Source organism: Trichormus variabilis 0441 (genome assembly GCF_009856605.1).
Classification (GTDB): domain Bacteria; phylum Cyanobacteriota; class Cyanobacteriia; order Cyanobacteriales; family Nostocaceae; genus Trichormus; species Trichormus variabilis.
This window is the reverse complement of record NZ_CP047243.1, coordinates 230685-288355: the sequence shown is the minus strand read 5'-3', so window position 1 is coordinate 288355 and position 57671 is coordinate 230685. Positions and strand designations below refer to the sequence as shown.

51 protein-coding genes and 4 pseudogenes (2 of these 55 cut by a window edge) are annotated in these 57671 nt (G+C 42.1%); 35 read left to right on the top strand and 20 right to left on the bottom strand.

What is annotated here, in order from left to right; all coding sequences use genetic code 11:
- Positions 1-946, bottom strand: the 5' portion of a protein-coding gene (locus tag GSQ19_RS27710; protein ID WP_011316419.1) for an IS66-like element ISAva2 family transposase. The gene continues 527 nt to the left of window position 1, outside the view; 946 of the gene's 1473 nt are visible here — the first part of the coding sequence; the start codon lies at positions 944-946; the stop codon falls past the left edge of the window.
- Between the two features lie 78 nt (positions 947-1024).
- On the opposite strand from GSQ19_RS27710, the gene GSQ19_RS27705 reads away from it, so the two are divergent.
- On the top strand, positions 1025-1186 hold the full coding sequence (locus GSQ19_RS27705) for a hypothetical protein (protein ID WP_185479169.1): 162 nt from the start codon (positions 1025-1027) through the stop codon (positions 1184-1186).
- Positions 1187-1361: 175 nt separating this feature from the next.
- Here GSQ19_RS27705 and GSQ19_RS30360 read toward each other — a convergent pair whose 3' ends face one another.
- Positions 1362-1493, bottom strand: coding sequence for a hypothetical protein (locus tag GSQ19_RS30360; RefSeq protein ID WP_255449097.1), 132 nt, complete (start codon positions 1491-1493; stop codon positions 1362-1364).
- Between the two features lie 162 nt (positions 1494-1655).
- On the opposite strand from GSQ19_RS30360, the gene GSQ19_RS29870 reads away from it, so the two are divergent.
- The 7 genes from GSQ19_RS29870 (at position 1656) to GSQ19_RS27675 (ending at position 5488) form a co-directional block, all read left to right on the top strand.
- Positions 1656-1811, top strand: a complete 156-nt coding sequence (locus GSQ19_RS29870) for a hypothetical protein (RefSeq protein WP_011316542.1) — start codon at positions 1656-1658, stop codon at positions 1809-1811.
- 9 nt (positions 1812-1820) lie between these two features.
- Positions 1821-2231: a hypothetical protein gene (locus GSQ19_RS27700; protein WP_011316541.1), complete on the top strand. Its 411-nt coding sequence runs from the start codon at positions 1821-1823 to the stop codon at positions 2229-2231.
- 3 nt (positions 2232-2234) lie between these two features.
- Positions 2235-2939: a hypothetical protein gene (locus GSQ19_RS27695; RefSeq protein WP_011316540.1), complete on the top strand. Its 705-nt coding sequence runs from the start codon at positions 2235-2237 to the stop codon at positions 2937-2939.
- 12 nt (positions 2940-2951) lie between these two features.
- Complete coding sequence (locus GSQ19_RS27690) at positions 2952-4730, top strand: hypothetical protein (protein ID WP_011316539.1); 1779 nt, start codon at positions 2952-2954, stop codon at positions 4728-4730.
- A 96-nt stretch (positions 4731-4826) separates the two neighbouring features.
- Positions 4827-5015: a hypothetical protein gene (locus GSQ19_RS27685; protein WP_041457319.1), complete on the top strand. Its 189-nt coding sequence runs from the start codon at positions 4827-4829 to the stop codon at positions 5013-5015.
- A 45-nt stretch (positions 5016-5060) separates the two neighbouring features.
- Positions 5061-5231, top strand: a complete 171-nt coding sequence (locus GSQ19_RS27680) for a hypothetical protein (RefSeq protein WP_153228480.1) — start codon at positions 5061-5063, stop codon at positions 5229-5231.
- 23 nt (positions 5232-5254) lie between these two features.
- Positions 5255-5488, top strand: coding sequence for a hypothetical protein (locus GSQ19_RS27675; RefSeq protein WP_011316538.1), 234 nt, complete (start codon positions 5255-5257; stop codon positions 5486-5488).
- A 134-nt stretch (positions 5489-5622) separates the two neighbouring features.
- On the opposite strand, the gene GSQ19_RS27670 is transcribed toward GSQ19_RS27675, so the two are convergent.
- On the bottom strand, positions 5623-5880 hold the full coding sequence (locus tag GSQ19_RS27670; RefSeq protein WP_153228479.1) for a hypothetical protein: 258 nt from the start codon (positions 5878-5880) through the stop codon (positions 5623-5625).
- Positions 5847-8096: an SF1B family DNA helicase RecD2 gene (gene recD2 / locus GSQ19_RS27665; protein WP_011316536.1), complete on the bottom strand. Its 2250-nt coding sequence runs from the start codon at positions 8094-8096 to the stop codon at positions 5847-5849. Before recD2 ends, GSQ19_RS27670 begins: the two co-directional genes overlap by 34 nt.
- A gap of 220 nt (positions 8097-8316) precedes the next feature.
- Between recD2 and GSQ19_RS27660 the strand changes: the two genes are divergently transcribed.
- A protein-coding gene (locus tag GSQ19_RS27660) for an IS630 family transposase (protein ID WP_224312000.1) occupies positions 8317-9371 on the top strand; the annotation gives its coding sequence in 2 pieces (ribosomal slippage) (positions 8317-8709 and positions 8712-9371; 1053 coding nt in all).
- A gap of 104 nt (positions 9372-9475) precedes the next feature.
- Here the strand turns inward: GSQ19_RS27660 and GSQ19_RS27655 are convergent.
- Together GSQ19_RS27655 and GSQ19_RS27650 are read right to left on the bottom strand one after the other, a co-directional pair.
- Positions 9476-9802 carry a hypothetical protein gene (locus GSQ19_RS27655; protein ID WP_011316533.1) on the bottom strand — a complete coding sequence of 109 codons (327 nt, stop codon included), beginning with the start codon at positions 9800-9802 and terminating at the stop codon, positions 9476-9478.
- A 1270-nt stretch (positions 9803-11072) separates the two neighbouring features.
- Complete coding sequence (locus tag GSQ19_RS27650) at positions 11073-12764, bottom strand: iron uptake porin (RefSeq protein ID WP_011316532.1); 1692 nt, start codon at positions 12762-12764, stop codon at positions 11073-11075.
- A gap of 108 nt (positions 12765-12872) precedes the next feature.
- Between GSQ19_RS27650 and GSQ19_RS27645 the strand changes: the two genes are divergently transcribed.
- From GSQ19_RS27645 to GSQ19_RS27630, 4 genes are all read left to right on the top strand, one after another.
- Positions 12873-16049 carry a type 2 lanthipeptide synthetase LanM family protein gene (locus tag GSQ19_RS27645; RefSeq protein WP_011316531.1) on the top strand — a complete coding sequence of 1059 codons (3177 nt, stop codon included), beginning with the start codon at positions 12873-12875 and terminating at the stop codon, positions 16047-16049.
- 75 nt (positions 16050-16124) lie between these two features.
- Positions 16125-18269, top strand: coding sequence for a peptidase domain-containing ABC transporter (locus GSQ19_RS27640; RefSeq protein ID WP_041457357.1), 2145 nt, complete (start codon positions 16125-16127; stop codon positions 18267-18269).
- Positions 18270-18430: 161 nt separating this feature from the next.
- Entirely contained in the window at positions 18431-18655 is a 225-nt protein-coding gene (locus GSQ19_RS27635; protein ID WP_011316529.1) for a mersacidin/lichenicidin family type 2 lantibiotic, read from the top strand.
- A gap of 59 nt (positions 18656-18714) precedes the next feature.
- Positions 18715-20217: a beta-barrel domain-containing protein gene (locus tag GSQ19_RS27630; RefSeq protein WP_011316528.1), complete on the top strand. Its 1503-nt coding sequence runs from the start codon at positions 18715-18717 to the stop codon at positions 20215-20217.
- A gap of 14 nt (positions 20218-20231) precedes the next feature.
- On the opposite strand, the pseudogene GSQ19_RS27625 reads toward GSQ19_RS27630, so the two are convergent.
- The 11 genes and pseudogenes from GSQ19_RS27625 to thrS all read right to left on the bottom strand — a co-directional run.
- Positions 20232-20384: pseudogene (locus tag GSQ19_RS27625) on the bottom strand (transposase); the annotation flags it as partial.
- A 116-nt stretch (positions 20385-20500) separates the two neighbouring features.
- Positions 20501-20695, bottom strand: coding sequence for a hypothetical protein (locus GSQ19_RS27620; protein ID WP_104010084.1), 195 nt, complete (start codon positions 20693-20695; stop codon positions 20501-20503).
- A 100-nt stretch (positions 20696-20795) separates the two neighbouring features.
- Positions 20796-21557, bottom strand: a complete 762-nt coding sequence (locus GSQ19_RS27615; RefSeq protein ID WP_011316527.1) for a metallo-dependent phosphatase — start codon at positions 21555-21557, stop codon at positions 20796-20798.
- 46 nt (positions 21558-21603) lie between these two features.
- Positions 21604-22413, bottom strand: a complete 810-nt coding sequence (locus GSQ19_RS27610) for a metallophosphoesterase family protein (RefSeq protein WP_041457313.1) — start codon at positions 22411-22413, stop codon at positions 21604-21606.
- Positions 22410-23183 carry a CobW C-terminal domain-containing protein gene (locus tag GSQ19_RS27605; RefSeq protein WP_041457312.1) on the bottom strand — a complete coding sequence of 258 codons (774 nt, stop codon included), beginning with the start codon at positions 23181-23183 and terminating at the stop codon, positions 22410-22412. Before GSQ19_RS27605 ends, GSQ19_RS27610 begins: the two co-directional genes overlap by 4 nt.
- Positions 23184-23398: 215 nt before the next feature.
- Positions 23399-23704 (bottom strand): hypothetical protein, encoded by a 306-nt coding sequence (locus GSQ19_RS29865; RefSeq protein WP_041457311.1) that lies wholly within the window; start codon positions 23702-23704, stop codon positions 23399-23401.
- A gap of 36 nt (positions 23705-23740) precedes the next feature.
- Positions 23741-24091 carry a phosphoribosyl-AMP cyclohydrolase gene (gene hisI, locus GSQ19_RS27595; RefSeq protein WP_011316524.1) on the bottom strand — a complete coding sequence of 117 codons (351 nt, stop codon included), beginning with the start codon at positions 24089-24091 and terminating at the stop codon, positions 23741-23743.
- 35 nt (positions 24092-24126) lie between these two features.
- On the bottom strand, positions 24127-24837 hold the full coding sequence (locus GSQ19_RS27590; protein ID WP_011316523.1) for a class I SAM-dependent methyltransferase: 711 nt from the start codon (positions 24835-24837) through the stop codon (positions 24127-24129).
- Positions 24838-24948: 111 nt separating this feature from the next.
- Positions 24949-26010 carry a CobW family GTP-binding protein gene (locus tag GSQ19_RS27585; RefSeq protein WP_011316522.1) on the bottom strand — a complete coding sequence of 354 codons (1062 nt, stop codon included), beginning with the start codon at positions 26008-26010 and terminating at the stop codon, positions 24949-24951.
- A gap of 82 nt (positions 26011-26092) precedes the next feature.
- A complete protein-coding gene (locus tag GSQ19_RS27580; protein WP_011316521.1) occupies positions 26093-26482 on the bottom strand; it encodes a DUF1636 family protein in 390 nt (129 codons plus the stop codon).
- 52 nt (positions 26483-26534) lie between these two features.
- The gene (thrS, locus tag GSQ19_RS27575; RefSeq protein WP_011316520.1) at positions 26535-28379 is read right to left on the bottom strand and encodes a threonine--tRNA ligase; all 1845 of its coding nucleotides are present in this window, start codon (positions 28377-28379) and stop codon (positions 26535-26537) included.
- Positions 28380-28779: 400 nt separating this feature from the next.
- Between thrS and hemB the strand changes: the two genes are divergently transcribed.
- The 4 genes and pseudogenes from hemB to GSQ19_RS27555 form a co-directional block, all read left to right on the top strand.
- Entirely contained in the window at positions 28780-29850 is a 1071-nt protein-coding gene (gene hemB / locus GSQ19_RS27570; protein ID WP_011316519.1) for a porphobilinogen synthase, read from the top strand.
- A gap of 105 nt (positions 29851-29955) precedes the next feature.
- The gene (locus tag GSQ19_RS27565; RefSeq protein WP_011316518.1) at positions 29956-31062 is read left to right on the top strand and encodes a metal ABC transporter solute-binding protein, Zn/Mn family; all 1107 of its coding nucleotides are present in this window, start codon (positions 29956-29958) and stop codon (positions 31060-31062) included.
- 9 nt (positions 31063-31071) lie between these two features.
- The gene (locus GSQ19_RS27560) at positions 31072-31836 is read left to right on the top strand and encodes a metal ABC transporter ATP-binding protein (protein WP_011316517.1); all 765 of its coding nucleotides are present in this window, start codon (positions 31072-31074) and stop codon (positions 31834-31836) included.
- Positions 31837-31856: 20 nt separating this feature from the next.
- Positions 31857-32282: pseudogene (locus tag GSQ19_RS27555) on the top strand (metal ABC transporter permease); the annotation flags it as partial.
- 32 nt (positions 32283-32314) lie between these two features.
- On the opposite strand, the gene GSQ19_RS27550 reads toward GSQ19_RS27555, so the two are convergent.
- The gene (locus GSQ19_RS27550) at positions 32315-33385 is read right to left on the bottom strand and encodes an IS630-like element ISAva6 family transposase (protein ID WP_011316335.1); all 1071 of its coding nucleotides are present in this window, start codon (positions 33383-33385) and stop codon (positions 32315-32317) included.
- Between the two features lie 53 nt (positions 33386-33438).
- On the opposite strand from GSQ19_RS27550, the pseudogene GSQ19_RS27545 reads away from it, so the two are divergent.
- The 11 genes and pseudogenes from GSQ19_RS27545 to GSQ19_RS27495 form a co-directional block, all read left to right on the top strand.
- A pseudogene (locus GSQ19_RS27545) lies at positions 33439-33861 on the top strand (metal ABC transporter permease); the annotation flags it as partial.
- A gap of 95 nt (positions 33862-33956) precedes the next feature.
- Entirely contained in the window at positions 33957-34154 is a 198-nt protein-coding gene (locus tag GSQ19_RS27540; RefSeq protein ID WP_011316514.1) for a DNA-binding protein, read from the top strand.
- Between the two features lie 673 nt (positions 34155-34827).
- Positions 34828-37407, top strand: a complete 2580-nt coding sequence (locus GSQ19_RS27535; RefSeq protein WP_011316513.1) for a TonB-dependent siderophore receptor — start codon at positions 34828-34830, stop codon at positions 37405-37407.
- Positions 37408-37472: 65 nt separating this feature from the next.
- Entirely contained in the window at positions 37473-40025 is a 2553-nt protein-coding gene (locus GSQ19_RS27530) for a TonB-dependent siderophore receptor (protein WP_011316512.1), read from the top strand.
- Positions 40026-40062: 37 nt separating this feature from the next.
- Positions 40063-41745 (top strand): ABC transporter substrate-binding protein, encoded by a 1683-nt coding sequence (locus tag GSQ19_RS27525; RefSeq protein ID WP_224311949.1) that lies wholly within the window; start codon positions 40063-40065, stop codon positions 41743-41745.
- 11 nt (positions 41746-41756) lie between these two features.
- Complete coding sequence (locus GSQ19_RS27520; protein ID WP_011316510.1) at positions 41757-42749, top strand: ABC transporter permease; 993 nt, start codon at positions 41757-41759, stop codon at positions 42747-42749.
- Entirely contained in the window at positions 42746-43621 is an 876-nt protein-coding gene (locus GSQ19_RS27515; protein ID WP_011316509.1) for an ABC transporter permease, read from the top strand. Before GSQ19_RS27520 ends, GSQ19_RS27515 begins: the two co-directional genes overlap by 4 nt.
- Before the next feature lie 17 nt (positions 43622-43638).
- Positions 43639-44568, top strand: a complete 930-nt coding sequence (locus tag GSQ19_RS27510) for an ABC transporter ATP-binding protein (protein WP_011316508.1) — start codon at positions 43639-43641, stop codon at positions 44566-44568.
- Complete coding sequence (locus GSQ19_RS27505) at positions 44555-45184, top strand: ABC transporter ATP-binding protein (protein WP_011316507.1); 630 nt, start codon at positions 44555-44557, stop codon at positions 45182-45184. Before GSQ19_RS27510 ends, GSQ19_RS27505 begins: the two co-directional genes overlap by 14 nt.
- Before the next feature lie 35 nt (positions 45185-45219).
- Positions 45220-45921: pseudogene (locus tag GSQ19_RS27500) on the top strand (transposase); the annotation flags it as partial.
- A 176-nt stretch (positions 45922-46097) separates the two neighbouring features.
- The gene (locus tag GSQ19_RS27495; RefSeq protein WP_011316505.1) at positions 46098-47030 is read left to right on the top strand and encodes a GIY-YIG nuclease family protein; all 933 of its coding nucleotides are present in this window, start codon (positions 46098-46100) and stop codon (positions 47028-47030) included.
- Positions 47031-48452: 1422 nt separating this feature from the next.
- On the opposite strand, the gene GSQ19_RS27490 is transcribed toward GSQ19_RS27495, so the two are convergent.
- Positions 48453-49124 carry a response regulator transcription factor gene (locus GSQ19_RS27490; protein ID WP_011316504.1) on the bottom strand — a complete coding sequence of 224 codons (672 nt, stop codon included), beginning with the start codon at positions 49122-49124 and terminating at the stop codon, positions 48453-48455.
- A gap of 1 nt (position 49125) precedes the next feature.
- Positions 49126-50226 carry a sensor histidine kinase gene (locus tag GSQ19_RS27485; protein ID WP_041457310.1) on the bottom strand — a complete coding sequence of 367 codons (1101 nt, stop codon included), beginning with the start codon at positions 50224-50226 and terminating at the stop codon, positions 49126-49128.
- A gap of 602 nt (positions 50227-50828) precedes the next feature.
- Here GSQ19_RS27485 and kdpA point away from each other — a divergent pair.
- The 7 genes from kdpA to GSQ19_RS27450 form a co-directional block, all read left to right on the top strand.
- Positions 50829-52574 (top strand): potassium-transporting ATPase subunit KdpA, encoded by a 1746-nt coding sequence (kdpA, locus tag GSQ19_RS27480; RefSeq protein WP_011316502.1) that lies wholly within the window; start codon positions 50829-50831, stop codon positions 52572-52574.
- Positions 52575-52660: 86 nt separating this feature from the next.
- Positions 52661-54808, top strand: a complete 2148-nt coding sequence (gene kdpB / locus GSQ19_RS27475) for a potassium-transporting ATPase subunit KdpB (RefSeq protein WP_011316501.1) — start codon at positions 52661-52663, stop codon at positions 54806-54808.
- A gap of 22 nt (positions 54809-54830) precedes the next feature.
- The gene (locus GSQ19_RS27470; protein ID WP_011316500.1) at positions 54831-55103 is read left to right on the top strand and encodes a potassium-transporting ATPase subunit F; all 273 of its coding nucleotides are present in this window, start codon (positions 54831-54833) and stop codon (positions 55101-55103) included.
- Positions 55103-55747, top strand: coding sequence for a K(+)-transporting ATPase subunit C (gene kdpC, locus GSQ19_RS27465; RefSeq protein ID WP_011316499.1), 645 nt, complete (start codon positions 55103-55105; stop codon positions 55745-55747). Before GSQ19_RS27470 ends, kdpC begins: the two co-directional genes overlap by 1 nt.
- A 16-nt stretch (positions 55748-55763) precedes the next feature.
- On the top strand, positions 55764-56012 hold the full coding sequence (locus GSQ19_RS27460) for a hypothetical protein (protein WP_011316498.1): 249 nt from the start codon (positions 55764-55766) through the stop codon (positions 56010-56012).
- A gap of 29 nt (positions 56013-56041) precedes the next feature.
- Positions 56042-57412 (top strand): serine/threonine-protein kinase, encoded by a 1371-nt coding sequence (locus tag GSQ19_RS27455; RefSeq protein WP_011316497.1) that lies wholly within the window; start codon positions 56042-56044, stop codon positions 57410-57412.
- Between the two features lie 62 nt (positions 57413-57474).
- Positions 57475-57671 carry the 5' portion of a hypothetical protein gene (locus GSQ19_RS27450; protein WP_011316496.1) on the top strand. It continues 136 nt past the right edge of the window, so the window shows 197 of its 333 coding nt (coding positions 1-197); it begins with the start codon at positions 57475-57477; the stop codon falls past the right edge of the window.

Below are 57671 nucleotides of genomic sequence, written 5' to 3'. Positions count from 1 at the left end.
TCTGTTGGGCAACAGCTTGATAGCCATTATAAACACTAAAATCATCGCTGCTGAGTACACCTGTATACTCAGTCCCTAAAATTGCTTCTAGTTCGGCTCTAGAACGAGTATCAGCCGCAGTAAACAGGCAGAATTCAGAATTAGCCACTACCCACAACCATTCTTTAACCCCTTTAACTGACCAAGGTGTTTCATCTACATGGATGTTAGGTTGTGTCTGTTTTACCCAATTACTTAACTCATGAATACTCGGTTCAATTGCTTGTTGTATTCGTTCATTGGTGGCGACTAAAGTTCCCAATCCAATTTCAATCTCACCAAGTTCCCAAAGCATTTCCTGCTGTTTTTCGTAGGGCATATGTGCATAGTTATTTGTCCACCCTAAAAATGCTTGTAACGACGTTCCTAAATCTTGTCCTGGAATAATTTCTTGGGGCCAGGCTGCTGTTTGTATATTTCCACAGCATTCACACACGCACGTATGGCGTTGATACTCAACTATTTCTATGGGACATTCTACTAGTTGCGCTACCGCGTGTTTTTCTACTTTTACTGCTAGGGGTGCAAATGCTTTTTGACCACAGTAAATGCAATCCGTTGGACGTAAAATTTCATAGCGATCTACTCTGCCAAAACCCTTTCGAGTTTTACCTTGATGTCCTGGTTGCCCACCTGGTTTCTTTTTCGGTGGGTTTGATTCCTCAAGGTGAGGCACTTTTTCTTTTTCGCTTTTTTTGTGAATGTCTTGTGATGGAGGTTTTGATGAATTAGAACTATCTAAATCTCTGCTGACTTTTAAACGCTCTATTTCTTGCTGTAGTTCTAATATTATCTTTTGTAGCTCACGTATTACCTTGCTCTGCTCAATGATGATGTCCACCAGTTCTTCTTTAGATAACTGGCTCAAACTTTCTCTGTCTAAATCTTGAGGCAAGTTTTGGTTCATATTTTTGATACTCCACCTCTACTGTCCCCTTTGTCAATACTCTGTTACCTGAATCCTTACAAGAATGAAGTTCAAACTTTGACCGAAACTTCTACACCTGAGTTTGACCCGTTGAAGTTTTTTGAGGAGGTAGGTTTACCAGTCGAAGCAAAAAAGTCAGTGCAACCCAAGACTATACAGGATTTGCGATCGCTAACCCAGCATTTATTCAAACGACAACCAAATCAAGCTACAGCATGAGTAAGTTTTGGGAGAAGTACAAATGGGCCATCTCAATAGTTTTCTTCATAAGTTGTGTTGCGTTGTCTGTAGGCATTCGTGTATTGCAAGCTTCAACACCAACTCAGGTGATAAATGAGCAAACGCAAGTATTCAACTGAGTATCTTACCTACATTCATTCCCCACGGTGGAAGATCAAATCCAAGCAGTGCCAACAATTAACGCTCTTTCATTGTGTACTTCTTCCCTGGCACAAATCCAATCACGCGCATCATTTGACTTACGACAATCTGAAGTACGAAATACCTGTGCGGGATATTGTGCCATTGTGTGAATCGGCTCATAAATTAGTTCACTTATGGTTGTTTTGGAATACTCCAGTGAGGTGTGTAGTAAACTGGTTGCTCAGACTTTTGATGGTATTTTCTCTGTTTTTTGGCGGGTGATTTGGGTAGTTAAACAACTTACAAAATTAACGAACTAATCAATATGGAAAGACAAATTCTAGATGCAATAGGTTTTGGAAATCCACAAATAGAACCAGACCCAAAACCTGTAGTTGAACAAGTTGTAGTTCAACATGAGCAAATCCCAAACACGATTGACAACTTTGGAAAAATTTTAGACCAGTACGAGCCAGCTTGATTTTGAGGCATGAAATACCAAAAACAAGCACTACTAGGATTATTGGGAATGGGTTTAATCGCTAGTCCTTGGTTATCTAAACTGCCAGCGCAATTCCACACTTACAACACCGCCACAACTATTCAACAATCCGAAGAAATAGAGCGGATTAAAGCCGAAGAAAGGGCAGCAACATCCCAAAGAATTAACGAGTTAGGAGTCAGCCCCAGCTTTAAAAAATTGCGGATGCAAAATTATTTAGATACTCATTCGCGTAATCCTAGACCCAATACTACAGGTTATTTAGAAGATGAACTAGTTTTTGTCTATGACTCGACAGGCAGGTGCATCGGGCGAATCGAAGAACGTCAATGGAAATGGAAATATCGATTCAGAGGGGCTTGCAATGATTCACCACTATATTCTGACGCTGGAAATTAAACCATGAGCAATCCCACACCCACTACTCCTAACCCACAACCAAAAGAGCAAAATAAACCTCAACGGGGGTTAGGTGAGTATTTAGAACTTTTAGCTCGATGGATTGTTGAGCTAATTTCACTACCAGTTGTGTTTGTCTCACACATCGTTGCTCAATTTGTCACCCCAGGTACACCAGGATATAGATTAGTCGGTGCAATTGGTTTTTGGATTGGCACACTCCTTTCTACTGATAGCGTTTGGCAGGTTTTATTCCAAGGAAAGCCCATTTGGCCTTGGTTTGAACAAGAATGGGTTGGCTGGATCGGTTGGTTACAACTACCATTTAATCCCTTATTCTGGATCAGTTTTGGCATCTCTGCATTGGTACAAGTTATGGAAGCACGAACCCTGCGTGGTAAAGACCCAATCCAGGCTAGAAGTGAGTTTGAAGAATCCAAGCAATATGCTTTAGGTAGCAAACCCACCGGGAATATCGATTTGACTGTGGCTTTGTGGGGTGATTATAAGAGGGCTGGTATGAAAGAACGTAATGCAGGGGGAGCGATCGCACTATTTTTCTGGGTACTGGATATCACCACAACGTTTGTTGGTCGGTGGCCCTTCCGTTACACTAACCCAGGCGCAATTTTAGGTTGTTTTGCGTATAACTGTGCTTCCATGATGGCTGGCGAGATTGGTTACAACATTTGGAAACTTACTAAGTAGAGGTCAGAGGCGATGGAACACCAAATACCAATGCTAGGAACAAAAGAAACCGCGCTTCTGCGTGGCGATTACCCCAGCATTGAGTATTTGGAAGCTGGGAACATCGCCTCTTGGTTGCAAGAACGTCAAGACCAACTACTCATCCGTGCTAAAGATGAACGTAATGGTATGAACCTTGCCAAGTTCATCACTTTGGCGACGGCGTCCACTGGAGCAGTTTGCTATGCAACATCTCCTTTAGCGGCGGTTGGGGCTGTGGTTGCTGGTGTTGGGTATCTCTGGTCTGTAGTACAAGACATCAACGACACTCACCAATTCGCTCCTATCCCCTTTATTCGCGGTAACTTTATTGAGTTTCTCTCAGCAATGGGTGATAGTGTTGCTAGAGACGAATATTTTGCTAACAAAAATGAACTGGCTGACTTGATGCTCCACTTAGAGCCTATGGAGAAATATGAGTTCGCCATGCTCAAGCAATCATCTCATGTAGTGTGTGAATACTTGAGCTTCGTTGAGCCTGGAAAAAGGTTTTACGCTTACCGTTGGTTGTTGGATTGGTTCATTCAGTTGCGTGGGCAGTTCCCCACCCGCGATCAATTGTCTGGGCATTTAGCGCAAGTGACAATTGACCCGCGTGTAAATTACCAACAGGTAACAGTTATTCAAGAAGCTATTAAACCCCAAAATCTTGGTATTCCGCCTGCAAGGTTTGTTGAGTTGCCTAGTATCAGAGCAGGGGAGGCAAGGGGGGAAATGTTAGTAAATTCTCCCCCTGCTTCTTCTACTTCGCCTACCCCAACTGCAATTGTTAACACGGAAATCTCCACCTACACCAAAACGCCTCAAGTGCAGTATGACCTCATCGGGCATATTGCTAAGAAAGTGACAAATATGCTGTGGGTTGGTGTTCCTGGTTCTGGCAAAGGCATCACCATTAGCAATGCCATTGATGCTATCAAGCGATCGCATAGAGACACACATATCTTTTACATTGACCCTAAAGGTGATGAGAAAGAAACTGGTTATTTCAAAGGTCGCGTTGACACTTTAAAACGTGCCAAAATTCTGGAAATGTCACCCATTGAGGCAGTCAAGTGGGTCAAAGACTGTTTTGCCGAGTTCCAACTTATCACCGGAGACAAGCTGATTATTCTGGATGAAGGTACGGCGGTTTGTTCCAAATTCAAGAACGCTAAGAATGAAATTGGTTGGCTCAAGGATAAAATCATCTCCTACTGTTCATGTGGTGATAGTTCTGGTTGGCACTTCTGGATAGTCGTACAAAATCCCCACACTGACGATTTGGGTATTTCTGGCGGACTGCGATCGCAACTAACATCTGTAGCTCTAGTTCACCCCGATAATGTGCCGGCTTACAATGCCATGATTTCCACTCAACTGATTCCGGGCGATCGCAAGATTACTTCGACGCAAGTGATGGAGATTGCTGCACAATCACCTGTGGGTCGAGCAGTATATTACGGTGGGGTGAACGAATGGTTTCCCATGCAGTTGCTACAAAATTTCTCTGGTTATGACCGGGACAATAAGAAATTTCTAGATACACCAAAGACTAATGATTCCTCTCAAGTAGCAGATTTAGATGCAACTGAAACATCCCAAAGTCAATCTCAACGGGTACTAGCACTTTTGGAACGTACTACTGCATCCTCACTCGATGAATTTATCTACAACGAGTTGAAATTAGACGGGACTCAAGCCGATTTAGTACGTGTGGGGATTGAGAAATTACTCAAAGACTCCCCTCTCAAATATAAGTTTGACGGGTGAGTTTCTTAAACATTTATTTATTTCAACTAAGAACAAAACTGGAAGAAAAATATGAAATATACTGATATTTTAAATTTAAAAGCTTAATCAATATATATGAACACATATTATTCATCCTCAAATAATACTCATCCTGGTGAAATATTTGCTCATATTGAAGCCCAGATACGGCGATTAGATTGGATGCAGGAGAATATCAAAAATTATCTGATGCAGACCTTCAATAAACGCGCACGAGTTTTTCTAACTGTGGATGAGGGAGAGAAGTTTTTAGATTATTTGTAGTCTCTCTAGTTAGCAAAATAAATATATTTAACGAATACAAACATTATGAACATAACAGATTTATCTACCAATATTTCCAGTGGACAGGCTTTGATAATTGATGAAGTAGCTTCTATCAAACAGCATCTACAAGGGCATCCTCAGCGTGAAGAAATTTTGCGGAATATCCGAGAGTACGAAGCTCAGATTTTGAGGCAGGAACAGGATAAGAAATAATTATTGTTAATGGTTTCAAAATAATGAAAGGAAAAATTTTAAGAGATATTGAGTGTGAGAATACAGGTAAGATACTATTTCGTGATGGTCAAACTGTTGAGTGTGGCTATCACACTGAGATGGGTAAAATCTCAGATAAAAAGACCGATTTTATCTGTGCAAGACAGTGGTTACTCGTATTGCAAGAACCACGCTGTATTACAGAGGTTGATTTTCTAACATCTGAAGACGTGATGATTCTTGATGAAGTTGTTTGAAGCAAGGTGAGAAATAAATTCAGTTCAGTGCAATCGCATGAGAGAAACCGAATTTTCTGTACCTGAATTAATTGTCTACTACTGGCAGCGACTATTTTTAATAAATGATTTGCACCTTAGAGTCAACGCCAGTATCAAAGACTTTCCTGAAGTGAAATACTGCCCTCAAAAGTACAAAGCTTTCGACATAGCGGTGGAACTGCATCGGAACAGTTCCAAGCCTTGGGTTGGCTGATGCAGGAGAGGGATGCTCGACAGAATGTCTGTCGAGCATCGTGAAAGGCTTTTGCTGTAACGGTTTTAGTCTTATATACTAACTGGAATTGAGCGATCGCTAACCGCAAGCGTGTAATTGCACCTACAAAGCCATCGGCTGCAACAACCTCTGCCACAACCGAGTGTAGCGCTGCTGATCATTCGTAGTTCTGACTGCCAAGGTGATCGCCTTCTTGGAACCAACCACAATCGCTAACTTCCTTGCCCTGGTCAGACCTGTATAAAACAAATTCCGCGAAAGCATGACATAATGTTGCATGAAAAGTGGAAATATTACAACTGGAAACTCTCCGCCCTGGCTTTTATGACATGAAATCGCAAATGCCAAAGTTATCTCATTGAGATCCGCATAATCATACACCACAGCCCGACCACCATACTCAACCGTAACCTCTTGCTCCTCCGTATCAATATTTAAAATAGTCCCCAAATCCCCGTTAAAGACCTCGCGGTCATAATCATTCATCTGTTGTATAACGCGATCGCCCTCGCGCAGAATCATCCCACCCCGGCTAATCTCGACTTTCCCCGATGCAGGCGGATTGATCAGCTGCTGCAAAACGGCATTCAAATTTCTAGTCCCGACTAACCCCCGCGACATTGGAGACAACACCTGTACATCCGTGCCTGGATTAAAACCCAGCCGTGGGATAAACTCGCCTACCAATTCACAGATTGCTTGGACTCCGTGTTCAGGGCTGTGGCCACCACCATGCCACAAGCAGTCCGACTGCGGATTATCGCTGATTGGTTCAATCTTTGGGTAATCCCCCTGGTTGATTTGGTGCGCTGCCGTCACAATTGCGCTTTGCTGGGCTTGGCGAAATACTTGCGTTAGCTTCACCACTGGTACTTGTAGTGAAGTGATTAGGTCTGCCAGCACTTTACCAGGGCCTACTGATGGTAATTGGTCAATATCACCCACTAATAATAGTTGCGCTCCATTAGCTACCGCTTTAAAGAGCGAATGTGCCAGAAATAGGTCTAACATCGAAGCCTCATCGGCAATAATGGCACTGAAGGGCAGGGGATTTTCGTTATCCCGTTTGAAACCCATTGTTTTCGGGTCAAATTCCAGCAAGCGGTGAATGGTCTTAGCTTCCAGCCCAGTCATCTCGGATAATCGCTGTGCGGCCCTTCCTGTTGGTGCAGCTAGGGCAATGTTTTTTCCCATCGCTTTCCACAATGAAACTATGGTGTGTGTCGTGAAGGTTTTCCCCACCCCTGGCCCACCAGTAAGAACCATTACCGGAGAGTAAGCTGCCTTCTCTACCGCTTGCTGCTGTTGGGGTGATAGCTGAATTTTGCGGCTGGACATGAATCGCTCTAGCCAAGCACGGACGCGGGGAATATCTTGTTTAACTTGTTGGCGTAACCGTCGAGATATCAACTGTGCTAAATTCTGCTCGGTGTGGAAGAAGCTCGGCTTATAGCACAGCAATAACTTTTCTCCGTAGCTGTCTCTAACATATTCCCGGATGAGTTCTTCCTTGGCTGACATATCTTTGATGATGTCCGCGATCGCTTCATTTGTTGGCTGATGGTCATCGGTTGTTAGTAGCTTGATAACTTTCTCGATGAGTTCCGGCTGGGGGAGATAACAATGACCATCTTCGGCTGCTTCACTCAATGCGTGGATAATGCCAGCGCTGTAACGAAATTCTGAGCTTGAGGGTACACCAAGATTTCGCGCAATCTTGTCGGCGGTCAAGAAGCCAATACCGTAGATGTCGGTCGCAAGCTGGTACGGGTTCGCAGTGACGGTGGCGATCGCTTTATCTTGGTATTGTTTATATATTTTTACGGCGTATGTTGTAGAAACGCCGTGGGTTTGCAAGAACACCATCACCTCTTTGATTGCCTTTTGCGTTTCCCAGGCGTTCTTGATGAGCTTGATGCGTTTCTTGGCGATACCTTGTACTTCAATTAGGCGGTCAATTTGGTTCTCAATGATGTCGAGTGTTTCTAACCCGAAATGTGCAACAATGCGCCTTGCTGTGACCGGCCCGACTCCTTTGATTAGTCCGCTACCCAGGTATTTCTCGATTCCGGTGAGGGTAGCGGGTTTGGTTTCGTGGTAGTTAGTGACATTGAATTGTGGCCCGTACTGCGGATGGTCTTTCCAGAAGCCTGTTAGCTGTAGCGTTTGCCCAGGCTGGATGTTAGCGAAGCTGCCGACGATGGTGGTGAGGTCGGTACTGCGGGAGCGGGTTAGACGTGCGACTGTATACCCGGATTCCTCTGAGTGGAACGTTAGGCGCTCGACTACTCCGGTGATGATTTCGTAGTGGGGTTGTGCTTCGGTTTGTTGTGCTGTTGGTAGAGTTGACATTGGGTGTCAAAAATGCCGCACACCATTATAAACTTGTGGGTGAATTTATTTTAGTACATTCATACTGATTACCATCAGTTACTATTATTTATTCTCTTATTCAAGACAAAAACTTCATAAAGTCGCTAATCATACAATAACTAAGTAGAATGAGGTGAAAAAACCAAACTATGTAAAGATAAGTAAATACGTACAATGTACATACAAAGGTAACAGCGATATGGGCAGCCGTTTAAGGGTATTTCTGACTAAAGAGCAAGATAGAATGCTTTTAAACCTGAGAACGGCAGACGTACCCCAGAAGGTAAAAGACAGAGCCGAAGTGATTAGATTGAGCGCACATGGTTGGTATGTAGAGAAGATAGCAGCGCACTTTAACTGGACTGCCCAAACAGTCAGAGAAGTATTGCATAGATGGGAGGATCTTGGCTTAGAGGGGCTTTGGGAGAAACCAGGGCGGGGAGGAAAATCAAGGTGGGCTGAAGCTGACATGGTGTTTTTAGAAGAATGTTTGGAGCTTGAGCCACGTACATATAATAGTGTTCAGTTAGCTCAAAAATTAGAACAAGAACGCTCTGTGAAATTAAGTCCTGACTGGTTAAGACAGGTACTTAAAAAAAGGGGATCATTTGGAAACGAACTCGAAAAAGCCATAAGAGAAAACAAGACCCGGTAGTACAGCAAATCAAACAGGCTGACTTAGAAATGCGGGAATTGTCTGCGGCTGTTGGCGAAATCGATTTAAAGTATGTGGATGAATCAGGGTTTTGTGCGTGGAGTGACCCCAGTTATAGCTATTACTTCAAAGGTAAACAAAAACGTTTAGAACAGAGTAACCGTCGGGGTCGAAGGTTAAGTATTATTGGCTTTCTACAACCGTTAATTAGTTTTGTATACGGTCTGGTGATTGGTGGTGTTTCACGCCAGTCTTATATTCAGATGATGGAATTTGAAGCACTTGAAGCTCAAAAAACTGGACGCATCAGAGTCATAGTGCAGGACAACGGCCCAATACATCGATGCCGCGAAGTTCAGCAATTATGGACAAAGTGGGAAGCAATGGGTTTGTACATTTTCTTTTTACCCAAATATTGTTCTGAGATGAACCCAATTGAATTGGAGTGGCAACACCTGAAAAAAGATGAACTTGCCTCGAAAACTTTTGAGGATGAGTTAGACCTTGCTTATGCCGTCATTGATGGAGTTCAAACAAGAGGAGATAAAGGAAATTACAGTACACATCGTGTAAGATTTAATTCTTCTTCTTCTGCTTAATTCTTTGTTACATACTTGTGAAATTTCACCACGACTTACTTATTGTATTTTTTCTTACATAAAATTTGATGTGTGCCTTAAATCAAGCAACTGTCATAATTAACTTAGGCACGACGGTCACGTTGGATCTGCCAAAGTGCTTTCTCTATACACCACTCAACGCTACGAGTCGGATTACGCTGTTGTTCAAATTCTATTAACCGTTGAGCAGTAGATACATCACCATGAACTAGGGCTAAAAGTTCTCGCCACTGCCCTGTTTTAGGGATATTGTACTGATGCTGTTGTCTGCGTTGGTGCTTATATACTGTCCTTTTGTGATTAATTATGTGACGACTTTGAGGCTTTTTCTGCGCCTGTATTACTAGAAAAACTAGACGTAGAGTAAACAGCATTAAAGATAGCCATAGCAGTAAAATTGTAACTTCCATTGCCAGTGTTTAGTAGATGTCCAATTCCACCATGCTGTAACTTTAATGCTGGTAACAACCGAAATATCTACATTTAATTTTGAGGAGTATGCAAAGTTAATCTATGGACAACATTTATAAATATTTAAAATTATTGGTCATTAATAATTAGTTATTAGTCAAGTCTCTAATGGCTCAAGTTATAGGATGATAAAAACCTGTTTCTTCATTAAATTCCCATCCCATACTCAAACTATCTTTCCTGTCCATTAAAGAATGAATGTCTTACTACGGAAGATGCCGAAAAGCTTATATATTAAAAAGATTAGGGTTTTTGCTACTTTTGTATTCTTTGAAAGCTTTTAAATAATTAAATGCCTTTTCTCTAAAAACTAACTCCTCAAGATTTAAACAATTAAATGCCTTTTCTTATGTTCCTCTCAGTAGACTACAGACTTTTGCTGTTATTCTCATAGAGCGATAGCCTACGGCGGGGCGTAAGTCCATCGCGCTCTTGGCGAAGCGGAGCATCGTTGCGCTAGTACAAGCAAGCACCCAAATTATGGTTAAGATGCTTGTTATGGAAACATTTCATGATTTAACTGAAAAATTCTGATAGATAATGAGCCTCGTCTTTATAAGTGAAGGGGACAGTAATTATTTAAAACTGGAATTTGAGGAGCTAGAGCATAACTCTAATTGCATAAGACGCAAAAAGCCGAGTGACTTGACGGTAATTGTTGAAAACTGACAAATAATTCTTTAAAGTACATTTTGGCACGGTGATGCCTTAAATGCCTATAGGTTTGTTTTACCTAGATGTTACCTAGACATAAAATTGAGTTAACTAACTTAGATTAAAAATATACAGCATTTTAGATTCAAGGTATATCTAGGTAAAATAGGCTTGAAGTTTTATTTAAAGACAAATTTATTTACCGCAAGTTCAAGGGTTTAAGACCCCTAAGTAGGTAGGCACGAATAAACTCAACTATGTAACAGAATGTAAATTACTCAAAACTCTTGCGATTGCTTCGTCGTACCTCCTCGCAATGACAAAAGTATAGTTATGTTTTTTAACGCCCACCTACTTACGTCTACACGTAGTATAAGTTGAGTTGGGGTTTAAATCCCCTACTCCAACTGTCTTTAATTTTGAATTGGAGCGTACCACTTCGTGGAAGCAAGCTACGCGCAGCGTCTCGTAGAGAAGCGACTTGACTAACTCATTAAACTCAGAGATAGGCTGTCTTGTCAAGAAAAAGCCTCTAAACTATTACTCTAAATTCTATCAAAACCTAAAAGTAGTGCGAATTGTACCTATAACTACATCAGGGTTATCACTGGTTTGGTTAGGAGCAATTAACCAAATTACTCCAGGTGTAATTGAGATATTATCGTTGAGTTGATATTTGTAGAAGGCTTCTAAATGTACTGGGGTAGCGCGATTAGGTATAGTGCTGATTACGTCAGTTGCACCACCTAAAAAGGGTCTATATAAGGGAACGACACCAGAACGAGTAGCATAGGGGGGAACACCGACGATAATACCTCCCAAGTTACCATCTTTACCCAAATCAGGAAAGGCTAGAGCGATCGCATAACTGTAAACATCTGCACTTTCATTATCTTCCCCGGCGGATTGGCCTTGTTGATTGGTATACATAAACCAACCATTAACAGCGAATTTGGGAGAAACTCGCCACAACCCCGCTACACCATAAGCATTGATTGTGCGTCGGGAATTATCAGAAATTAAACTTGGTGAATTTGCGGAAATTGTCCCCACATCATTGAGAAAAGTAGGTGTTCCTGCTGTATAAGCATTAACGTAAGTTAAACCGAAAGCTAAATTTCTGGTTGGTTGGATAGTTAATTGTGCTAAAGCTGAATAGCGACCATTAAATAAACCTCCAGCCGTTGTGCCATTACTGCTACTAGGAGTTAAATTTTCTGGACTACTAGCATTTGGGGCTAAGTATCCTAAAGTCAAGTTAATAGCAGGACTCAATTCATAATTCAACCCCACACCCGCACCTTGGGAAACAATGCGATAAATCGGGCTATATTGAGCAAAGGTGGAAAGTGAACCAGAACCCCCATCTTCATCACCAACTGCACTAAACACATTTGGTAAATAATCTACGTGTTCTCCCCGATTGGCAAATACAGCCGCGCGTAATTTATCACCCACCGGAAATTTATAACTAACAGTGCCTATTTCTACACTACCCGCTTGATCTGGAAACTCTTGGTTAAAGGTTTGACTACCTTCTGGTGTTGTTTGTAGACTTCCCAAGGAAGCCAGCACGGGATCTGCTCCATAGCGGAAACCTCCAGCCCTTTGGGGGTGGGGAGTGCTACCAGCTTGTAGTCTAATTTTTAGCTCGTCTTTCCCTGTAAAGCTACTAAGTAAATTGAGTCGAACTCTATTAGCTAAAATCGTACTATTACGAGGTAAGTCCACTCCAAAAGGATCACTATCTCCTGACAAAACATCAGTAATAGCAAAAATCACTTCGCCGGAAAGCTTGGTAGTTGTAGAGAACTGCTGTGTTTCTAAAGTTGCAGTTCTGGCTTCTATTGCATCCACCCGTCCCCGTAAAGTTGCTAGTTCGGCTGTAAATTCCTCTTGTAGCCTTTGTAAAGTCGCTAAATCTTCTTTTTGAACTGTTTCAGCCGTAGCCGTAGCTATTAGCTCATTTACCCTATCTAAGCAAGCATTTAATCCGGCGGCGAACTCATAACGAGTCATCGCACGATTTCCCCGGAACGTACCGTTGGGATAACCTGCAATACAGCCATAACGTTCTACTAAAGATTGCAAAGCTGCAAACGCCCAATCTGTGGGTTGGACATCGGATAACTGAGATACGGAAGTTACCTGTGCTAATGAGTCATCTGTATTTTCCGCCGCCCACACTTCCGCCGCAATTACCCATGTTGATACACCCAAAAGCCCACACCACAACGCTTTTAACATCACAACCTCAATAGTATATACACCTGTATTCCAGATACTTTACGTTGATATCCAGACAATGATAATAATTATCATAATCATACGACAGTGTAAACACTGTGATTTCCCATGAAAAAATTTAACTATGAGGATGCCACTTGGTATCGTGCAGTATCACTAACAGAAAGAATTGCAGCTATGTCGCTAACAGCACCATTAAATGCTGATTTGGGGCAGCGACGATTCCAGCGATGGCGGATGCAATCTCCTTTCATGAATGAGGCTTTGTTTGTCCAAAGATTAGCAATAGATGGTTTGAAGGTAGATGATTTTTGTTACCTATTAGGGCAAACAGCACCGCAAATTCCACAAGCTTGGTTAGGGAAATTGACGGCAGTTTTCAGTAATCCTGAGGATGAGGAGATTATAGAAATACAAGGTTTGCCCGATCCTCATCTGGGATTGCTAAATGCGATCGCTCCCTGCATTCGTCAAGGTATGATGCAACTGAGGGTAGGGGTTGATAATCTACAAAATATACCTATTGATATTAGTAATATTGACAGTATTTTTTTACAAGGCTTACCAGAACAACTATTATTCATGCTCCATCCCACCTTGGTACTAGAACTCAACGTGGCGAGGTTACAAGGATTATTAACAGGTGATACTGCCGAGGAGAGATTTTCTAGCTTTGTGCAACGGTTGCAAACGGGGGAAGCGAGGCTCATGCTTTGGCAAGAGTACCCTGTGTTAGCACGGCTAATTATAGAAGAAATTCAGCGATGGGTGACAACTAGCTTGGAGTTTCTGCAACGTCTTGGCGATGATTGGGAAGAAATATGTCACCACTTCCAGCCAAACAACCCCGGTAAACTGATCAAAATTCAACGGGGTGCAGGAGATAGTCATCATGGTGGTAGGTCTGTTTTTATACTGGAATTTGAGAGTGGTTGGCAGTTAGTTTATAAGCCTCGTTCCCTAGCTGTAGATGAGCATTTTCAAGAATTACTACTTTGGTTAAATCAACAAGGCACTCATCCCCCGTTTAAAACCCTAAAAATTCTCAATCGGGGTGATTATGGTTGGATGGAATTTGTCAAAGCGCAAAAATGTACTTCCTTGGAGGAAATTCAGCGTTTTTATCAGCGTCAAGGTGGTTACTTAGCCTTGTTATATGTTTTATCAGCTACAGACTTTCACTTTGAAAACTTAATTGCTGTCGGCGAACACCCCATACTGATTGATTTAGAATCTTTATTTCATCCCCGCAGCCATGAAGCCACAACCACAGCCGCCGCTACCTTAGATAGAGAAATGATTGCAGATTCCGTATTGCGGGTAGGTTTATTACCTCAGTTAGTCTGGGGAAATACCCAAGCAGCCGGCATTGATTTGAGTGGCTTGGGTGGTGCGGCTGGACAAGTGACACCAGAACGAGTCCCCCAGTTGGAGAAAATCGGTACTGATACCATGCGAATTGTCCGCCGACAGGTGGTATTAGCAGGTAGTCAAAATCGCCCCACACTCAACGAAAAGGAGGTGAATGTACAAGCCTATACACCAGCTATTACCCAAGGATTTACAGATGTTTACCGCACCCTTTTACAACATCGTCAAGAATTGCTGAAGATATTAGAGAGATTTGTAGCTGATGAGGTGCGTGTAGTGCTGCGTCCGAGTCGAAGTTATGCTTTACTACTGCGGGAAAGCTATCACCCTGATGTGTTGCGCGATGCCTTAGAGCGCGATCGCCTGTTTGATAAACTGTGGGTAGACGTACAAAATCGACCTCTTCTTACTCAAGTCATTAGGGCAGAACATCAAGCATTATGGCAAGGTGATATTCCCTTATTTACCACCCATCCCCATTCCTGTGATTTATGGAGTCGAGACACTAACTTACATTTGCCCAATTTTTTCACCCAGTCGGGAATGGAATTAGTTCACCATCGCATTCAACAACTGAGTGAACGTGACTTACAACGTCAGCAATGGTTTATTCAGTCAGCTTTGGCTACATTGGGGATAAATACTAATACTGATCAACATCAAGTCAAACACTCAGCTAGTATTAGTAACTCCCAAATTCCCACCCCCCACTCACCACTCACAGCAGCTTGTATAATTGCTGACCGTCTAGAACTCCTCGCCCATAAAAACGGTGAATTGATTAACTGGATGGGTGTCACCGTCACCAACAATCATCAATGGACATTAGCCCCCTTGGGAACAGATTTTTATGAAGGTGTACCAGGAATAGCTTTTTTCTTGGCTTATTTAGGAGAAATTACCCAAAATTATCACTATACCCGCCTAGCAAAAGCCGCCATCAAAACTTTACAACAGCAGTTGATTAGAGATACCGACACAATCAAATTCATCGGCGCATTTAGTGGCTGGGGAGGAATTATTTACACCTACACTCACTTAGGCACACTCTGGCAAAATCCCGATTTAATTGCTGATGCACTTACCTTAGTAAAAAAACTTCCTGGCTTGATAGTCCAAGATGAACAGTTAGATATGATCGCAGGTGTAGCTGGTTGCATTGCTAGCTTGTTAAGTTTATACCAAGTTTTTCCCAATGACTTAATTTTAGATGTCGCCTTGGAGTGTGGAGAACATCTGCTTAACCAAGCCCAAATCATGGATGATGGAATCGGCTGGATTTCTCCCAGTGGTGGAAAGCAACCCCTCACAGGATTTGCTCATGGTGCGGCTGGGTTTGCGTCGGTACTGTTAGAATTAGCCCAAATTACTGGAAAACAAGAATTTCAAACCGCAGCTATCAAAGCAATTAACTACGAACGCAGACATTTTTCCCCAGAGGCGGGGAACTGGCTAGACTTACGCACCCCCGCACAAAACCAATTTATGACAGCGTGGTGTCATGGTGCGCCAGGGATTGGCTTAGGACGCTGGCGTGCCTTAAAATACCTAGATGATCCAGAAATTCACAAAGAAATTGCGATCGCCATTCACACAACTATCAACCAAGGATTTGGGGATAATCAATGTCTGTGTCACGGAGACTTAGGCAACCTAGACCTATTATTACTCGCCAGCAAAATCCAGCCAGAACTCACATCCCACACATCCCCCATCACCAACCAAATTCTAAATCAAATCCACCAACATAACTTTTATTGTGGCGTACCCCTAGCCATAGAAACCCCAGGACTCATGACAGGACTAGCAGGTATAGGCTACGGATGCTTACGCCTAGACCATCCTGAAAAAATCCCCTCCATCCTCCTCCTAGAACCCCCTCATACCAATTCAAAATTCAAAATTCAAAATTAAGAAAGTTCGACTCTCGATCATAGTTTTCTTGTGAATTGGTATCAACTCAACTCCTACCCTCTGCATCTGTGCATGATAAAATACCCCGTCGTCCTACAACACAACGAAGAAGACTGTGGCCCCGCCTGTCTAGCCACCATCTGCAAATACTACGGACGGCTATTCACCATCAACCGCACCCGTGAAGCCGCAGGAACAGGACAATTAGGAACAACTTTACTCAACCTCAAACAAGGGGCGCAAGTTTTAGGCTTCAATGCGCGGGGAGTGAAAGCTGTTATCGACTTAGTAGATAAGCAACAGATACCTCTCCCAGCCATCATTCACTGGAAAGGTAATCACTGGACTGTATTATATGGACGCAGAGGTAAACAATATATCGTCGCTGATCCCTTGGTGGGTGTGCGTTATTTAACCAAAGAAGCACTGTTAACTGGTTGGACTAACGGCGTAATGCTGCTACTAGAACCCCGTCCCGATTTCCTTTCTCAAGCAGATGATCAAGATAAAGTCGGCGGGTGGAAACGCTTAGGGCAACGTCTATTTAGTTACCGTCATATCTTAGCAGAAGCCTTACTACTTAACTTTGTCGTCGGCTTATTAGCCTTACTTTCGCCATTTCTCATCCAAATTCTCACAGATGATGTTTTGGTGAGGGGAGACACCCAATTACTCACGGGTATAGCCTTGGGAGTCTTAGCGATGAGTTTAATTAGTAGTGCTTTGCAATGGGTACAAGGAAACTTAGTAGCACACTTTGCCCATCGTTTAGAATTAGATTTAGTCTTAGAATTTGGCAGAATCATTTTACGTTTGCCTTTGTCCTATTATGAATCTCGCCGTAGTGGTGAAGTGGTGAGTCGGTTACGGGATATTCAAACCATTAATCAATTAGTTTCGCAAGTGGGTGTGACTTTACCCAGTCAATTATTAATTGCGATCGCTTCTTTAGCTTTGATGCTATTTTATAGCCCTAAACTCACCCTCGCCTCATTATTCATCGCTTTATTCATGCCCCTATCCACAGTGGTTTTCTTCCCCAGTCTGCAACAGAAAATCCGCAATGTTCTAGGAATAGCTGCCGAAAATCAAGGTATTTTAGTGGAAACCTTCAAAGGTGCATTAGTTGTCAAAACTACCAATGCAGCCCCGGAATTTTGGCAAGAATTTCAAACTCGCTACGGTAGACAAGCTAACTTCATGTTTCGTACCGTGCAGATTGTCATTACTAATAATATTTTTTCTGGTTGGGTAGCCACATCGGGAGGGATAATTTTGCTGTGGTTCGGCAGTACATTGGTAATTAATCGAGAAATCACAATAGGGCAACTATTAGCTTTTAATAGTTTAAATACTCAGATTATTGCCTTAGTCAATACAGTCGTTGGTTTTGTCACCGAATTTACCCGCGCCCAAGCCGCTACAGAACGTTTAAATGAAGTTATTCAATCTACCCCAGAATTTCCTGAAGTCAATCACAAACCCTTTGTCAACATTCCCGACAATGCAGAGATTATTTGCAGTTATCTCAATTTTCACCATCCTGGGAGAGTAGATTTATTACAAGATTTCTCCTTGACTCTCCCAGGGGGAAAAGTGATAGCCATTATTGGACAATCAGGGTGTGGTAAAAGTACCCTCACTAAACTCCTAGCTGGGTTGTACACTCCCCAATCAGGGAATATTCGCATCCACCGCTACAACCTCCAAGATTTATCACCCGATTGCTTGCGTCAACAAGTAATTTTAGTTCCTCAAGAAGCTCATTTTTGGAGTCGTTCAATTTTAGATAATTTGCGTCTTGGTAATCCCCAAGTTAACTTTGAACAAGTCGTGACAGCTTGTCAGGTAGCAGGTGCAGACACATTTATCAGTAAATTGCCGGAGAAATATCAAACTATCTTAGGTGAATTTGGGGCTAATCTTTCCGGCGGACAAAGACAAAGATTAGCCATAGCCAGAGGGATAGTCACCCATCCACCAATTTTGATTTTAGATGAATCCACTGCTGGACTAGATCCCAAAACCGAAAGTGTAATTTTAGACCAGTTACTAGCCTATCGCCAAGGGAAAACCACAATCCTGATTAGTCATCGTCCCCACGTCATTAAACGTGCCGACTGGATTGTACTCTTAGAAGCCGGACAACTCCAACTCCAAGGCACTCTCTCCGAACTACTCAACATCCCTGGTGAACACCTAGATTACCTCATCTCTTGAATCTCCGCACCCGTTTCTCAAACCTAGTTGACTAAGATAATGATAATGATTATTATTCTTATGTTGATGAAATTGTCATCAATAATACTTTTTCAGCCGTAATTTCTAGGAAACACTAGGAATAGCGAAAATGACCCAATCCCCAATATCGGAGGTATATAATGTCTGTAGATATCATTCGTGCATGGAAAGACGAGGAATACCGTCAAAGCCTCAGCAGCGAACAATTGCAACAGCTACCAGAAAACCCGGCTGGCTTGATTGAACTGAGTGATGAGGATATGTCATCTGTTGCAGGTGGATGCACAACCTGTGGTAATCCACTACATACACCCATAATTAAATGCAAGCCTGTCTTTGGTGCGTTGGAAGATATCAGTGTGTGAACAGTTACCATTTCTCAAATCAAAGGACTAAAGTCCTGACTACAAACTAAATTGAATTGATGGTAGAACTCAAAAATTTTAGTCCTAATTTTCTTCCTAGTGCAAAATCCGATGAATACCTACCTCAAATTGGTATTTGGACGCGACTAGGAGGATTTTTTCTTGTGGGTGTGGTGGGTATGGCTGTGAGTGTCGCAGCTTTGACAAGATATCATCAAACAGTGAAAGCACCTGGAACTGTGCGTCCGACTGGAGAATTACGTATAGTTCAAACAGCAATAGCAGGAACGGTGAAAAAAACTTTTGTCAGAGAAAATCAGTTGGTTAACCAAGGTGAATCTTTAGTAATTCTTGATGATACTCAACTACAAACTAAAAAAAGTCAACTACAAGGAAATATTCAAAAATCTCAGCAACAACTTCACCAAATAAATGCTCAAATTCTCGCTTTAGATCAGCAAATTACCACAGAAAATCAGCGTGGTGAACGTGTGATTTCCTCAGCTAAGGCTGAACTCAACTTGACACAAAGAGAGTATGCAGATAAACAAATTGCGGTGAGTAGTGAATGGCAAGAAGCTGAGGCTAATCTGAAAATTGCTCAAAATGAATTGCAGCGATCGCAAGCTGATTTAAAATCCATTCAAGCTAATCTCAAAAGTGCAGAGGCTGCATATCAAGCGGCAATTGTCAAGCACGATCGCTATCAAATTATCGCCCAATCTGGCTCTATTTCCCAAAACCAACTAGAAGAAGTACAACTAGCAGCAACACAACAAGCACAAGTTTTAGAATCCCAAAAAGCCGCCGTAGAAAGTCAAAAACAAGTCATTCAGCAAAAACAGCAAGCTTTAACAGCCGCAGTAGCCAACCGGGTGAAAGCCTCCTCAGCATTAAACCCCAGTGATGCAGTGATGACAATTGCTCAAGAAAAAATTGCCACTGAACAGGCTAGTAAACAAAATAATTTAGCTCGTTTACGCCAAGAAAAAGAGAGTTTATTACAGCGTCAAACGGAAATTCAAGACACAATTAATAATACAAAAAAAGAACTGAAACAGATTTTAGCTGATATTCAAAAAACTATCATTCGGGCTTCAGCTACAGGCAATATTTTTAAGTTAGAATTGCGAAACCCCGGACAAGTTGTAGAATTGGGACAGGCGATCGCTCAGATCGCCCCCAACAATAAGCCTTTAATCATTAAAGCCCGTGTAGCATCTGCTGACATTGGTAAAGTACAGATTTGTCGATTAGAAAAAATTGCAGATTGTCAACAAGGTAAAGTAAATATCCAATTTTCTGCTTATCCCTATCCTGATTACGGCACACTTAAAGGTGCAGTGAGAGAAATTACTGCCGATGCAATTACTACAGCAAATAACTCATCAATACCTGCCTATTATGATGCGACAATTGAACCAGAAGTAAATTACTTACAAAAAAATTCGCAAAAGTATCATGTTCAAGCAGGTATGGAAGTCACAACAGACATCCTAGCTCAAGAAGAAACTCTGTTAACATTCATACTCAGGAAAACTAGATTACTGACTAATTTATAGAACCCATTTGGGATCTATGAAGTAGCTAATCTTCGGAGCATAAGTCTGACAAAACAGAGATGAATTTTAGTCGTCGCATTCTCCAAAGTTCTTTCAAAATTTTTGACCAAGCTTTTACAGCGTTCCATCCAAGCATTACTTCTTTCAATGACCCATCTGGCTTTAACTGCGTTCGCCCTGTAGACAGGATTGCGATCGCTCCTTTAGAGGAACTCAAGACAAGAGGAGAGATTGATATTTTGAAGAGTAATCACCTGTGTTGGCTCTTGTACTACCGTAATCACTAATGCTTACTACGCAAACAGTTACTTTCTACCCCATTACATTTGTTTCCATACTTGGGACAACCAGTACAATAAGTCTCTCTTTGCACTGCTGCATGGCAGGCTTGACAGATAAAGTTGTAAACCCTAGTATGAATGATGCGTTTATGCGCTTTGACTTTATATTCTCGAATGTAAACTTCTTTACTAGACATAATGTCATCTCTTTTTTGATGTAGTCAAAAGCATGAGCGAATCTCTGCCTTTGTGAACTTAACATTGAATAGATCGCGTCCCTAATTTTCAAGGGTGGAATTAAACTTTAGATTTCGATTTTGTATTTTTGTGCTGGCTTTGAAATCCCTTACTATTGCCGTAATATACCGTCTTGAATTCCACTTGATTCGTACCAGGGTTATAGAGAGTATAGGTAGCTTGCCCTGGTGTACGTCCTACATTACCCACGCCAATTACTTGGCGTGGCGTAACGGTAACTGTGTGCGGAGATACTTGGTTATCAAGAGTGGTAAGTGCAGTTGTGATGGAACCAGTTTGCAACTGATACTGAAAAGTTAAACCAGAACGCCCGCAAAATAAGTTATTTGCTTGCATCCTTCTTAGTCTATCAAGCATTTGAATTGGGGAGGTTTCTGGAGTCAATTCATCGTTCACACCCACTGTTGAACCGTGGATTAATAAACAATCCAATTCAAAAAAACCAAAATCGAGCGATCGCAACCATTGTACAGTCTTTCGAGAGACACTATCCCACAATAGTTTTACGGTATCACCACCATATTTTGCCATGAGTTCAGGAGCATCCCCAGTCGGCCCCAAACCATGCAAAATCAAACTCTGTTCTTCCCACCATCCCTTACAAATTAAAGGCTCTAACTCTCCCTGGCGTGGGTTTAGCACTCGTTCTACTAATTTTTCGGTTTCTGGTCTTGGCCCTACCAAATCACCTAAAATATACAAAGCTTCTACGCTATTACCCTGACGCTTAATATCCGCCATTACGGCTTCATAAGCTGCCAAATTACCTTCAATTCCACTTAAAATTACCCATTTATTCATATTTTTTTAATGCTGAGGAACGCAAAGGAAAAATAGAAGAGAGAAATTACCTTGTGCAAACATGAGTTGGATCATCTGCTCGTTCTGCATACTCCAACCCATGCGCTAAACGCCAAGCAAAAATTGTAGGTAAACCTTTTTCAATAATCGCTGCACAGGTTTTTTGATAATCGTAAGGTATCTCCCGCAGTTTTACTTCTTGAGTATCTGTGTCGTAAATTACATAGGTAGCGTTTGGTCGTCCATGTCGGGGTTCTCCCACTGAACCTACATTTACAATTCGTTTTAGAGGAGATGTAAAGTTAATTTCTTGTACTTTTTCTCCCCTACCAACGTGAACTTGTAGCTGTCCAGCATCCAGAGTCCGAGCATAAGGTACATGAGTATGACCACAAAAAAGCACATCTGAATCTGTAGAAAGTACGCGCTCTAATGCCACAAAAGCGTCTAGTTCAGGTAACAAATACTCATGGTTACTATAGGGACTACCGTGAACAAAAGCTAAATTGCCCTCTTTGAGACTGTAGGGTAATTGGGCTAAAAATTCCCGATTTTCTGGGTAGATTTCCTTATTAGTCCACTCGTGAGCCTGTATCCCTCTTTTTTCTGCCAATAACGAGGGATAACTGCAATCGCAGGCGTTCAATCCTTCCACAATATCTTCATCCCAACACCCAGCGCAGGTGGGAATATCTAAAGAACGAATTTGGCTAATGACTGCATTGGGATGCGGCCCATATCCTACCAAATCGCCCACACAGAATACTTTTTCGCATGAGTGCTGGTCAATATCTAGTAATACAGCATCCAAGGCTTCGTAGTTGCCATGAATACATGACATAACAGCTATTTTCACGTTTGTGTCTCCTCTAATAGAATCTCTTTAACCTGTCGTTGGTACTGCAAAATCGCAGTGTCAGATAAACAGCAATCTGATAAGGTTTGCCTTAAGGCTGCTTCATCCAAGTTTTTCCCCACCACTTCTAGTCCACTGAAACGCTGCGGTCTACCCTCTAAATAGCGCGGTAGGTCTAATTCCAGAAAGTCTGTTTGGGGAACACCCGCGACGAAATCGCCGTAAAGTGACCTACCATCGTTAACATCAAAAATTCCTTTGGCACGGGTGACAATACCGTAAGCTCCGTGGGTGATTTCGTACCAAAATTCCTCTAAACTGTTTTCGTCAATTACTTGACCACTGCTTGCCGCCCGCCATAAACTTTCAGCATTACTGGCTTGGGTTGGTACGCCGTGTATAATCTTGTTCGCCCAAGCATGGTATTCAGAGTCTTTGAGGTGGGGTGCTAGGACTGCTACGGTACGGTAAGTCAGATTATCTAATAATTGTGCTACAGATCCTAACTCCAAGTAAAACCCCAATTCGATATACACTGCACTTGCTTGAGGTATTTGGTTGATAAATTCAACTTCCTGACCGTCACTAAAAACTTGTATATCAGGAAATTCAGAAGCTATGCGGGTTTGGTCAACGGGAACAGTCCCAGTGCCAGGGCTGTAATAAATTATTTTGTCAAAATTTGCAATATCTCGCATCTGTTGACAAACCCAGGTAGTTTTTCCAGCCCCAGACGAACCTGCAACGACAATAATGTTTGGTACAGACATAAAATGTAATGATAATCATTTTTATATAATTTGGAATATAGTAGCAAGAAAATTGCTAACTTTACCAATGCCACACAGTTGTACCATCTGGTTTATCGGAAAAAGCTAGGTACCCTACGGGAAGGCTGCGCCAACAAAACCGGACTTGCGTCCCGCTACGCGAACGCCCCTGGTGGGCGTTTGCGTTAGCGTCTCGTAGAGAAAAAATCCTTATCTCACAAGGTAGGTAGAAACGCCAACGCCACTTGCTTTATGCCGGGGAACCCGTCCACCGCAGTGGCTCCCCCTTGTGGGTGGCTGTCTTTAATTTTGAATTTTGAATTTTGAATTGATTCATCGATGAGAGTTACCCCTACTGCTTGCAATTGTTCGCGTATCAGGTCTGAAACGGCAAAATTACGCTGTTTACGAGCATTCTGCCGTCGTTGAATTAAATTTTCAATGTCTGCATTCCTTAAACGTTTTTGTCTGGCATCAGTTTCATCTTTTGGTAATGCTTCTAGTCCTAAAACCTGTGCCAAGTGAACTAGGGTTTGCCACTGCTGCTTAATCGTTAATTAAGATTGAGGATAAATTGGCACAGCATTAAAAAAACAACTTCTCGCGCCAGTGTGACAAGCAATATCACCAATTTGCTCAACTTTTAGCAAAATGGTATCTCCATCACAGTCGTAAAAAAGCTCTTTTACTTTTTGAATATGTCCAGATGTTGCGCCTTTATGCCATAGTTGAGAGCGCGAACGACTCCAATAATGAGCTTCACCTGTGGATAATGTTTTTTGAATTGATTCCGAGTTCATCCAAGCCATCATCAAAACAGTGCCATCGCGGTAATCTTGCGCTATGGCAGGAATTAAATCTTGATTATTAAACTTAAGTTTTTCAAACCACAATAAATTTTGATTCATTAGCGTTTACTACAGATAGTTAAATTTCTGGAGCATTAAGTATTTTTTGTTGCTATCCAACCTCTGAACCAGAGGGCTGTGAAAAATCGAGTAATCTTGCTAAAATTTGCTTCTTGTAACAGTTCAATAGTTCTTTCTTCAGAGATACAATGGATATGTACGACTTTGCTTGCTGTTTCCTCTACTATTTCTGGCGACATTCCTAAGTTACGTGCATGATATTTGTAAGCTTTAAGGAAATCGTTAAACCTTTCTGAGCCTTTCTCCTCACATAAATCAACCAGAATCAATTTAGCTCCTGGTTTGAGACGTTGCGAAATACTTTGAAGTAGTAACAGTTTTGCTCCATCATCAGGGAGAAAGTGCATAGCAAGAATGCAAGTTGCTGCATCATACAGGGTAGTGACAGGTAGTTCATGGGTTAACCCCTGGTGGAGCTTCACGCGGTTTGTTAACCCTTGTTTGGCTACTTTTTCTTGAGCGATCGCCAGCATCTTTGCCGAAGGATCAACGCCTGTAAAGAGCCAGTGCGATCGTGCTTGACCAAAAGTTATGAGTTCCATACCGCCGCCAGCTGCAACAATTAGTAGATGAGCCGGCTCTGGTACACTTGCATCCAAAAGCGCAACTGCCATATTGAATATCGACTCATAACCAGGCACAAAACTACGTGCTGCTACTTCATAATCTATCGTTTGGAATGCCGGATTTGAGTCGAAATCAAAGCAGATATGCTCTTTATTCATATTGAAATTGCCTTTTATCTTAAAAATAGTTGCAAGGCAATGACAACTGTTGCTACCATTGCCCAGGTGCGATAAGGTTACTAAAACTTAGTATTGCTTAACATTACTTAATTATACCAAACATTCATTAAGTTTTGAGTAAATTTGGCTCATATCCAACTTTCTACCAATAAAAACTGCTTGGTTTTTAGGTGGAGTCTGCCATTCATCAGCATTTAAACTATAGCGAAATCCACTCAGTTGAAAAACATGGCGTAACTCACTATCACTAAACCACAAAATGCCCTTAGCTCGAAATACCTCCTGTGGCATTTCTTCGGTGAGAAAATTTTCAAATTTATAAACATCAAATGGTCTATCGCTTTCAAAAGAAATTGAAACAAATCCATCATTTTCTAAATGATGTGAGTGATGTTCGTGATGATGATGTTCATGATAATGGTCGTGATCATGGTCATGATGATGGTCATGATGATGGTGTTCATCTTCGTGAGTATCTTCTGCATCATTGGCAGTATACTCATCTATTGGCGTTAATCCCACACCTAAAACTAATGGTAACGCCACTTCCCCATGTTTTGTGTGCAGAATTTTTGCACCAATTTTCATATCCTGGATGCAATTTTCTACATCTTCTAGTTTTTCTGGAGTCACGAGGTCTGTTTTATTTAGAAGAATAATGTCTCCATAAGTAATCTGTTTTAAAGCAGCTTCACTATGGAAGTGTTCTTCATTAAACGCCTCAGCATCTACTACAGTTAAAATTGAGTCAAGGTTTGTTAAATCCCTTAATTCTGTACCTAAAAAAGTTAAGATAATTGGTAATGGGTCAGCAACACCAGTCGTTTCAATAACTAGATAATCAATCCGGTCTTCTCGTTCTAAAACTCGATAAACTGCATCAACTAAATTATCATTGATTGTGCAGCAGATACAGCCATTGGTCAGTTCGACCATATCTTCGTCTACAGAAATTAGCAATTGGCTATCTATGTTAATATCGCCAAACTCATTCACGAGTACGGCAACTTTTAAATCTTGTTTATTTTTGAGAATTTGATTTAGCAGCGTAGTTTTACCACTGCCTAAAAATCCTGTGATAATGGTAACAGGCATTCCTTGTTTAGGAATATCAAGACTGGAGTTTGAAGTTGGTGCTGTTAGTTGAGTCATAATCAATTAAATCTTCCGTAAGTTTCAAAATTGTTAGTAATTTTAGTAATTGCTAGTAGTTAGTTTTTAAAAGTATTACTAACTAACAACTATCTCCATCAGGTAGAGATGGAATCCTTGCCAGAATCCCTTTTTGTAAAACTTCTGGTCTTTCCTGCCGTGCCACAATGCCATTATTGCTGGCATAATATTGTTCAGCAAATTGCAGTATGGCTGCTTCACTTTCTAATGGTGGTAAATCACCAAACATCAGGCTAGTTTTATTGAGTGCATTAAAAGCTATAGCACAGGGTCTTTTACAAGCACTCAAACAATCTACTTCTTGAATCACAAACTCAGATTGCAAACACCAATTTTTCGACAAACTTAACAATTGCTTCAACAAATGCCAGCCGCCTCGTTCACCCATATAATCGCGCTGAGTGGGAGAAAAATAACAGGATTTGCAAACGAATAAAGCGTGTTTAGCCATAGGTACACATCAAGCATAACTAAATAAGTTTTTGCTTTTGTCTTTTGGGTTTTTAAAGTACTGATTTGGAATTTATAGCATCTTGTAAACGATGTAGAATTTCATCCATATTTAGTACGCCCAAATCTCCAGATTGTCTAGTTCTTACACTCAAGTTTTGATTCTCTACTTCTTTTTTACCCACAACAGCAACAACAGGAATTTTTTCTAACTCTGCTGTACGAATTTGCTTACCTAAACGCTCACCACTGCTGTCTGTTTCTACCCTAATTCCAGCTTTTTTCAATGAAATTACCACTAATTGAGCGTATTCTCTCACTTCATCACTCACAGGTAATAATCGCAGTTGCACTGGTGCTAACCACAAAGGAAAATCACCAGAATAATTTTCTATTAAAATCCCGAAAAAGCGTTCCAATGAGCCAAAAATAGCTCGATGAATCATAATTGGTCGTTGGCGGCTACCATCGACTGCAATATATTCCATATCAAAACGTTCAGGTAAATTAAAATCTACCTGAATAGTTGAACATTGCCAGAGACGACCTATCGCATCTTGGATTTTGATGTCAATTTTAGGGCCATAAAAAGCACCCCCACCTTCATCGACAATATAATTCCAGCCTTTAGTATTCAAAGCTTGTCTTAATGCTGAAGTTGCTAATTCCCATACTTCATCATTCCCCACTGATTTTTCAGGACGGGTAGAAAGATTCACTTCATAATTTTTAAAGCCAAAATCTGACAAAATCTGCTCTGTGAGATTTAAAACTCCTAAAATTTCATCAGCAATTTGATTAGGTAAACAGAAGACATGAGCATCATCTTGGGTAAATCCCCTGACTCTCATCAAACCATGTAATGCTCCAGAACGTTCATAGCGATAAACTGTTCCTAATTCTGCCCATCTTAAAGGTAATTCTCGATAAGAATGGAGTTGATGCTTATAAGTTAAGACATGAAATGGACAATTCATTGGCTTAATTTGATAAGCCTGATTTTCCACATCCATCGAATCAAACATATTCTCTTGATAGAAGTCAAAATGACCCGATGTTTTCCATAAATCGAGGTTGGCTATATGCGGTGTGTAGAGTAATTGATAACCAGATTCTAGATGAGATTTGCGCCAATAATCTTCGATGATGTAACGAATAATTGCGCCTTTAGGATGCCAAAATACTAAACCACCACCAGCATCTTCTTGAATGCTGAATAAGTTGAGTTCTTGACCTAACTTTCTGTGGTCGCGGCGTAGGGCTTCTTCTCTTTGTTTGAGGTAAGCTTGTAGTTGTTCTTTGGTTTCCCAAGCTATACCATAAATGCGTTGCAGTTGAGCTTTGGTTTCATCTCCTTGCCAATACGCACCAGCAATATTTAACAATTTAAAGGCATCAGGCTCAATTTCACCAGTAAAGTTAATGTGTGGCCCTGCACATAAGTCCCACCAATAGTTACTTGCTGGTTGAATGTCTGTGATAAACAATGAAGATTCTGGTTTACCAGTATCGGGACTACCAATAAAGTAACGGGTAATTGTCTCCCCTTCTGGAATACGGTCTAATATTTCTAACTTGTAAGATTCATTTAATTGGGCAATTTCGGTGCGAATTTCTTCTCGTTGTACCTCTTCGCGAATGATAGGGAGGTTAGCTTTGATTATCCGCCGCATTTGGTCTTCGATTTTACTCAAGTCATCGGGAGTGATGCTGACTGGACAATCGAAGTCGTAGTAAAAACCATTTTCTGTGACTGGGCCAGTTGCTACTTTAGTCCCTGGAAATACTTTTTTTACAGCCATTGCCATTATGTGGGCGCAGGTATGACGAATTCGCAGAAGTTTATCACTGTCATGCTGGCTTAAGTTTTCCTGTGACTGGGTTAGGGACTTGACCATATTTTAAAAGAATGAGAATCGTTATCATAGTAGCGTAAAAAAAGTTTGATGGTGCAATCTGGATGGAAAAAAGATAGGGCGTTGCTGATTAGTAGTCTGCCAAGGAAACTTTGCGTTGTGGTCAGCCCAGGGCAGGGGGGAAAGACTTACTGCAAGTTTCTCCCCTGCTCCCTTGCTCCATTACTCCCCTGCTTATCTCCACGTAGCAATTTTGGGTTGGTACACTATTAGGGGCATGAATTTATTTCACGCAGAGGTACTCCAAGTAATACCAATTCACAATGGGCTAACGCCCCGTTCCGCTAACGTAATTAACTGTAAATACCCCACCAATGATGAAGAGTAACTTTTTACGGTGGGTGCTGTAGAATAGGCGAATAATAATCATTATCATTATACTATGAGCCTGACTGAAGCCTCAACGCTTGTACCTCAAACTCCCCAGGCAGAAATCGACCCCGCCGATTCTTTCCACCAAGCCAAATCGACTACGCCAGCGATCGCCCATCGTCCTCGACGGTTGCGGCGAACTGAAACCCTACGTCGGATCGTGCGAGAACATATCTTGCAGGTCGAAGATTTGATTTATCCCCTGTTTGTCATGGGAGGGGAGAAGCAACAGGAAGCAGTGTCATCAATGCCTGGTTGCTACCGTTACACGCTAGATTTGCTGCTGAATGAGGTGAAGCAGGCGTATGAGTTGGGGATTGGCGCGATCGCCCTGTTTCCCCTGATTCCCTATGACCAAAAAGATAATGCGGGAACCCAGAGCTATAACCCGGATGGCTTAATTCCTCGTGCGGTGCGAGCCATCAAGCAAGCCGTCCCCGATATTCTGGTTATTACCGATGTTGCCCTTGACCCCTACAGCAGTGAAGGGCATGACGGCATTGTGCAGGATGGCAAAATTCTCAACGATAAAACCGTTGCGGTGTTGGTGAAACAGGCGATCGTGCAAGCAGAAGCCGGAGCCGATTTCGTTGCTCCTTCGGACATGATGGATGGACGGGTAGGCGCGATTCGTCAGGCACTAGATGCTGAAGGATGGATTAACGTGGGTATTCTCGCCTATTCCGCAAAATATGCCTCGGCATACTATGGGCCGTTCCGGGATGCGCTAGATTCAGCCCCCAAGTTTGGTGACAAGAAAACCTATCAAATGGATGCTGCGAATGCTAGAGAAGCGATCAAAGAAGTAGATTTAGACATTGCAGAAGGGGCGGATATTGTCATGGTCAAACCTGCGCTGGCGTATCTGGATGTTATTTGCCAAATCAAACAGCATACAAATTTACCTGTTGCAGCCTATAACGTCAGTGGTGAATACGCCATGATTAAAGCTGCTGCCCAGCAGGGTTGGATTGATGAGAAAAAAGTGATTTTAGAGACGCTGACGAGCATGAAGCGAGCCGGTGCAGACTTGATTCTGACTTATTTTGCTAAAGATGTAGCGTTGATGTTGCAGTCGTGAGGAAGTGGGGAATAGGGAACAGGGAGTGGGGAATGGGGTGAAGAGTTTCTTTACTCCTTTACGCATCGATCTAAAAACTGCTGTAAATACGTGAAGATACTTCAAATGATTCATTCAAAAACAAGTTTACAACCATCCAGCAATTTCGTTCGTCGGTTTTCCGTAGTGGTTGTATCGGCGATCGCCCTTAGTTTAGGAAGTTGTGCGGCGAATACACCTTCGACCAGCTCAAATTCGCAGGCTCAATCGACGACCGCAGCCACAACTGATGAGTTGCAAGTGGTGACAACGTTTTTACCGATCACTCAGTTTACAAAAGCCGTGGCGGGCGATCGCGCTGAAGTGACACAGCTACTGCCAACCAATGTCGGCCCCCATGATTTTCAGGCAAGACCAGAGGATGCCCAAAAACTAGCTAAAGCCGATGTGCTGGTGCAGAACGGGCTGGAGGTGGAGGAATTTCTGGAGGATCTGGTCAAGAATGCGGGCAATGCTAATCTGAAAGTGATTGATTCCAGTCAGGGCGTGAAAACGATCGCCAATGAAGCGACCGAGGGGCATGACCATGATCATGGCGTAAATGAAAAAGCAGAAGCTGGACATGGACACGAGCATGGAAAATACAATCCTCATGTCTGGCTCGATCCCAAACGTGCCATTGAACAAGTTGAAAACATTCGAGATGGACTGATTGCGGCTGACCCTGGTGGAAAGGAAACCTACACGGCAAACACAGCAGCTTATATTCAACAACTGCGAGATTTAGATGCTGAAATCACAAAAAAACTGCAACCATTTGCGGGTAAAACCTTTGTTGCCTTCCATGACTTTGCCCCCTACTTTGCTCAAAGCTATAACTTGAAAGCCAATTTTCTGGTAGATGTGCCGGAAGAAAATCCATCGCCGAATGATGTCAAACGGGTGACGGATGAAGTGAAGGAATCTAATCTCAAAGCGATTCTGACGGAACCCCAGGCTGGAGAAAATGCGTTTGCAGGGTTGGCAAAGGATCTAAATGTTAAGGTCAGCACTTTTGATCCGATTGAAACTGGTGGTTCCGAAGCACTGGAACCGAATTATTACATCACAACCATGCGTCAGAACGTGCAGAGTTTGGTCACTGCTTTTGGTGGTTCAACCCAGTCTGTGTTGCCGATCTGGATGCCTCAGCCTATTGCAGTAGTGCCACAGCGAGTTGGGTTTAGGTTTTAGGAGGTTAGATTGCAAGACATTGTACTCGCAGTTGAGCAACTCACGGTTTATCGAGAAACCTACGCGGCGGTGCAGGATGTTTCCTTTTCCCTAGAGGCAGGCACCGATACGGCGATCGTTGGGCCGAATGGGGCAGGCAAAAGTACGCTGGTGCAAGCCATTCTGGGCATTCTACCACGTCTTGCAGGGAACGTTTTCATTCTGGGGCAACCGTTGAGCCGCAAAGGATCACTCGCGCCCCAGATCCGTCAACAGATTGCCTACCTGCCGCAAAACTTCCTATTTGATCGCCGCATCCCGATGACGGTAGAAGAACTGGTCGGTTTGGGCTGGGACAGGCTAGGATTTCAACTGCCCTGGGCAAACAGTAGAAAACGTCGTCATGCCGTTCGAGATGCTTTAGCCAAGGTAGATGCACTCCATCTTAGACAGCAAATGATTAGTGGGCTTTCTGGGGGTGAAACGAAGCGGGTGTTGCTGGCATATTGCCTAGTTTACCCACGTCGATTGTTGATTCTAGATGAAGCTCCGGCAGGATTGGATATGCGCGGTGAAACAGAGTTTTATCAATTGCTCTATCAACTTAAGCTAGAGCAAGGCTGGACAATTTTGCAAATCTCCCACGATTTAAATATGGTGCGGCGGCATTGCGATCGCGTTCTGTGTCTCAATCGCACTTTACTTTGTCAGGGAACCCCAGAAGTTGCCCTTTCTCCCGACAATCTTTCTGCTGCCTATGGCTCTGAATTCGTTCGCTATCACCATCACTGTTAGCCCTTACTCCCCACTCTCTTATGCCGACTGAACTCACCCGCATCCTCGAATTATTCCAATATCCCTTCATGCAACGCGCCATGCTCGGCGGCATTCTCACCGGATTGATGGGGGGAATGCTGGGCAGTTTTACAATCTTGCGCCAGTTGTCTTTCTTCAGCGATGCGTTGGGTCACTCGGCGTTGTTAGGCATTAGCATCGGATTGCTCCTGGGGTTAAATCCCTCGGTAGTATTGCTACCTTTTGCGGTTGTATTTGCTTTGGTCGTGACGTACCTGCTAGAACGGACTCGCTTATGGACGGATGCTTTACTCAACATCATTTACTCCTCGTCATTGGCGATCGCCATCATTACCCTTAGCTTCGTGGGACAGTACAAAGGGGGACTGAATAATCTTTTGTTTGGCGATATTCTGGCAGTGCGAGAACCGGATCTAATACTAAATTGGGAAAGGAAGTATTAATTGAATAACTGAGGTCAAATTTGGCAAATCCAATCAAACCCAACCTTGCCATGAACAATTTGAGGGTGAGACATTAACCATTGACAACGAGAAATTAACACAGTTTCTAGTTCATCGAGAGTAGAAAACATCTGATTAGCAACAGCTTCACGTAGAAGCGACCAAACACACTCAGTCGGTTGGAGTTGAGGTGTATAAGCAGGCAGAGGAAACAGAATGATACCAGCTGGCAACATTAATTGTTTACTGGTATGCCAACCAGCTTGATCAACAAGCAAAACAATGATTTTGTGATGATGAGGATTGACTTCAGCGGCAAAAGCATCTAAAGCCATTTGCATGACAGCAATGTTGACTCTGGGTAAAATCAAGAAAAAACTCTCGCCAGTAGCTGGATGGACAAATCCATAAGTATAAAGCCATTGGTAACGAGTGCGATGCACAGCATTGGGACGATGACCTACTGGTGTCCAAACTCGACGGACGATGGGTTTGAGGCCTAATCGAGCTTCATCTTCTGCCCAAACTTCAACTGATTTGTGCGGATGGAGGAAACGTAACAATCGCACAAACTCCGTTAACTCAGTTTTAAACATCTGTCTTTGAACAAAAGTTGCCGCCTCAGTATGCAGAGGTCGTGGTTGTTGCAGACTAAATCCTAGCCTTTTGAGGTAATCCCAAGCTGTAGTGACATGGAGTGTAATTCCAAACTGTACTCGGATCAATTCCCCTACTTTTGGCGCACTCCATAACCCCCCATCTTCTGGTGGTGAAGCTAACCTTTGGCGCAACCACTGTTGTTGCTCGTTTGTGAGTGCAAGTTTTTTTCCTCCTGGTTTCAGTTTCTGTTGATTGATGATTCCGTTTGCTCCTAGCTTGTTGTATCGCCGCACGATTTTTCTCACCCAGTCCCCTGAGAATCCCACAATCTCTGCTACCTTTTGCGCTGACAACTGTGGTTGTTGATTGAGCAATTTAATCACTAACCATCGGGTTTTCTCTTGTGCATCTTCACATCGGCGATAACTTTGTTCTATTTCTTCTGTTGATAGATGCTCTGTTAGTTTTATCCTGGGACGTACCATTTTTCTAGCCTTTTTCCCTCTGCTTCAAATGATACTACCTTTCCCTATTCAGTATAATCTTTAGTACGGGGTTATTACTGGTTTGTACCATCTTTATTATGCTCACATTGCGAACGCAAATGTTGTTGACGCTGCATGAACCACTGGCGATCGCTCGTGGTGTGTCAGTTTCGGCCCATCGCACAGCGTTTGTTGTGTTGCTGTCGCTGGTGGTAGGAATTTCGATTAAGGCGATCGGGGTATTACTGGTGAGTGCGTTTGTGGTGATTCCTGCCTGCGCCGCCCGGTTGCTGAGTCGTACATTTGCCAACTACGTGGTGCTATCGGCGGGGCTAGGGGCGTTGAGTGCGGTGATTGGAATCCTCTTTTCTGCGGGGTTAAATTTGCCATCGGGCCCTAGTATTGTGGCAACCCAGTTGACGATTTTTCTAACATCAATGGCATTACCTCGATTGCGTGTCTTAGAACAGGGATAAGCACGCAATGTCTAACTCTGGTACTTTAAGGTTAAAGGTTATCAGTTAAAAGTGAATGCTAAACTTGACCCAGAAATACTAGGAGAGCGATCGCTGTGACCTCTATCACCCTTGATCTTTCAGATAGCCAATTTCAACAGTTGCAAGATTTGGCAGCAGTACATGGGATTACGCTTGAAGTTCTATTAAAGGTTAGCTTGGAGGATTGGCTTAATTCTCAAAAGAGCGAATTTGTTGATGCAGTCAATTATGTTCTGACAAAAAATGCTGAGTTGTATCAATGTTTAGCATAATGCGCTTCCTAGCATTAATTGAGGTGTTAGAACTACATCGTAAAGTCATTAGAAATTAAATATGTGTTAACCAGAACCCTTGTAGAGACGTAGCACTGCTACGTCTCTACACTCTTTTTCAGACAAGTCTAAAGACTAGCCAGGGGTAATGCAATTTTGGATTGAGACTTTAAGTAGAAAGGCGCAAAAAAAACAAAGTATGTAATGAAAAGTAAGTTGACCTGAAAACCTCTTCCTTTCTGCCTCCTGCCTCCTGCCTTTTCATAAAAACAATTTTTAACACCCATCTACTTAGCTCGACTTTATCCATTTTTAAGAAATCTAAAACCCGACGCTGAAGCCATTACAAAACGCTAGTTTTAGTTTTTGGACTTGAGCGCAAATTTGTGACTTAAAAAAAGTATTGACCAAAAAAAACAGGATTTTTGCTTGATAAGGAAAGCCAACTTCTTACTTTTGGATAAAGTCGAACTTAAACGAGTTTTCCATCTATGCTATCAGTGAAAAATTTGAGCTTATTTATTTTTTCTTCATGTTTATCTACGGGAAATAGTATGATAATCGTTCTTATCAAAAAATATTACAGCATTTAAAAGTCAAAAACTCATAACAATTTTGTGTTATGGGCTAAAAATGTGTGTCGATTTATCAGACTGGGGAGTGGAGGAAAATCTTGAAGCTAGGACATTTTAGTTATTTAGGGATTGCAGGAATTATATGTTTGCTATGTTCTGAGTCTGTACAAGCACAGGGAAAAGAAAAGTTAGTCCAGATTCATTTGAATCGAGAGTATACAGTCCCTAAAGAGGGAACAAAAGCAGAAGTACCCATCACACAGATTCCTCAAATAAGTGACATTCAACGTCCCCACACCAGCGTCAAAGACTGGTTAACGCAACTGCAAAATCAAGTCATATTGGTAACAGGGGTAAGCTTAAATACTAGGGAAAACAGTTTAGAAGTAACTTTAGAAACATCTAGTTCTGACCATCTGCAAACTGTAGTTAAGAGTGAAGGAAATAATTTTATCGTCGATATTCCCAACGCTCAACTGAAACTAAGTAGTGGTGAATTATTCCGTCAAGAAAAACCAAGCGCGGGAATTACTGATGTTGTAGTCACAAATCACGATGCAAATACTATCCGAGTCACAGTGACGGGTGAAACGAGTTTACCGAAAGTTGAACTAGATGACAGCGACAAAGGTCTAATTTTTGTTGTCGCACCAGTGACAACTTCCACACAGCAACCACAAATACCGGATACACCGCCTACTCAACCATCAGCCCAAGACGATCAACCGATAGAACTCGTTGTCACCGGGACAAGATTTGAAGTTCCGATTCAAGACGCTCCGCAATCAATTCAAGTCATTCCGCGCCAAGTGCTGGAAGATAGGGGAGTAGTACGTTTAGATGAATTTACAGACAACGTCAGTGGTATACAACGATTAACCGGTGGAGCAGGGCCTGGTTCATCAGGCTTTATCATTCGTGGTTTTGCTGACGACTACGAAACTCTCCGCAATGGTTTTCGCACTCAAGGCGGTTTTGCCAGGGATTTAGCAAACATAGATCGTGTTGAAGTCCTCAAAGGCCCAGCCGCGATTTTATATGGCAGTGGTTTTCAATCTGGTACTGTCAATACAATCACGAAAAAGCCCTTAGAAGACCCACTCTATGAAGTCAAAGCGACCTTTGGTAGTTACTCTTTTTATCGAGGTGAAGTTGATTTTACCGGGCCGCTAACCCAGTCAGGATCGTTACTGTATCGACTGAACGCTTCCTATCAAAATGAAGGGAGTTTTCGTGATTTTGGCAGATATGCGGGGACTTTTATAGCTCCGGCCTTGACTTGGAAATTGGGCGATCGCACTACATTGAACATAGACTACGAAAACTTTACCTATGAATCGGTTAGTGCTGGCGCATTCCGAGCAGATCCCAGATTTTTCAACGTCCGTCGCAGCTTTTATCAAGGAGAACCCGATCTCGATCTCGAAACCTACAGTGCTAACTCGCTGACTTACGAATTTGAGCATCGATTTAGCGATAATTGGCAATTCAAACAGACATTTAATCGTATCTGGCAAGAGATTAGTGCAAAAAGGGCAAGTAGAAGAGCATTGCAAGCAGATGGAGAAACTTTAAACCGTCGATACACAGTCGCTGATGCTGATGTAAATAATTTAACGTTTCGTAACGAACTCTTTGGCAAGTTCAACACGGGGTCACTACGGCACAACTTACTATTTGGGGTAGAATATTCGCACTTAGACTATCCTGGTAAATCCTTCAGCACAGCCATTGATCCCATTAACATCTTCAATCCTCGCTATGGTGCTAGACCAACTGGGGAACTCTCACTAGACTACTTTGAAACTTACGGCAATGATGTTGTTGGTATTTACGTTCAGGATTTGATAGAAGTTCTGCCTAATTTAAAAATTGCCGCCGGAGTCCGCTTCGATAGCTCCACAGGATCTAACGAAAACCTACAAACAAACACCATCATTAACGAGGTAAGTGATAGCCAATTTTCACCGAGGCTTGGGATTGTTTACCAACCCAGTGATACAACGACGCTCTATGCCAGTTGGTCGAATTCATTTACACCACAAATTTATGGCAGAAACTCCAGAGGGGGAGCTTTCAAGCCAATCACTTCCGAGCAATTAGAGGTGGGAATTCGGCAGGAGTTATTTGATAGACGGTTATTAGCAGGTCTAGCACTATATCAAATTACACGCCAGAATGTCGTCACCGATGACCCTAACTCCGATGACTTTTTGGACAGAATTCAAACAGGAGAACAACGCAGTCGGGGGATAGAATTAGATATTTCTGGGGAAATATCACCTGGATGGAAAATCATTACTACCTATGCGTATACTGATGCCGTGGTGACAAAGGATAATGAAATTCCGGTTGGCGATCGCCTGGGAGGTGTCCCCTATAATAGTGCGAGTCTTTGGACTACCTATGAAATTCAAAAAGGTAATTTGCAAGGGTTTGGCGGTGGATTTGGATTAGTATATGTAGGTGATCGCGCCAATACTATACCCAACGAATTCACCACTCCTTCATACCTGCGGGCTGATGCAGTGTTATTTTATCGCAGCGATCGCTACGACATTAATTTGAACTTCAAAAATCTATCTAACCTCAAGTATTTCGATACTAATAGTTATGGTGATAGCTTGAGTGTACAAGAGCCATTTACAGTAATTGGTAGTTTTTCCTATAGGTTTTGAAGAGGATTTGCATAATCTCTACAGTTATGCGTGCGTATAAATTTTATGTGGTGGGGTGAGTGAGAATGTTGCAACTAAGACAGTTCTTTTGTGTGGGAATTGCAGGAACTATATATCTGATAGGAATTGGGACTGCAAAGGCACAGAACGACGAGAATATAAGTAAAATACCTATCACAAACATTTCCCAAATCTCGGATATCAAACGTCCACATACCAATGTCAAAGAATGGCTAGCGCAGCAGCAGGCTCAAATTATCCAAGTGACAGGGGTAAGCCTAAACCAAACTTCTAATGGTTTAGAAGTCATTCTAGAAACTACTGCTTCTGACAAACTGCAAACTTCACTCAACAGTGAAGGTAATATCCTGAGTGTTGATATCCCCAATGCTCAATTACGTCTAGCTAGTGGTGATTCTTTCCTTTCCCAAAAGCCAGTTGCGGGAATTACAGAAATAACGGTAATAAATCAGGATAGCAATACTATTCGAGTTACAGTAATCGGTGAGACGAGTTTACCGAAAGTTGAGCTAGATGACAGCGAGAACGGTCTAATTTTTGTTGTCACACCAATTACAACTTCTGCACAGCAACCACAAACACCACAGACAAATCAGGCTGATAGTGAAACACCAGCAACCCAACCATCAGCTCAAAATGATGAACCTATCGAACTAGTTGTAACAGGGACAAGATTTGAAATTCCCATCCAAGACACTCCGCAATCAATTCAGGTGATTCCACGTCAAGTGCTGGAAGATAGAGGAGCAGTGCGTTTGGATGAGTTTACCGATAACGTCAGTGGTGTCCAACGGATAACAGGTGGAGACGGACTTGGGTCATCAGGCTTTATCATTCGTGGGTTCTCTGATGTATATGAAAATCTCCGCAATGGATTTCGCTCTCAGGGCGGTTTTCCACGCGATCTGGCCAATATTGATCGGGTTGAGGTACTTAAAGGCCCGGCGGCGGCTTTGTATGGTGGTGGTTTTCAGTCAGGTATTGTGAATATTTTGACGAAAAAACCCCTTGACGAACCACGTTATGAAGTCAAAGCTACTGTTGGGAGTTACGACTTTTATCGTGGTGAACTCGATTTAACAGGCCCATTAGTAGAAAATCGATCGCTGCTGTATCGTCTGAACGTCGCTTATCAAAATCAGGGGAGTTTTCGTGACTTCCTTAACTACAAAAGCTTTTTTGTCGCGCCATCTTTGACCTGGAATATCAGCCAACGTACTAGTCTGAGCTTTGATTATGAATATTTCAACACTGATTACCCCGATGATGAAACATTTAGAGCCGAGCCAGAATTTTTGCGAATCTCCCCTAAAACCTATTTAGGTGAACCAGATTTAGCCAATGAAAATTTCACTGCTCATTCACTCTCACTCGAATTTTCACATGAGTTTAGTGATAACTGGCAGTATCGATTAGGATTTAATACACTTTGGCAAGATGTTTTTGACGAGGGAGCAACTCGTAGTGGTAGACTGCAAGCAGATCGTCGCACATTGAATCGGCAGTTCACTAGACGCACTAACGATCTGGAAAATCTGACCCTGAGAAACGAAATTTTAGGAAAGTTCAATACTGGTTCTGTGCGGCATAATCTACTCTTTGGGGTGGATTACTCCCGCTTGGAGTATGCCTATACCTTCTCTAGTGCGCCGATCGCTCCCATCGATATCTTTAATCCAATCTACGGTGCTAGACCAACAGCAGCGCTTTCACTGAACTCTAACGAGGCATACGGTGATGATACCCTTGGTATTTACCTTCAGGATATTGTTGAAGTGCTGCCTAGTTTGAAAATTCTAGCAGGAGTGCGCTTTGATAATGTCAATGGCTTCTACGAAAACCGCGAAACAAACACTAGCATTAATGAAGTAAGTGATAGTAAGTTTTCACCGAGACTTGGTATTGTTTATCAGCCAGGCAATACGACAACACTTTATGCTAGCTGGTCAAACTCATTCACACCCCAAATCTTTGGTAGAAACTCCAATGGGGAACAATTTAAACCTGTGACTTCCGAGCAATACGAGGTAGGAATTCGCCAAGAGTTTTTAGACCAGCGACTGTCAGCAAATCTGGCGCTATTCCAAATTACACGCCAGAACGTCGCTACCACAGACCCAAACTCCTCTGACCCTTTTGCCAGAATTCAGACGGGAGAGCAACGTAGTCGTGGGGTTGAATTGGATATTAATGGGGAAATTTTACCTGGCTGGAAAATGATTCTGACTTATGCTTATACCGATGCACAGGTGACAGAGGATAATCGCATCCCTGTAGGCGATCGCTTACCGAATGTCCCTTACAATAGCGCTAGTCTATGGACAACTTATGAAATTCAAAGTGGCAATCTGCAAGGATTGGGTGCAGGCTTGGGGATCGTGTATGTAGGCGATCGCCAGGGTGGACTGCCTAATACAATCACCATACCTTCATACGTCCGTACAGATGCAGCATTATTCTATCGCCGCCGTCAGTTTGAGGCACGCCTAAACTTCAAAAATCTCTTTGATACTAATTATTATGATGCCACTGATGGCACATCAATTAATCCCCAAGAGCCATTTACGCTCATTGGTAGTTTTTCCTACAGATTTTGATGGGGGAGGTTTGATTGATTGTTTTTACTTAAAAGCTATGCAAAAATATTCACTGACTTCTCTTGCCAAAGCAGGTTTATTTCATTCGCTAAAACGACAGATGAAAAAGCTGGCTTTGCCTACTTGGGGAATTTTACTTACAAGCCTAACTGCCTGTAGCCAAAATACTACAAATTTCAACGCAGCAGTAGCCCGTTCTGTTGCACAAGATAAAATTGTCATCGATTTAGGATGGCATGAATACATTAATTTCCGCCAGGGATTTGATCCCACCGATGGTTGGTCTTGGGATAGTTACAGCGATCCATTATTGCAAAGTCGTCTATTGAGGCGTGACATTAATCAAGGATTAGTCATGGATTTAGCTGTTGACTATCAATTGAGTAGCGATGGCAAAATCTGGACAGTAAAAATCCGCCCCGATGTCCGCTTCAGTGATGGAAAACCCTTAACAGCAGAAGATGTTGCTTACACATTCAACAAAGACACAGAATTAAGTTTAGAAAAATTTCTAGACAAAGCTGTAGCTACAGGTGATTACGAGGTGAAATTCTACCTCAAAAAACCAAATGTCATCTTTGTTGACAAACTCGCTAGCTTAGGCATTGTCCCCAAACACGCCCACAGCAAGACATACAATCGTAATCCCATTGGTTCTGGCCCTTACAAATTAGTACAGTGGGTAGAGGGAGAACAAATCGTATTAGAAGCTAACCCTTATTACTACGGGAACAAACCCAGCATTAAGCGTGTTGTTTTCTTATTCACCCAAGGAGATGCTGCTTTTGCGGCTGCTAAATCAGGTCGCGCTCAAATTGCCAAAATTCCCTATCCCTTGGCGAAGCATTCTGTAAAAGGAATGCAACTATATCAAGTTCCCACGTTAGATCATACCGTCACGATCTTACCTTTTGCCCCTGATACAGGACAAAAAAATGCTCAAGGTTATCCCACTGGAAATAACGTCACATCAGACCGAGGAATTCGCCAAGCAATCAACTACGCAATTAACCGCCAGAAATTGGTAGATGCAATTTTGTGGGGCTATGGGTCTAGTGTTTATGGTTATCCAGGTGGGCCGCCTTGGCAAGAACCAGCCCCAGCCATTGCTGATGCAGATATCAATAAAGCAAAACAAATCCTGGCTGAAGCTGGATGGCGAGATAGTAACGGTAATGGGACGGTGGATAGACAAGGAATAGAAGCAGAATTTACCTTGCTTTACACAGCAAGTTTACCCCATGAACAAGGATTAGCAATGGCGATCGCCCAAATGCTCAAACCAGTGGGTATCAAGATTAAACCAGAGGGTTCTTATTGGGAACAGATGAAGCATCGCATCCAGCATGACGCTTGGTTCTATACTTTAACAACACGTTCTCTAGATTTGCGTTCCCTCTACCGTAGTCCTCTGGGTATACCCAATGGTCGCCCTAACTACAGTAATTATACCAATCCCACAGTTGATCGCATCTTGGATCAAGGATTGGGTGCGGCTAATGAAATTGCTGCTAGCAAGTTCTGGAAACAAGTACATTGGAACGGTCAAACTGGAATTGGACCTCAAGGAGATGCTGCTTCTGCTTGGTTGGTTAATCTCAATGAAACCTATTTAGTCAGTAAATGCCTGGATATTGGTAGACCAACTGTACCATCCCAACGTTACCAAGGACGACTATTAGGAAATATTACCGAATGGAAGATAATTTGTAATTCGTAATTTGTAATTAGATGAATTTTTTATTGCGATTTTTTCTGAAAAAACTGCTTTATCTTTTCCTGTTGCTATTGACAGTGGCAATTATCACCTTTGTGTTGATGGATTTATCTCCCATTGACCCAATTGATGCTTATGTCAATGCTAGTTTACGACTGACACTGACTCCTGAACAAAGAGAATTAATTGCCCAGCGTTGGGGATTAGATAAGCCAATGATTACCCGCTTCTTTCTTTGGTTAGGGCAACTTTTGCAAGGGAATTGGGGCGAGTCTATGGTTTATCGAGCATCAGTATGGCAAGTGATTGCTAACCGCTTTAGTGCATCCCTATGGTTGATGGGGCTGGCTTGGTTGCTGTCAGGATGCTTTGGTGTAACTCTTGGTATCCTCGCTGGAGCAAAAGAAGGCTCATTTTTGGATCAAACTATTCGCCTGTATGCCTACACTTTGGCATCATCTCCCACCTTTTGGATTGCTTTACTATTACTGACCTTATTTTCTGTCACCTTACAAGTTACACCAATTTGCTGTGCCTCACCGCCTGGGGTATTGCTGCGGGATGTCAGCCTTTGGGATAGACTATATCATTTAATCTTACCTGCTCTAGCACTGAGTTTAATGGGTGTTGCCAGTGTTGCCTTATCGACTCGTGAAAAACTGATCGAAATTCTCCACAGCAACTTTGCTTTGTTCGCCTATGCTCAAGGAGAAACGAAAACAGGGTTGATTCTACATCACGGTTTGCGAAATATTGCCTTACCTGCGATTACATTACAGTTTGCGAGTCTAGGAGAATTGTTTGGCGGTTCTGTGCTGGCGGAAAAGGTGTTTGGCTATCCTGGTTTGGGTGATGCGACAATCCAATCTGCACTCTCTGGTGATGTACCTTTACTGGTAGGCATTGTTTTCTTCAGCGCAGTGTTTGTCTTCACAGGTAATGCTCTAGCAGACTTCACCTATCAAATTATTGATCCCCGCATTCGTCTTGGAAATCCCACACCATGAAACTTCAGAATGCTATTTCTGTTACTCGCAGTCCAAAACGTCGTCCCTGGATTCTGGGTAATCGCCGGAGTAAAACTTTAGCGATCGCACTCCTTTGTTTATTCGTGCTGATCGTTCTGCTTTTTGGTACTCAAATTATTAGCAAAAGTGGACTAGAAATCAACTTACAAGCTCAAAATCAACCGCCCAACTTTGCTCATCCCTTCGGTACTGATTGGTTGGGAAGAGATATGCTCACCCGCACCCTGCATGGATTGAGCCTGAGTTTATGGGTTGGGTTACTTACTGCTATCTGTAGTGCAGTGTTAGCACTGGTGCTAGGCACAATTTCCGCAATTATGGGTGGTAAGGTCGATGTGGCTATTACTTGGTTAATTGATGTGTTTTTCAGCCTACCTCATTTGGTGCTGATTATCTTAGTGGCATTTGCGGCTGGTGGTGGAGTAGGGGGTTTGTTAATTTCCATCATTATTACTCACTGGATGGCATTAGCAAGACTCCTACGAGCAGAAGTTTTGCAAATCAAGAATTCCGACTACGTGCAACTATCTGCTAAATTGGGGCGATCGCCTTTGTGGATTGCCCGTCATCACATGATACCCCACCTGTTTCCTCAGTTCATCGTCGGGCTGATTTTACAGTTTCCCCATGCGATTCTCCATGAGGCTGGTCTTACCTTCTTGGGTTTGGGTCTTTCGCCAGAAACACCTGCCCTCGGTATTATACTATCAGAATCAATGCGCTACTTATCAGCAGGTTACTGGTGGCTTTCAGTATTACCTGGAGTGGCTCTATTAATTGCTGTCAAAGCATTTGATATCTTGGGTGCAAGTGTGCGTGCATTGCTTGATCCCAAAACAAGTCAGGGATAACTATTCAAAATTTTCATATGTTATCAGTGAAAAATCTGAGTGTCACTTTCACAATGTACGATGCGGGATTGATCCAGAAGCAGTTAACCGTAATTTCCGATTTAGATTTAGAGGTTAATGCTGGTGAAATAATTGCAGTGGTTGGTTCCAGTGGCTCAGGAAAAAGTCTCCTCGCTCATGCCATCTTGGGTATATTACCGCACAACGCCCAAGTGACAGGACAGATGATTTTTCAGGGAAAACCGTTAACTGTAGAACGTCAGGCGCAGTTGCGAGGAAAGCAAATCGCTCTAATTCCCCAATCTATAAGCTACCTTGACCCTTTGATGCGTGTTGGTTCTCAGGTGCATCGTGCAGGTCATTTAAGTGGATTACCTAAGATAAAAGCTAAACAAGAAGTAGATCGAGTATTTGACCGTTATAGTCTGGCTACGGCGGTAAAACAGCAGTATCCTTTTCAAATTTCTGGAGGTATGGCGCGGCGAGTGCTGGTTGCTACAGCAGCAATAGGGTGTGCTGAGTTGTTAATTGCGGATGAACCTACTCCTGGGTTACATCCAGAGATTGTAGTAGAGACTTTGAATCATCTGCGGGAACTGGCTAGTGAGGGTAAAAGTGTCATCTTAATTACCCACGACTTAGAAGCAGCCTTGCAAGTAGCGGATAAAGTGGCTGTGTTTTATGCAGGGACAACCCTAGAAGTGGCGAAGGCTGGTGATTTCACCTCTGGAAATCTGCGTCATCCTTATACCCAAGCTTTGTGGCGATCGCTTCCTCAAAATGAGTTTATCCCTGTTCCCGGTAGCCAACCCAGCCCAGAGGCTTTACCTGTTGGTTGTTTATTTGGCGATCGCTGTCCCCTAGCAACAGAGGCTTGCTGGGAAGCTAGACCCCAAGTTCGGATAGTACGGGGCGCACCCGTGAGGTGTATTCATGTTGAAGGCTGAACATTTATCTTTTCGTCACCATTCCCAGCAAAGGTGGATTTTGCAAGATTTTAGTTTGGAATTAGCCAAAGGCGAAGTTGTGGGTTTGACTGGGGCGAGTGGTTTGGGTAAAACCACAATTGGTAAACTCCTGGCTGGATATTTACAACCAACTCAAGGAAAGGTGACTTGTGATGGTCAACCCTTACCCAGCAGCAGTTATTGTCCTGTACAGCTGATTTTTCAAAACCCTGAACTAGCTGTTAATCCACGTTGGCGAATCAGTAAAATTTTAGCAGAAGGACAACCGCCTTCAGATGATTTACTCGCTGCTCTAGGCATTCACCAAAGTTGGCTCAATCGCTATCCCCATGAACTCAGTGGGGGTGAGTTGCAACGAATTGCAGTGGCGCGATCGCTCAACTCTCATACTCGCTACTTGATCGCAGATGAAATGACAGCAATGCTAGATGCTAACACTCAAGCTCTGATTTGGCAGGTAGTGATTAAATATGCCAAAGAGCATGAAGTGGGAATTTTAGTCATCAGTCATGAAGTAGCTTTACTTCAGCGTCTTTGCATTCACATCATTGATTTGAGTCAACTAACTTGGGGTAAATATAGCGGTGCGATGTAGAAGTTGAGTGTTAAAGGATTTTATTTAATCCTTTTCCTTGGAACTTTCGTGTTTGGAGGGGTAAGGGAACTCCTTCCCCAGCACAGCTTGGGCTAAAATTAGTCAAACGTTTACCTCAAGAATTAACTCAACGCTTTGAAACGATTATTTTAGCTGACACAGCCTTTGGCAGTGTAGAATTTTTGGAGGGTATACGTCAGCTAAAATATCATGCTATTACAGGTGTATCTATTAGTCGTAAGTTAGCCGATGGTAGACTTTTAAGGCGTTTACATAAACAAGGTCAACAGGTTTATTTGTTTGGTTTAAGCTTTCCTGTTACTGTTTCTTGGTATTACTTAAAGCGCGATAATGGCAAACTAGAAAAACGCTTTGTCTTATCTACTCGACCAATTAAAGCTTCTACTCTTAAGTGGTGGGGTAAGCGTCGTTGGCAAATTGAGGGGTGGTTCAAAACTGCAAAGCATCGCTTCGGCTTACATCGCTTTGGGCAAGGAACTCTACTGGGTATGTATCGCTGGCTTATCCTTTCGTTGACTGCTTATCTCATTGCTCATTGGACTCATCTGCATATTCAGCCAACATCGCCTCCTGATTGGGGTCAGGCTGCACAAACTGCTCTTGAATCTATTTTCCCACATATAGTTGTGTATCTTCTTTTACTTGATATTGAACGCCTTGCTCATCTTGCACTTAGTTGTGGTTTTGACATTCAGATTTCCAGGTGCAAGAAATGAGTATACAAGGTGTAATGCAGGCACTACCTCATAAAGACATTAGCAATTCAAGTTAATATAGTGGTACAATTGTATTATTATGGTTAATGTGCAGTCAGTTATCAGTTGGAGAAATGAAAGCAATGAGGTAGCTGGGCGCAAAGCACCATCGCATAAGCAAGTGTACTTCTGTAGCAATGTGGCTTAAATACGGTGTGGATCAAGACGGAGCTTTGTTAAGTATTCAAGATGTCTCTAGTGGTAAAACTTTACTTAAATGTCCTTATTGCCAGGGCGATTTAATTGCTAAAAAAGGCAAAGTCAAGCAACATCATTTTGCTCATGATCAGGAAACCTGCCACCCCGTAGCTAAACGGAAATTTCCCACTCTACCACTTTATGACAATTTTAATATTGAACTAGCGCTTAAAGATTTAAAGCAATTAAAATTATTATGGAGTGAGTACGGAGCTAAAAATTATCCTATCAATTATGACTTAACTTCCCCTGGCTTATTGAAATCTGGAGTATTAAGAAAAAACATATATTTAAACTCACCGGGTTATGAATTTAGTGATTTAGGTAAAATTCCTGTGGGAGCGCTTGATTTCCAGCGATTCAACGAAATACAAGAACCGCTAATACTTAAAAAGCTGTTGAAACTGGAGTTGGCATTGCAACACGCTCAACATAAAAATGCTTCTGATTTAGAATACAGACTTACAGATTTAAAACTGTACTACGCTCAAGTCAAACGTATTTTGTCTTCTACATTGTATTTTTTAGAAATTATAAGCGATAAAGGCACTTTCTACAAAATCGGAGTTACTGCTAGACCCGTCATAGAGCGAGTAGCAGAAGTAGAAAGAGATTTAGTTCCGCACTACGGTACTGTTGCTATTAAAGTCTTAGGTAGTTGGGCGCATCGGGGAAATATTGAATTATATTTCAAACACCGCTATCAAAAATTTAATTATCCTATCGAGATTTTGACTGAGTATTTTAACTTTACTGCTGAGGATATGGGTATTGTTTTGAGTGATCTACAGCGAATGCAACCAAAAACACTATCTCAATTGGAAATGGCTATTTTTGAGGAAAATGTTAGCTTCAAGCAAATTGCTATTTAGCACATAGTCCAGGTGTTCATTAAATAATTATTTGTCAATTTTAGGGAATTAATGTCTCGCTGTTTCAGAGGCTAAAAAGCTTATATATCAAGGAAATTACGCTTTTTACCGCTCTTGTATTCTTTGAAGGCTTTTAAATAATTAAATGCCTTTTCTCTAAAAACTGACTCCTCAAAATTTAAACAATTAAATGCCTTTTCTTGAAAAAGTCTCGATAGACTACTGAGTTTCCCTATTATTTCATAGAGCGATGGGCTTACTCTCCGTCTTCAGGCGATCACTCTATGCAGGCGGTTATGCCCGGATAGCTTGTATAAGCTTGCTCAAATTATAGTTGAAGACGCTTGCTGTTTCAGCATTTCACGATTTAACTGAGAAATTCTGGTAGATAATGAGGCTCGTTTTTATGAGTGAAGAGGACAGTAATTCTTTAAAACTGGAATTTGAGGAGCTAGAGCATAACTCTAATTGCACAAGACCCAAAAAACCGAGTGGCTTGACAGTAATTGTTGAAAACTGACAAATAATTCTTTTGAATACATTTTGGCACGGTGATGCCTTAACTGCCTATAGTATTATCTGACCTAGACAATACCTAGATATTACCTAGAGAAAAAATTAAGCTAACTAACTCAGCTTAAAAATATACAGTAGATTAAATTAAACATTTCTCTAGGTAAAATAAGCTTGAAACCTTATCTAAAAACAAACTTATTTACCTTGATAATACCTATACTCTACGGATAATAAAAATTTCGCTGGCTCAATTCATACATTAATCTGAGTAAAGCAAACCTCTAAGCGATAAAATGCTAATTCTGTCGCGCTCACCAGAACTTAGCCAAAAAGTGCCACCATGTTTGCAGTCGTAACTTACCTAGACGATCAGTGAACATCACCTAGATGCGAACTCAAGCAAGGTAAACCGTGCATATTGATACGTTATGTAAAGGGTTAACCAAAATGCAGATATTGATGCTAATGAACAGGTAATATAAGTTATGGGCTAGAAGTATAGGTAAACACCCACGCATATCCCCTACATTTCCCGTAAAGACTTTAGCTACATTCCATAAGTCGCAACGGACATTAAGATGTCCGAAAATCGTTGTTGTCAAAAATTTTATGTTTTAATCGTAGATTTTGTCGGATAAAAGATAAGGGTCACTTATTTTTTATTGAAGGAGTTTGTAGTATATGTGTAATACCAAAGTTACATTTCTTTGTCTTTGCAACCGCGACGATGCTCTGCCCCGCCGGATATTGTTGGCGAAAGTGTTGCTAACACATAAATAAAAGTATTACAACTAAAAGTCGCAACGATAGATTGAAAGTTTGAGCTTATGTAATACTTGCCTTCACAAATATGTAGTGCATTCATCAACAGTATCTTCGCTATATTTAGTCCAAGTTACATTCAGTCTACTGACTTTTGATTAACTGTTTTTGTAAAGCAACAAGCACAGCTTGAGTGCGATCGCTCACTTCTAATTTCTGTAAAATGGCATGAATATGAACTCGCACTGTTCCAGGTGCAATACACAGTTGGTGAGCGATTTCTTGATTAGTTTTTCCAGCCGCTAATAGTGACAGAATTTCTTGTTCACGCCCAGTTAGCGGGTTGGAAAGCTTTGCTCTATTTTCTGGCTCAAGTTGAGGTGTCTCGTAACTCAATGAAGAACGAATTTCTTGTGTTGCAGTTGCATCCCACCAGGAAGCACCACTCGCCACAGAACGTAATGCTAACACTAATTTTTCCGCAGCAATTCCTTTGAGACAGTAGCCTTGTGCGCCTGCTTCAATCAAACGTGTAATTAGAGGTTTTTGCGAATGGGAAGTGAAAACTAAAACTGGTAATAGAGGGTTTTGCTGTTTAATTTGTTTACAAGCTTCGATTCCCCCAATTCCTGGCAAACCTACATCCAAAAGCACTACATCCAGAGGAATTTGCTTAAGTAGTTCAATAGCTGTTTCACCATCTTCAGCCTCAGCAACAATCTCTAACCCTGGTTCTTGTTGCAATCGCACGCGTAAACCCAAGCGGAAGAGTTCATCGTCCTCAACAAGCAGAATTTTAATTGGGATAGAGGACATTTTACGCAGTTAGAGATGGAAATGGATAAACGGGCAGTTTGAAAGCAAACATAGCACCAGTGGGTACTCTGTTCTCTGCCCAAATTATACCTCCGTGGGCTTCAATAATTTGGCGAGATAAGTAAAGACCCAATCCCGAACCCTTAGCTTGGCGATCGCTATGTCCTTGATAAAATCGTTCAAATAAATAAGGGAACTGTTCTGGTTGAATACCTGCACCTGTATCTAAAATCTTCACCAGTTGGTAAGAAGCTTGCCCTTCTAAAACTACTTCTACCTTTGCGCCGCGCCGGGAATGATTAATCGCATTCACTAAAAGGTTATTAAAAACTCGTTGCAGTTGCAGCGTATCACCTTGAACCCACAATGCGTGTCGCCAGTCAGAATTACCATAACTAACTGAGAGATGAACGCGACGATTGGCAGCTAATGCAATCAAACTACTAGCCACATCTTCTGCTAAGTTGGTCAAATCTACAGGTGCTAAGTTCAGTTTTAAGCCTTCAATATCGTTGCGATAGACATCTAACAAAGTTTCTACAAGTTGTAGAGAAGTCTTGTGGCTGCGTGCCATTGTGTCTAATACTTCCTGCTGAGTGGGTGAGACTGAGCCAAATTGTTCTTGCTGAAATGCTTTGATAGTTTCAATTGCTCCCAAAAGTGGGGTTTTTAAATCATGGGTGAGTGTAGAGGCAAAATCTTCTCGCAGTTTGATTAATTCTTGTTGAGATTCCAATTTGGCACGGGTAACGGTGATCGCTTCTTGGGAACGACGCAGGCGCTCACTTAACACACCAGTTACAATCAAGGCCATTGCGGCGATCGCGCGACTGGCAACTGTGGATGTTTCAATAACTTCACCCCCTGGTAAGAAAATATTTAAAATCGTTAAGAAAACTGCGATCGTCGTCGCTCCAAAGGTCGCAGCCCCCCCAAACCATGAGTTCGTCAATAATATTGGCCCTGTATAAAAGTAGCCAAACACATACTCTGTAGGTGTAGTAAACTCCATTAGCACGACAGTTACAAACAGCCCTAACATGACTAGCAATCTACTCAATCGTGAGTTTTTAGTCAGAAGTTTCGTAGGAAGTAGAAGCATTGAGGATATATTTTTGGTCATGGAGGCTGTTAATTCCATGATAAATAATTAAATTCTGATATTCAACTTAGTATAGTTTATTTAATTATTAATAGCCGAGATAACGTTTAGATCAAAATATATTTTGTTTAGAAATTAAGTATATCCGCTACGCCTTAAATTGAACGGTAAAACTATAATTATGACGTTATTTATTTTAAGTTAATCAAAATAAATTTTCATAAATAAAAGATAAAACCTTTTTAGACAAAACTAGCGTTTAGAAAAAAATAAACACACTAAACGTTTGTATATATTTTACCTAAACGCTAGATATAGAAAAATAAACGCTTTATCAAGAAAAAATAAGCCTATTTTTATATCTTCTATGTCTTGTCTTCCTTCTCAAATCAATGAGATTATGTAAATAAATTGATACAAACAATTGCAGACAAACCCTATGTCTATGTACGGCAACTCAAGAAATTAGTATTAACTCCTCCAATCGCAGGAGAGTATTTGATGAAATTGAAATGTTATGACATATGTCTGAGCTTCATTGATACTCAATATTCCAATAGCTTTGGGCATTCTTTATTACGAATAATCAATTGGTATAACTCATGCTACAAGGATGGCTGCAAATAGTATTAACGCTACTAATTGTCGTAGCAATAACTCCCTTTTTTGGGCGATATATGGCGCGTGTCTACCAAGAACAACGCACTTTGCTCGATCCAATATTGAACCCTGTGGAGCGATTAGTTTACTCTCTGATTGGTGTTGCCACTAAAGAAAATATGACAGGTTGGCAATATGCCAGAGCCATCTTGTACAGCAACATAGTCATGGGGTTGCTGATATTCTTCATCATCATGAATCAAGGATGGCTACCTTTCAACCCTACCAAAATAGGTGCGCCAACTTGGGATACAGCATTACACACTACTATTTCCTTTATTACTAATACTAACCAGCAGCATTATTCTGGTGAAACCTACCTCAGCTATGCCAGTCAAATGTGGGGTCTTGGTTATCATATGTTCACTTCGGCGGCGACAGGTTTGGCGGTGGGGATTGCTTTTATTCGGGGGTTGACTGGTAGACCATTAGGCAACTTTTATGTAGACCTAACCCGCAGTATTACAAGAGTTTTGCTACCTATTTGTATTGTTGGTGGGATTGCGCTGATGGCGGCTGGTGTTCCCGAAACCTTAGCAGGGCCAGTTGTATTTCCTACTTTAGAAGACCCTAACATTAGTCAGGCGATCGCTCGCGGCCCCGTAGCTCATTTTGAAATCATCAAGCAATTAGGAGAAAACGGCGGCGGCTTTTTTGCCATCAACTCAGCACACCCCTTTGAAAATCCCAACGGGTTTTCTAACTTAATTCTGATTGTGGCGATGATTTCCATACCCACATCTTTAATTTATACCTATGGTTTGTTTGCTAACAATACCAAACAAGCTTGGTTAGTTTATGGCATGGTAGGTGTTATTTACGTAACATTTATTATCATCACTGCCATTGGTGAATATAACGGCAACCCGGCTGTCAATGCGCTTTTGGGAAGTACGCAACCGAACTTAGAAGGAAAAGAAGTCCGGTTTGGCTGGGCGCAGTCTGCATTGTTCGCCGTCACTACAACTGGAACCATGTGCGGTGCAGTTAATAGTTTACATGACTCCTTTATGCCTAATGGGGGTTTTGTCACCCTCTCTAATATGTTTCTGCAAATTATTTGGGGTGGACAAGGTACAGGAACAGCTTACTTATTTGCCTACTTAATTCTGGCGGTATTTGCAACGGGTTTAATGGTAGGACGCACACCAGAATTTCTCGGACGCAAAATAGAAAAACGCGAAGTGGTGCTTGCCAGTTTTCTAATTCTCTTAGTCCACCCCATCGCCATTATGATTCCTGCCGGAATCGCTTTGGCATTTCCCGATCAACTAGCAGGAATTAGTAATCCTGGCTTTCATGGCCTATCTCAAGTGATTTATGAGTATGCTTCCGCCGCAGCTAATAATGGTTCGGGCTTTGAAGGTTTAGGAGATTCTCAACCCTCACCTATTGCTATTGCAACTGGTGCAACAACTACCACAACTGCTTTATGGTGGAACCTCAGTGCTTGCTTTAGTCTTCTCGCCGGACGCTACATCCCCATTATCGGTTTGCTGTTATTAGCAGATAGTCTGTCCCGCAAGCAACAAGTTCCGTTTACGGCTGGAACATTGCGGACTGACACCGGATTATTTACAGGCGTAACCGCAGGCGTAATTTTAATCCTCGGCGCATTGACATTCTTCCCAGTTCTAGCATTTGGCCCCATCGGTGAAGCCTTCTGGATTGCCAGAGGGATTGGATAAGGAGTTATTAGTCAATGGTCAGTCCATAGTCAAAAGTTATCTTTCCTTACTCCCCTAATTCCTCATCACTTCATTTCCTATCATCTATGACAACTAATATAAATTCATCACCTCGTCCTCCCCGTGTTCCTCAAGGAACTCGTGACTCACGCAGACATACTCCCAAGGCAGATATGCGGGGGCTTTATCAAAGAGCAATAAAAGAATCCTTCGTCAAGCTGCATCCCCGAATTGCCGTCAAAAATCCAGTCATGTTTGTGGTTTGGGTAGGAACAATTGTCACTTTCCTTGTAACCCTTGACCCTAATCTATTTGGCACAATACAGGCGGATGTCAATCAGCAACGCCTATTAAATGGGATCATTACCTTAATTCTGTTTTTCACAGTTTTGTTTGCTAACTTTGCTGAAGCTGTTGCCGAAGGACGAGGTAAAGCCCAAGCAGATTCCTTGAAGTCAACCCGTTCCGATACTATTGCCCGTAAAGTTCTGCCCGATGGTACAATTGTGCAAGTTAATTCTACAGAATTGCGTCGCAACGATTTGGTGAAAGTCATTGCCAATGACATGATTCCGGCTGATGGCGAAGTAATTCAAGGTATCGGTTCGGTGGATGAGTCGGCAATTACCGGAGAATCCGCCCCTGTACTCAAGCAACCAGGTACAGATATTGCCAGTTCTGTGACAGGAGGTACACGCTTACTTTCAGATGAGTTGACAATTCGTATCACCGCCGACCCTGGTCAGGGTTTTATTGACCGGATGATTTCGCTCGTAGAGGGAGCAGAACGGACGAAAACACCTAATGAGATTGCCTTAACAGTATTGTTAGCCGTACTGACGCAAGTCTTCTTAATTGTCGTGGCTACCATGCCGCCTTTTGTTAATTACATTGCCAACTTTATCAGCACTGTGTTTGGGGCAGAAGCAGCAAACAGTTTGCGTGCAGGTGCCAGCGTTGCTATCTTAATTTCACTGTTAGTAGCTTTAATACCTACAACTATCGGTGGTTTACTCAGTGCAATTGGTATTGCTGGGATGGATAGAGTTGCCCAATTTAATGTTATTGCTACCTCTGGACGTGCTGTAGAAGCTTGCGGCGATATCAACGCATTGGTGCTGGATAAAACAGGTACTATTACCTTGGGAAACCGCATGGCTGATGAGTTTATCCCTGTAAACAGTTACTCAGTTGCAGATGTGGCACGAGTGGCCCTAGCCGCCAGTGTATTCGATGAAACACCAGAAGGCAGGTCAATTGTCAAACTAGCCGAAAAGTCAGGAGTGAAAACTGATTTTGACCTCAAACAAGCCGAAGGTGTGGAATTTTCAGCCAAAACTCGGATGAGTGGTACTAACTTACCTAATGGGAAGGAAATTCGTAAAGGTGCAGTGGATGCGATTAAAGGCTTTGTCCGTTCTCGTGGTGGTCGAATTGCTGATGATGTAGATACAGCTTACGAGCGAGTTTCCCGCTTAGGTGGTACACCCTTAGCAGTCTGCCAAGATGACCAAATTTTTGGTGTTATTTATCTCAAAGATATTGTCAAACCTGGCTTGCGAGAAAGATTTGACCAATTGCGGCGTATGGGTGTGAAGACTATCATGCTCACAGGTGATAATCGCATTACCGCCAGTGTCATTGCTGAAGAAGCCGGAGTTGATGATTTTATTGCTGAGGCTACACCAGAAGACAAGATTAGCGTGATTCGTAACGAACAGTCTCAAGGTAAGCTGGTGGCAATGACTGGTGATGGTACTAACGATGCACCTGCATTAGCTCAAGCTAACGTGGGTGTGGCGATGAACTCTGGTACGCAAGCTGCCAAAGAAGCTGCCAACATGGTGGACTTAGATTCTGACCCCACCAAGTTGATTGATTTGGTGACTATTGGTAAACAATTACTCATTACCCGTGGGGCGTTAACAACTTTCTCCATTGCCAACGATATTGCTAAGTATTTCGCCATTATCCCGACTATCTTTGCGGCGGCTGGCATTGGCGCACTTAACATTATGGGCTTAAAAAGCGCCCAATCTGCGATTATCTCAGCCTTAATTTATAACGCTTTGATTATTCCCGCACTCATTCCTCTCGCACTTAAAGGCGTAAAATTCCGTCCCTTGACAGCAGATCAACTATTGAAACGTAACATCCTGATTTATGGTTTGGGCGGCATTATTGCACCTTTCATTGCCATCAAACTCATCGATGTCATTTTACCTTTGTCTTAATTTCTAGTTACTCAAAACTACTATGAAACTCCCTCTGAAGAAGATTATTCCCCTTCTTTTACCCCAGGTACTTGCAGGAGTAAGTGAAATTTGGTTGCAGTGGCGCAAACAAAAACTACCTCTGTATTTGTTCTTGGCAATGTGTTTAAACCTGATAGTTGCACCTGTTGTCTATGCAGCTACAGGTGAACAATTTTCTCATTTTCAAGCTTGGGCTTTAGGACTGTTAGGGCTAGTGACGTTAGGCCTTTCTACATATTTATTTTTTGTCATGTTTGTACCGGAGAAATTCTAATGAGTTTTGCAAGAGAAGCCAGCAGAGCAATTCGTTCTACTATCGTTCTTTGGGTGATTAGCGCAGTTATTTATCCGTTTGTGATGATTGCGTTTGGACAAATTGTGTTTCCATCTCAAGTAAATGGTAGTTTAATCCGAGATAGTCGGGGTCAAATTGTGGGTTCTAGTTTAATTGGTCAACCATTTAGTAGCGATCGCTATTTTAACTCCCGTCCTAGCACCACCAGTTACAGCACCGCCGACCCCAAAAAAGATGAGGCTAAAGTCTTACAAACAGGAGTCTCCGGTGCAAGTAACCTCGCTCCTAGTAATTCAGCTTTAATAGAACGCATCAAAGGTAAAGATGACCCAGATCCCAGCAAACGGGTAAAAGGCGATTTGAACCGACTCAAAACAGCAGGTGTCCAACCTACCGCAGATTTAGTTTACACCTCTGGTTCTAGCCTTGACCCCCACATCACCCCTGAAGCTGCCAGAGCGCAAATTACTCGTGTAGCCAAAGCGCGAGGAGTCCAACCCCAACAGTTAGAAACTTTAATTAATCAAAATACTGATGGTCGCTTTCTAGGACTATTTGGTGAGCCTGGGGTTAACGTTTTGAGGTTAAACCTTGCTTTAGATTCATTAAAAGCTGCAAGTTAAATTTCAACCAATCCTGATGATTACGCTCGAAAAAATCAAAACCTTGATTTGTTTCAACTTTATTAGTTGGATGCTATTTACATCTCTCTATACTTGGTTCATGTTGGGATTGAAACATCAATCTTTACCACTGCTAGCAAACATGAGTTTCCTCACAGAAGATCGAGAAATAAAACTGTTTCAGCGTGAACGTGGTGGTGTCAGACGTATAGGAAGCAATAGTGCGAGAAATATCACGAAGGCAACTTTGAGCAAAACAGTTTAAATCATGCAAGTTAAGGAGCAATCCGTTGTATGTGCAGCGGTTTTCCCGATAATCAAAAATACTTACAGTCCCTAGAAGAAAATAGCAATTCTGAATTAAAGGAGTCAAACACATTACTCAATGACCGTTACCGTATCCTCAAACCTCTAGGACAAGGAGGCTTTGGTAAAACCTTTCTCGCTATTGATGAGAAATCTACTCAAAATAGTCAAGATGAATTTGATTATTCCCCATCTAACATCTGTGTCATCAAACAATTCTTGCCACAGTTGCAAACTAGCCACCATAGCCAAAAAGCCTTAGAACTATTTCAGCAAGAATCTCTACTTTTAGCAGAACTCGGTAAACATCCGCAAATTCCCCAACTACTAAATACTTTTGAGCAGGATGGTCAACATTATTTAGTCCAAGAATGGGTGGACGGACTAAATTTAAAACAGGAATTAGCCGAAGCAGGTACATTTGATGAAGCCGAAATTATTCATTTGCTGCGTGAATTGTTGTCTTTATTGCAGTTTATTCACTCTTATCAGGTAGTTCATCGGGATATCAAACCTGCTAATATTATCCGTCGTCGAACAGACCGCCAATTATTTTTAGTAGATTTTGGAGTTGCTAAATATAACTGGCATTTGGTAACGGGAACCATAATTGGTAGTGCTGAATATGCTGCACCGGAACAGATTCGCGGTAAGGCTGTATTCGCTAGCGACCTTTACAGCTTGGGTGTAACTTGTCTACATTTACTTACCAAGGTATCACCATTTGACCTCTATGATTGCAGTGAAAATAATTGGATATGGGACTCATATTTAGTTGAGCCGATAAGTCCATCTTTAGAGAAAATTATCTGCAAATTGGTGCAACCAGCAACTAAACTACGCTATCATTTTGCAGCAGAAGCACTGATAGACTTGAATAATTTACCAAAAGACTTTGGGGGTTCATCAAATCTGTCTACTAATACAAATAATGAAGACTTTGAAACTCCTTACTTTGGGTTGAGGCGGGAAGCAGATTTAATTGGTTCTGTAACATCATTTGCAGATAGTTCTGTTGGATCTGTCACTATCTTTGACCCTAAAACAAAAACTTGGCATTACATACCTGCTAAAACTGAAGGTGGCGAACTTGCGCGAAAAGTAGCAGCATTTTTAGCCCCACGTCTAGCTGCGGCTACGCCGACCGTGCAAGAGGAAAAATCGATTGCGGTTGATCAGAAAGCCAGGAACAAACTAAACAAGATGTATCAGATAATTGTGACTGCGATCGCTTTTACCATCGCGTGTCTAGCTTTAGCAGTTGAATCAAACTCAATTTCTACCAATTTGAAAGCGGAAATATCGAGAACCATACAGCAATTTATGAACATCGGACATAACGAAACACCACAGCATTAAGTCTTCAGTTTCTTTGTCTGAATTTCTCGAAGTTCTGTATTAGCAATCATTTTCTCGTAGCTATGAACTTCAAACACTTTAATCTTCAACCAACTTTTTCTGTGAGTATTGTTTCTCATTCCAGTCAGCCAAAATTGGCAAATCAGCCGGAACAAGATAGTGGTTATCTAGCAGGTGTTTTTGTAACTTCCATAATTATTGGCTTTCTCTTAGGATGCTACTTACGGTATAAAAAGTTTAAAAATCTACGCCATCAGCA

Bases quoted from the DNA above. Each gene is read 5' to 3' on its own strand.
- GSQ19_RS27700 (WP_011316541.1), top strand. From the start codon at position 1,821: ATGAAATACCAAAAACAAGCACTACTAGGATTATTGGGAATGGGTTTA.
- GSQ19_RS27490 (WP_011316504.1), bottom strand. From the start codon at position 49,124: ATGTCCTCTATCCCAATTAAAATTCTGCTTGTTGAGGACGATGAACTC.
- thrS (WP_011316520.1), bottom strand. From the start codon at position 28,379: ATGGTCAAGTCCCTAACCCAGTCACAGGAAAACTTAAGCCAGCATGAC.
- GSQ19_RS27525 (WP_224311949.1), top strand. From the start codon at position 40,063: ATGCAAAAATATTCACTGACTTCTCTTGCCAAAGCAGGTTTATTTCAT.
- GSQ19_RS27470 (WP_011316500.1), top strand. From the start codon at position 54,831: ATGAAACTCCCTCTGAAGAAGATTATTCCCCTTCTTTTACCCCAGGTA.
- GSQ19_RS27530 (WP_011316512.1), top strand. From the start codon at position 37,473: ATGTTGCAACTAAGACAGTTCTTTTGTGTGGGAATTGCAGGAACTATA.
- GSQ19_RS27510 (WP_011316508.1), top strand. From the start codon at position 43,639: ATGTTATCAGTGAAAAATCTGAGTGTCACTTTCACAATGTACGATGCG.
- GSQ19_RS27505 (WP_011316507.1), top strand. From the start codon at position 44,555: ATGTTGAAGGCTGAACATTTATCTTTTCGTCACCATTCCCAGCAAAGG.
- hemB (WP_011316519.1), top strand. From the start codon at position 28,780: ATGAGCCTGACTGAAGCCTCAACGCTTGTACCTCAAACTCCCCAGGCA.
- GSQ19_RS27650 (WP_011316532.1), bottom strand. From the start codon at position 12,764: ATGTTAAAAGCGTTGTGGTGTGGGCTTTTGGGTGTATCAACATGGGTA.
- hisI (WP_011316524.1), bottom strand. From the start codon at position 24,091: ATGAATCAAAATTTATTGTGGTTTGAAAAACTTAAGTTTAATAATCAA.
- GSQ19_RS27520 (WP_011316510.1), top strand. From the start codon at position 41,757: ATGAATTTTTTATTGCGATTTTTTCTGAAAAAACTGCTTTATCTTTTC.
- GSQ19_RS27635 (WP_011316529.1), top strand. From the start codon at position 18,431: ATGTCTGTAGATATCATTCGTGCATGGAAAGACGAGGAATACCGTCAA.
- kdpC (WP_011316499.1), top strand. From the start codon at position 55,103: ATGAGTTTTGCAAGAGAAGCCAGCAGAGCAATTCGTTCTACTATCGTT.
- GSQ19_RS27460 (WP_011316498.1), top strand. From the start codon at position 55,764: ATGATTACGCTCGAAAAAATCAAAACCTTGATTTGTTTCAACTTTATT.
- GSQ19_RS27680 (WP_153228480.1), top strand. From the start codon at position 5,061: ATGAACATAACAGATTTATCTACCAATATTTCCAGTGGACAGGCTTTG.
- GSQ19_RS27675 (WP_011316538.1), top strand. From the start codon at position 5,255: ATGAAAGGAAAAATTTTAAGAGATATTGAGTGTGAGAATACAGGTAAG.
- GSQ19_RS27695 (WP_011316540.1), top strand. From the start codon at position 2,235: ATGAGCAATCCCACACCCACTACTCCTAACCCACAACCAAAAGAGCAA.
- GSQ19_RS27685 (WP_041457319.1), top strand. From the start codon at position 4,827: ATGAACACATATTATTCATCCTCAAATAATACTCATCCTGGTGAAATA.
- GSQ19_RS27495 (WP_011316505.1), top strand. From the start codon at position 46,098: ATGTGGCTTAAATACGGTGTGGATCAAGACGGAGCTTTGTTAAGTATT.
- kdpA (WP_011316502.1), top strand. From the start codon at position 50,829: ATGCTACAAGGATGGCTGCAAATAGTATTAACGCTACTAATTGTCGTA.
- GSQ19_RS27655 (WP_011316533.1), bottom strand. From the start codon at position 9,802: ATGGAAGTTACAATTTTACTGCTATGGCTATCTTTAATGCTGTTTACT.
- GSQ19_RS27630 (WP_011316528.1), top strand. From the start codon at position 18,715: ATGGTAGAACTCAAAAATTTTAGTCCTAATTTTCTTCCTAGTGCAAAA.
- GSQ19_RS27550 (WP_011316335.1), bottom strand. From the start codon at position 33,385: ATGGTACGTCCCAGGATAAAACTAACAGAGCATCTATCAACAGAAGAA.
- GSQ19_RS27590 (WP_011316523.1), bottom strand. From the start codon at position 24,837: ATGAATAAAGAGCATATCTGCTTTGATTTCGACTCAAATCCGGCATTC.
- GSQ19_RS27605 (WP_041457312.1), bottom strand. From the start codon at position 23,183: ATGTCTGTACCAAACATTATTGTCGTTGCAGGTTCGTCTGGGGCTGGA.
- GSQ19_RS30360 (WP_255449097.1), bottom strand. From the start codon at position 1,493: ATGGCACAATATCCCGCACAGGTATTTCGTACTTCAGATTGTCGTAAG.
- GSQ19_RS27585 (WP_011316522.1), bottom strand. From the start codon at position 26,010: ATGACTCAACTAACAGCACCAACTTCAAACTCCAGTCTTGATATTCCT.
- kdpB (WP_011316501.1), top strand. From the start codon at position 52,661: ATGACAACTAATATAAATTCATCACCTCGTCCTCCCCGTGTTCCTCAA.
- GSQ19_RS27485 (WP_041457310.1), bottom strand. From the start codon at position 50,226: ATGCTTCTACTTCCTACGAAACTTCTGACTAAAAACTCACGATTGAGT.
- GSQ19_RS27455 (WP_011316497.1), top strand. From the start codon at position 56,042: ATGTGCAGCGGTTTTCCCGATAATCAAAAATACTTACAGTCCCTAGAA.
- GSQ19_RS27620 (WP_104010084.1), bottom strand. From the start codon at position 20,695: ATGTCTAGTAAAGAAGTTTACATTCGAGAATATAAAGTCAAAGCGCAT.
- GSQ19_RS29870 (WP_011316542.1), top strand. From the start codon at position 1,656: ATGGAAAGACAAATTCTAGATGCAATAGGTTTTGGAAATCCACAAATA.
- GSQ19_RS27645 (WP_011316531.1), top strand. From the start codon at position 12,873: ATGAAAAAATTTAACTATGAGGATGCCACTTGGTATCGTGCAGTATCA.
- GSQ19_RS27690 (WP_011316539.1), top strand. From the start codon at position 2,952: ATGGAACACCAAATACCAATGCTAGGAACAAAAGAAACCGCGCTTCTG.
- GSQ19_RS27565 (WP_011316518.1), top strand. From the start codon at position 29,956: ATGATTCATTCAAAAACAAGTTTACAACCATCCAGCAATTTCGTTCGT.
- GSQ19_RS27515 (WP_011316509.1), top strand. From the start codon at position 42,746: ATGAAACTTCAGAATGCTATTTCTGTTACTCGCAGTCCAAAACGTCGT.
- GSQ19_RS27615 (WP_011316527.1), bottom strand. From the start codon at position 21,557: ATGAATAAATGGGTAATTTTAAGTGGAATTGAAGGTAATTTGGCAGCT.
- recD2 (WP_011316536.1), bottom strand. From the start codon at position 8,096: ATGTCAACTCTACCAACAGCACAACAAACCGAAGCACAACCCCACTAC.
- GSQ19_RS27580 (WP_011316521.1), bottom strand. From the start codon at position 26,482: ATGGCTAAACACGCTTTATTCGTTTGCAAATCCTGTTATTTTTCTCCC.